Below are 55,447 nucleotides of genomic sequence, written 5' to 3'. Positions count from 1 at the left end.
GCTTCCAGCGTCTACTACGCCAACTGCTCCGCCGTCCGTGCCGCAGGTGCCGACCCGATCTACGCCGGTCAGCCTGGCTACTCGCGCAAGCTGGACCGCGACGGAGACGGCGTCGCCTGCGAGTGAAACGGTGAGGCCCTGCCCGCTGCGCGTCGTCCGCCGCGGGTAGGGCTCATCCCGTGACCATCACTCCATCAGACAGGGACACTCCACCGTGATCGACTTCCAGAACGCCAGCTACGTCAAGCTCGGCCGCATCGACTACTCCGACGTGGCCGGTCAGATCGACCCGCTGCTCATCGAGGGCGAGCAGGGCTACATGGCCTTCAAGGGCATGCGCGACTACATCGTCTTCACGAGCAAGCGGATCATCGCCGTGAACATCCAGGGCATCACCGGCAAGAAGAAGGACTTCACGTCGCTGCCGTTCAGCAAGGTGCAGGCGTTCTCGCTCGAGACCGCCGGCACCTTCGACCTCGACGCCGAGCTCGAGCTGTGGTTCTCCGGCCTGGGCAAGGTCAAGTTCGAGTTCAAGGGCAACACCGACGTCGCCTACCTCAACAAGCTCATCGCCCACCACGTGCTCTAGGGCCCATCTCGTCGGAACAGTCTGGGACGGCGACGCGATCACGCGTGCGTTTCAATGCCGCGCCGCCACCAAGAATGAAAACCGCTTCGGCACGGCTGCGTGCACCGAGGTGCTCCAGCAGATGGCTCATGTCGGCAACCACAGTTCGCGGCGAGACATTGAGCTGACGCGCCAAGGTCGCGTCCTTCACACCTCGGATAAGTCCCTTGGCCACCTCCACCTGCCGTCGCGACAGAGCAGGCGGCCGGTCATCGCCGACCGGCGTGGATGCAGACCACGTCACCCTCCAGGCTGATCGCGCCAGATCCACGATCGCCGGGTCGGTGACGAGCCATGCCGTTGGGCGCCCCTGGGGGTCGAACGGGCCAGGGAGCACGGCAGCTACCTCGTCGACCAAGATGCAGCCGATCGCGACCGGCGCGACACGCACGTCCGGATTGAGCGACGGAAGCAAAGGGTTGACGGTCAAGGCGTGTGCGCTGATCAGCTGGTGCAGGTCCAAGCCGCGTCGGGCAGAGCGCTCATCGAGCTCATAGCTGGGATCGTCTGGGTCGAACCGCATAGTCGGCTGCATGCCCCACACCGACCGTTGCGCGAGTGGCTCCAGGCGAGTGAAGGCCCTCATGATCTGGGGCACCCCTCTCCCCAACAGACGGAGCCCCTTCGTGGCTTCACCCGTGATCTCCGCGGCGGTGATCCGTGCGTTCACGCAGTGGCTTAGCTCCGCTGCTATGGCAGCAGCAGATGCGGCCGGCGACATGCTGGCTCTTGAGGTGGCATCGTCGACGAGCTGCGACACTTCAGGACCCCCGCCCACGAAGACTCGACGTTTGACGGCAGGGACGCTGCCGGAGATGACTCTGCCACGAGTCACAGCATCCAGGTAAGCGGACGCGGTGACTCGCCCCCTTCGTGTCCCAAGCCACCCGCTCCCCTCGACAGGTCGAATAGGGCCGCCGAAGGCACCTTCCGACTCGCCCGGCACTCGCGCGCCAAGAACGACACTGGAGCTCGGCATGCCTGCGGATGGCGAGCGCACTCCACGCAACAACGAGCACCTCGGTGTTGTGCGGCAGCGCCGTTGGCAGGCTTCCATCGATGTCGTGGAAGCCTGCCAACACACATACGTCGGTGCGCCGCCTATCGCGGCTCGAGTGCCCTGCAGTAGGTGACCGCCGCGCTGTAGTTCGTCGTCCTGTTGTGGTCGTTCCAGTACCTGTTGAGGCAGTTGCCGTCGACGTCCCACTGCTTGTCACCGGTGTCTGTGTAGAGGGACCGGACAAAGCCGAAGACGCAGGTGTAGTAGGCGGACTTGGCGATCGTCCATACGGGCTGTCGCGTCTGGTAGCACTTCCAGATGGTCGTTCGGGTCTCAGCCTGGCTGGATGCCGGGAAGGCAGCGATCAGGGAAACCGACGTCAGCACTGCGAGCAGAATTCCTAGCATTTTTCGCTTGACGTTCATCTCAGATCCTTTCGATGGCCGCGCATCCGCGGATGGCTGATCCTGTGTTCGCCCGGACCACCGAGACAACGCTTGAGGTGGCGTATTGCGTGTTCTGGCAATCGGGATCCAGCGCCGACAACGTCTCTCGCGAGGCGCCCGTCAGCTTCGGGCGTTCATACCTACCGGGCCTTCGGCCGACATCCAGCACTCAGGGTTGAGATGCACTGTTCAGGCGGGCCGGGTATCAAGGATCAGTAGGGTCGGCACCGGCCCTGTGGTTCCCCGTCCCGAGAGCGACACGACCATGACGACGCAGACCAACGCCCGCGCACCCCAGCGCGCTCGGTCGGTGCCGCCGGCACCGCCGCGCCGCTACCTCGTCCCCGTCACCCTTGCGGTCGCGTTCCTCGTGACCCAGGCCGTCGCGCAGGCCGTCACCCCGTTCATCCGCCAGGACGACTGGCCCTTCCTGCTCCCCGACGGCACGAAGGGCGTGCTCCCACCGGCGTACTACAACAGCAGCGAGGGCCGCTGGCTCAACACCCTGTGGTGGCAGGTCGTCGGCCAGCACGGCACCCCCACGACCGCCTCGATGACGTATGCCGTGGGCTACCTCGCGCTCGTCGCCGGCCTCTGGCGCGTGCTGCACCTCTCAGGCATCCGGCCGCGTCCCGTCGCCGACGTGCTGCTCGGCCTGGGGCTCTACGCCTCGGCCGTCTGGGTGCAGTTGCTCTACTGGCCCGGTGCGCTGACGCCGTCGGTGCTCGTCGCCGCGGTCGCGGCCTGGCTGCTGCCCTGGGCGGCCCGATCGCGGGTCCGGCTCGGGCTGTGGCTCCTCGTCGCCGAGGCGGCAGCCGTCATGACCTACCCGCCCGTCGGAGTGGTGCTGCTCGTCTTCACCGTCATCCACCTCCGCGAATCCCCTTGGCGGCGAGTCCTTTCCGTCATCGCTGCCTGGGTCGCCTCGTTCGTCGCCGGGGTCGGCATCAGCTACACCCTCAACTGGGTCGCCTACGGTCACTTCGGCCTCGACCTCCCGGCCTGGCGCCAGTCCAACCCGGCGACCTCGATCTATGCCCTCACGACCAACGCGGGCCGCTGGCTCTCCGCCGCCGGCGCCATGTGGGCCGCCCAGTGGTGGGTCGCGGCCGTCGGTCTCGTCGCCGTCGTCCTCGGCTGGCGCGACCCCGCGGTGCGCCCGCGCCTGCAGCGCCTCCTCGTCGTCCTCGCCGTCGCGTGCGGCCTCGACGCCGCCCAGACCCTCGCGACCGGCATCGTCACCGAGGCCCGCGGCCAGCTGTGGACGTGGCTCGTCGCGCTGCTGCCCGTCGCGCTGCTCCTGGTCGACCGTCACGATCGACCCGACCGGCAACGGAACGACGGGGACGCGCCCGACGAGGCACACGGCATACGCCATCGGTCCGTCGAGCACGTCGCGACCGCGCTGCTCGCCGTCCTCGCCGTCGCGGGCGTGCTGTCGTGGCGCGCGGACATCGGCGCCCACCAGGCCACCCGGATGCAGTTCGCCGCCATCGCCGAGCAGGCGACCGCGCACGCCCCCGGCGGCACCACACCGACGATCGTCCTGTGGCAAGACCCCGCCGTCCGAAACACCCGCGACGGGCGGCTCATCGCCAGCACCATGGTCATGGAGGTGCGCCAGCAGACCGGGGGCGTCGTGCCCCGCATGTGTCGCGGACAGGAGTGCATCGACCTGTCCCAGCTCGCGGCAGCCGGCCCGGTCGTCCGACTCGACGGTCCACCCGGCTTCAGCCCCCTCGTCGCCATCATCATGCCGCCCCCGCCCGGCTGGGTCTGAGCCGACGAGACCGGCCCCGACGCGCGCCACCCGCGGCTAGCCTTGCCGAAGAGGGAAGGTCAGGCGCGGAGCTGGAGGTTGGTCATGGCACACGACGTGGACTTCACCGAGGTCTCGACGGTCGGGCTCGAGTCGTCACCGCACGCCGAGGCGCTGGCAGGCCTGCGCGCCAACGAGGCCCGCTACTTCAAGAACAAGTACGACCACACGTTCAGCACCCAGCCCGCGCACGAGGCGGACGACGTCGTCGACCACGTGGCCCGCATCCTCAAGGAGGAACGCGACATCGTCATCGGATCGCCGGCGCTCGAGGCGACGCAGTTCGAGGTCGACGGCGTGCGCTGGTCCTACGTCTTCTACGAGTCCGGGCTGTCCATCAACGTGCTCTGGACCATCGCCGACGGCGGCAAGCGCGCCGTCGGCTTCAAGCTCTGCGACGGGATGGACGTCCCCGACGAGCTCGCCGCCTTCAAGTTCGCGCGGCAGAAGTCCAGGCTCGCCGGGACGATCCGCGGCTCCTACTTCGTCATCAAGGGCGACTACTGAGCCGCAGCCACCGCGCACGACCTACTTGACCGAGCCGGCGGTCAGGCCGCCGACGAGGTGCTTCTCGATGACGGCGAAGAGGATGACGACCGGCACGACCGCGATGACCGAGGCCGCGAAGAGCTGGTCCCAGTGCTGCTCGTAGCCGGTGATGTAGGCGCGCATGCCGACCGTCAGCGGCTTCTTGTCGTCGTCGATCATCAGCGTCAGCGCCACGACGTACTCGTTCCACGCCGCGATGAAGGTGAAGATCGTCGCCGTGACGAGCCCCGGCAGCGTCAGCGGCAGCATGACCCGGCGCAGGATCGCGAAGCGGCTCGCGCCGTCGAGCGCCGCGGCCTCCTCGACCTCGAGCGGGATCGAGGAGAAGAAGCCGTGCAGGATCCAGATCGCGAAGGCGAGGTTGAACGCCGCGTTGGTGAGGATCAGCGCCCCGTAGGTGTTGATCATGTTGAGCTCGAAGAACTGCCGGTAGAGGCCCACGACGAGCGAGGTCGGCGCGAACATCTGCGTCACCAGGACGAGCAGCAAGAAGGCGCCGCGCCCCGGGAAGCGGTGCCGGGCCGTCATGAAGGCGGCCGGGATCGCGACGAGGATGACGATGACCGTCGAGCCGGCCGCGACGATGAGCGAGGTCTTGAGCCAGTTGAGGAAGCGCTCGTCGCCGAGGATCTGGGCGTAGGTGTCCCACTGCCACACCTTCGGCAGGAAGGACGGCGGCGTGCTCTTGACGTCGCTGCTCGTGCGCAGCGAGTCGAGCACCATGACGACGTAGGGCGCGACGAAGACGAACGCGACGAGCACACCGCCGATCGCCATGAGGGTGCGCTTGCGTCGCCGAGGATCGGCCGTGTGCGACCGGTTGCCCTGCGGCTCAGGGGCGTCCGGCCTCACGGGCGCGGCGGCCGTGGTCGTGCTCATCGGCTCGTCTCCTCGCGCCAGTTGATGATCTTGAGGTAGATCCCCACGACGACGAGGATCAGCACGACATTGAAGATGCCCGCCGCGGCCGACATGCCGACGTCGTGCTCCTGGCTCTTGAAGGCCAGCTTGTACATGAACGTGATCGTCGTGTCGTGGGCATAGCCCGGGTTGCGGTCGTTGAGGGTGTAGATGATCGGGAAGCTGTTGAAGACGTAGATGACGTTGAGCACCGTCGCGATTATCAAGGCCGGTCGCATGAGCGGCAGCGTAATGTTCCAGTAGCGCTGCCACGGGCTCGCGCCGTCGACGGTCGCCGCCTCCATGACGTCGTCCGGGATCGCGCCGAGACCGGCGATGAAGACGAAGATCGTGAACGGCAGCGACACGAAGACGCCGACGACGACCATCGAGAACATCGTCCAGCTGTCGTTGCCGAGGAAGTCGATCGGCTGGTCGATGAGCCCGAGCCCCTGCAGGACGTGGTTGATGATCCCGTAGTTGTAGTCGTAGAGCAGGACGAACAGCTGGCTCGTGATGACGAGCGACGCGGCCCACGGGATGATGACCGCCCACCGCACGAACCGCCGGCCCGGGAAGCTCTTGCTGAGGAACTGCGCCAGCGCGAGGCTGAGCACGATCGTGATCGCCACGACCGCGACGACCCAGATGACGGTGTTGCGCAGGACCGTGCCGAGGTCCGGGTGCTCGAGCACCTTGGCGTAGTTGCCCCAGCCGGCGTCGCCCTTGCGCAGCCCGGTGATCGAGTACTCGCCGCGCGAGGCGTCGAAGAGCTTGATCGCCGGGTAGAGCACGACCCCGAGGATGAGCGCGAGTGCCGGCGCGAGCCAGAGCAGTGCAACGAGCGGGTGGACCTGGCCGATGCGGCCGGCACGTCGGCGACCACCCGCGCGTGACGGCATACGGGAACGGGGTTGCCCCGACCCCGCCGAGGTGGCGGGGTCGGGGGTCACCGTGGAGCTCTCGGTCATCGGGGGCGTATGCCTCAGCCGCCGTTCTCGGCGGTCTTCTGCAGACCGTCGAGGGTGGCCTTGGGGGAGCCGTTGACGGCGCCGCCGAGGTTCTGCTGGACGGCGAGCTTGACCTTGTCCCACGTCGGGTCGTCGGTCGGCGTCAGCTGCGCGTTGGGCAGCGTGTCGAGGTAGACCTTGAGCTTCGGGTCGCTCTGGAACTGCTGGACGCCCGTCTTCGTGACCGGCAGGAAGCCCTCGGCCTTGATGAAGGTGTTGACCTGGTCGGGCTGGTAGTAGAGGTCGTAGAAGGCCTTGACCGCCTTCTCGTTGCCCGGCTTCTTGAAGGCCATGAGGTAGTCGGTGACGCCGAACGTCTTGCTCTCGGAGCCGTCGTTGGTCGGGAACGGGGCGACGCCGTAGTCGACCTTCTTGTCCTGGTCGAGCGCGCCGGCCAGCGGGCTGAAGCCGATGACCATGCCGGCCTTGCCCGACTTGAACAGGTCGAACGCGTCGGCACGGTTGGTGCGGGCCGGGTTGTTCTGCGTCAGCTTCTCGTCAGCGAGCTTCTTGAGGAAGGTCAGCGTCTCGACGTTCTTGTCGGAGTTGATCGTCCACTTGTCGCCGTCCTTCCACGTGCCGCCGTTGTTGAACAGCCACATGGAGAACTCACCCTGCGACTCCTCGGGGCCGAGGGGGAGGGCGTAGCCGACGTTGCCGTTGCCGAGCGCGGTGATCTTCTTCGCGTCGGCCTCGAGCTCGGTCCACGTCTTCGGCGGCTCGTTGATGCCGGCCTGCTTGAAGAGCGTCTTGTTGTAGAAGAAGGCGCGCGCCGAGGACAGGTCCGGGAAGCCGTAGAACTTGCCCTGGTAGGTGCCGTACTTGACGAACGTGTCGAGGATGTCGCTCTTGACGGCCGCGGGCAGCACCGCGTCGGAGTCGTAGAGCAGCCCGTCCTTGGCGTAGCTGGCGTACGCGTTGAGGTTGAGGATGTCGGGCGCCTGGTTGTTCTGGATCATCGTCGAGGACTGCTGGTCGATGTTGTCCCAGCTGACGACCTGCACCTCGAGGGTGTAGCCCGTCTTGTCCTTGTACGTCTTGGCGAACGCGTCCCAGAACGCCTTGGTGTGGTCCTTGGAGTACTCGGCCGCGACGAGCTTGATCGTCTTGACCTCCTGGCCGCTGCCCCCGCTGGCGCCCGCGGTCGTGCCGGCCCCGGTGCCCCCACCGCACGCGCCGAGGGCGAGGCCCGCGATGGCCAGGCCCGCGACGACCGCAGACTTCTTCGTCGACGTCATGTCTCTCCCTTGGTTCGGTGCCGGGGTGCTGGCGGCGCGTTCACACGCCGGCCCGGCCACGTGGGCCCACGCTAGAGCGGCAGATGGGGCTTAGCAAGAGCAATCATGACCGAAAGCTCGGCGATCCGATCACAATCAAGCAAAGGCGTGCGCGCTCACACCTCGCGGACCTCGACGCCCGCCTCGCGCAGCGCGTCCACCTCGTCACGGTCTGCGCCCACGCTAGTGACGAGATGGTCGATGCGCTCGGCGGGACAGATCGAGGCGAAGGTGCGCAGGCCGAGCTTCTCACCGGTCGCCACGCAGATGACCTGCTTGGAGCGCTCGATCATCGTGCGGATGATCGCCGCCTCCTCCTCGTGCCGGCACGTCGCGCCCTCGCGGGCCGAGAGGGCGTTGACGCCGACGATGGCGACGTCGAGCCAGAGCTGTTGCAGCACGAGTGTCGCGAGGGGGCCAGTGACCTCGTAGGACTCCGGCCTGGCCACGCCGCCGAGCGAGACGCACTGCACGTGCGAGCGCAGCACCGCCTCGGTCGCGATGTTGAGCGCATTGGTGACGATGGTGATCTCGCCGTCGGCGGCGAGGTCCTCGCGAGCCGTGATGGCGCGCGCGGTCGCCGTCGTCGTCGTGCCGCCGTTGAGGCCGATGACCTGGCCGGGCTGCACGAGGGCGGCGGCCGCCTCGGCGACACGGGTGCGGTCGTCGTCGGCCATGCTGCTGCGGTAGCGGTAGGGCAGCTCGTAGGCGACGCTCGTGGCGACGACGCCGCCGTGGTTGCGCGCGACGAGCTGGCGCTTGGCGAGCTCGGAGAAGTCGCGACGGATCGTGGCCTCGCTGACGCCGAGCAGCTCGGCCGCCTCGCCGACCCCGAGCCGGCCCGTCGTCGCGAGCCGGTCGAGCATGACCGACCAGCGGCTGGCGCGGTTGCGGGCGGGATCGATCTCTTCGGTCACGCGCTGACGATACCGCGCACTTCGAGCAATGGACATGTGCATCTCTGCGCGTTTAGGGTTTGTTTCGCGCACACACAAGCATCACTGCCGGGCGACCTCCGCCCGCCACCACTCGCCGGGAGAGCCCATGTCGCAGTCCACCCACCTCGCCCAGGAGATCGCCACCCAGCCGGACGACTGGGAGCGCGTCGTCGGTCGCCTCGACGACGTCTCGCGACACCTCCCGCGCCCCGGCGAGCGGGTCGCGACGATCGGGTGCGGCACGTCGTGGTTCATGGGCCAGGCGTATGCCGCCCGCCGCGAGTCGCTGGGACAGGGCGCCACCGACGCGTATGCCGCCTCCGAGCACCGTCTGGCCCGTGGCTACGACCGCGTGGTGCTCATCAGTCGCTCCGGCACGACGACCGAGGTCATGGCGGTCGTCGAGGAGCTGCGTGCCGCGGGGACGCCGCACGTCTCGTTCGTCGCGACGCCCGGCACCCCGGTCGCCGAGCGGTCCGAGGCCCTGGTGCTGCTCGACGACGTCGACGAGCAGAGCGTCGTGCAGACCCGCTTCGCCACGACCACCCTTGCGCTGCTTCGCGCCTCGCTCGGTGAGGACCTCGCTCCGGTCGCCGAGCAGGCCCGCGCGGTGCTGGCCGAAGATGCCGACACGGCATACGGCCCCCTGCTCGACACCGAGCAGGTCACCTTCCTCGGGCGCGGCTGGAGCAACGGCATCGCCAACGAGGCCGCCCTGAAGCTGCGCGAGTCGGCGCAGTTCTGGTCCGAGTCCTACCCGGCGATGGAGTACCGCCACGGCCCGATCAGCATCGCCGCCCCCGGGCGCGCCGTCTGGGCGTTCGGCGAGGTGCCGGAGGGGCTGCGCGAGCAGGTGCAGGCGACGGGCGCGCGCTTCGAGCACCGTGACATGGACCCGCTCGCCGACCTCGTCCGGCTGCACCGGCTGTGCCTCGGCAAGGCCGACGCGGCAGGCCTCGACCCCGACGCCCCCCGCAACCTGACGAGAAGCATCGTCCTCACCTGACCGCCCCTCAACCGTCGAAAGGCCAAACTTCGCGGGTGCGGGGCGGTCGAGTGGCCAGAGTTCGCGAGGCGAACTCTGGCCTCTCGACGTGCGGGCACCCACGAACATTGGCCACTCGACGTGGAAAGACCCGCAAACATTGGCCTTTCGACGGTTCAGGGGTGGGCTAGGAGGCGCATCAGGCGGGCGGCCTCGTCGGTGACGGCGTCGCGGGCCGCGCCGAGGTACTTCCTGGTGTCGACGGTCGGCGACTGCTCGAGGCGCTCGACCATGGCTCGCGTGAACACCTGGTTGAGGTGCGTGGCGATGTTGACCTTCGTCATGCCAGCGCGCACCGCGGCCACGAGACCGGCGTCGGGCACCCCTGACGAGCCGTGCAGCACGAGCGGCACCGGCACCGAGTCCCTCAGCGCCGCAATGAGATCCGTGTCGAGCTCGGCCGTGCGGTCGGTCATCGCATGGCTGCTCCCGACGGCGACGGCGAGCGCGTCGACGCCGGTGTCGGCGACGAAGCGTGCCGCGTCAGCAGGGTCGGTGCGCACCCCGGGCGCGTGCACGCCGTCCTTGCCGCCGACCTCGCCGAGCTCCGCCTCCACCGAGACTCCGGCGGACCGGCACAGCTCGACGACCCGCCTTGTCTCCGAACGGTTCTCGTCGTCGGGCAGGGTCGACCCGTCGAACATCACCGACGTCAGCCCGAGCCGGACAGCCTCCTCGACGAGACCGGCGTCCTCCGCGTGGTCGAGGTGCACCACGACCGGCTGGCTGCACGCGTCGGCGATCGCGAGCGTCGCGGCCGCGATCGGCACGAGCGACCCGTGGTAGCGCACGCAGTTCTCCGAGATCTGCATGACGACAGGAAGATTCACGCGCTCGGCCGCGGCGGCATACGCCTCGGCGTGCTCGAGCTGGATGACGTTGAAGGCTGCGACGGCACGGCCGGCGGCCACCGCCTCGGCGAGCACCGGCGTCAGGGCGGAACGGGTCACGACCGGAGCTCCTCGATCTCGACGGCGGGGAGCAGCCGCTCGACGTCGGCCTCGTCGACGGTCCCGGCGACGGGCTGCAGCACCGCGGCAGCCGCCCACGCGACGCCCCGGCGCAGCACGGCTGCCCAGGCCTCCGCACCGTGCGGCAGGTCGGCGATCCCGTCGAGGTCGGCGGCGAGCGCCGCCGTCAGGGCGTCACCGGCACCGGTCGGGTTGCCGGAGAGCGGCCGTGGCAGGTGGGCGCGGAGCGCGACGTCGTCGTGCACGAGGACGAGGCCGTTGGTGCCGTCGCTGATGAGGGCCGACCGGGCGCCTGCCGCGACGAGGGCCCGGGCCGCGCCGGGCACCGACGGCACCTCACCGCGACCGAGGCCGGTCAGCGTCTGCGCCGCCTCGACCCGGTTGGGCTTGACGAGGTCGGGCCCGAGCGCGAGCACGCGCGAGAGGTGCACGCCGCTGACGTCGAGCACGACCCGCAGCCCGGCCTCGTGCGCGAGCCGGGTCAGCGTCCTCACCAGGTCGGCGTCGGCCCCGGGCGGGAAGCTGCCCGAGACGGTCAGCACCGCGGCCGTCGGCGCGAGCGTCGCCACCTCGTCGACGACGCGGTCCCAGACCCGCTGCGACTGGCCGATGCCGGGCTCGTTGAAGAGCGTCGCGCGGCCGTTCGCCTCGACGACGGCGACGGAGCGGCGGGTCGGGCACGGCGACGGCACGAGGCGGTGCAGCACGCGGCGCGCGCCGAGGTCCGACCGAAAGAGGTCGATGTCGGTCTCGCCGACTGGGGCCACGGCGACCGCGCCGTGGCCCATCGTCGCGAGGACCGAGGCGACGTTGAGGCCCTTGCCGCCGGCGCGCTCGCTGACCGAGGCGACGCGATGGGACTCGCCGAGCGCGACGACGGGCACGGCATACGTGATGTCGAGCGCGGGGTTCGGGGTGACGGTGACGATCATCGACCGACGAGGTCCAGCGCGATCGTCGCGGCGCCCAGCGAACCGGCGCGCGAGCCCAGGGCCGCGGCCTCGACGGTGACGTCGTCGCGCCCGCCGAGGCGGGCGGTCAGGGCGGCGCGCAGCGGCTCGAGGAGGGTGTCACCGGCGTGCACGAGGCCGCCGCCGATGAGGACGAGCTCGGTGCCCGCGGCCGCCACGACGGGCGCGACCATGATGGCGAGCGCGTCGATGGCCTCCTGCCAGATGCGGCGGGCCACCTCCTCACCCGCCTCGGCACGGCGGGCCACTTCCTCGGCATCGCCGACGAGCCCCGTCGCCTCGGACCAGCGGCGGCCGATCGCCCCGGCGCTCGAGAGCGCCTCGAGGCAGCCACGCTGGCCGCAGCCGCACAGCGGGCCGTCGGGCACGACGACGATGTGGCCGATCTCGCCGGTCCACAGCGAGCCGGTGACGAGCTGTCCGCGGCAGAGGATCGCGCTCGCGAGGCCGGTGCCGAGCGGCACGAAGAGCACGTTGTCCGCGTCGCGCGCGGCGCCCAGACGGTGCTCGGCGAGCAGGCCGGAGCGCACGTCGTGACCGACGGCGACCGGGACGTCGACGTGGGCGGCGACCGTGCCGCGCAGGTCGAGGTCGCGCCAGCCGAGGTTGGCCGACCACACGCCGACGCCGCGCACCTCGTCGACGAGTCCGGGGACCGCGACGCCGACGGCGAGCAGGTCGACGGCGTCGCCGGCCCGCGCCGTCAGCTCGACGACCTCCTTGGCAGCCACCTCGCCGAGGTGGTCACCGACGCGGTCGGGGGTGGGGCGCGCCGTCTCGGCGAGCACCTGGCCGTCGGGGGTCAGGAGGACCGACTTGATCCGGGTGCCCCCGACGTCGATCCCGACCACTGCTTCGCGCATCACGCTGCGCAGTCTATGAGCAATCGTGCACGGTTGAACACCCGATCAATCACATTCGGACAGGCGCTCTGTCCTGCTGTCGCCCAGCCTGCCACCGGTCCCCGTGCACCGCTCGCCGGGCAGGGCGGCCGCGCCGTCAGCGCAGGTACAGCGCCCGGGCCGGGCACAGCCGCACGGCCAGGTCGACGAGCTCGCGCCCGTCCTCGCCGCCGGCGGTGGCTCGGTCGTCGCCGACCACGGGGTAGCCCCACTCGTCGAGCGTCACCCCGGCCAGCAGCTGCGCGCACACGCCGTGCCCCGTGCAGGCGATCCGGTCGACGGCCACGCGGGGCTCGTGGGCGAGCCCGAGCCGGCGCCGCGTGTCGACGTCGCCGGGACGTTCGGCCGGGCGGTCGGTGGAGCGGTCGGTGGAGCGGTCACCGGGCGTGGACATCGGTCCTCCTCGGGGTGGTGCGCAGCTCGGCGGCGTCGCACCGGCCGGCGCGGTGCTGCTCGAGGTGCCCGGCGAAGACGCGCAGCGCCGACCCGGCGAAGCCGGCCACGCCGTCGGGGAAGCTGCACGCGCCGCGCCCCGGGAGCAAGCCCACCCGTGCACGCACGCGGTCGTATGCCGCGTGGTCGCCTCCCGCGGCCAGGGCGCGCCAGTCGGTGGCGAGGGCGGGCAGCCCGAACATGCACGGTCCGCACTGCCCGGCGGACTCGCCCGCGGCCCAGGTGAGGCAGCGGTCGACGAACCCGAGCGGACAGTCCCGCGGGTCAAGGGCCTCGAGGACTCCGGGGCCGGTGCGGGCACCGACCCGAGCGAGGTCGGCGTCGGACCACCGCAGCCCCGGCACGTCGGCCGTGCGGACGAAGCTGCCGCCCAGCCCACCGACGAGCACGGCTCCGGAGTCGTCGCCGTCGTCGGGCAGACCGCCGGCGAGGTCGAGCAGGTCGGTGACGGGAGCCCCTGCGGCCGTCTCGACGACGACGCCACGAGTCGACGGCGTGCTGACGGAGACGAGCCTCGGCCCCGGCTGCTCGGGCGTGCCGTACGAGCGGAACCACGTCGCGCCGTGCCGCGAGACCTGCGCCGCGCGCCAGACCGTCTCGGCGTTGAGGACGACCATCGGGCGGATCCGGCGACCGTCGGAGTCGCGGCCGCCGCGGACGAGCGGCTGGCGCTTCGTCATCGGGCGGGCGAGGCCGCCCTGCGCGAGCGAGACGATCGCCGACTCCTCGGACGAGACGTAGCGCGGCGGCACCGCGAGCAGGCGAAGCCCCGCCGAGCGCAGCAGGTGCGCGGTCTCGGAGCCGCGGTGGGCGGCATACGTCACCCTGGCGCCGTCGGCGATCTCGCTGGCGCCGTCGATGAGCTCGCCGAGGCGGTTGGCGACGACCCAGGCGTCCTTGCTCGCCCCGAGCTCGCCGTCACAGGCGTTGACGACGAGCTCGGCGTCGTGGGCGTGCGCGGCGGCGACCTTCGTCGCGGTGCTGAAGCCGGCGCCGCCACGGCCGGTCAGACCGGCCTCGGCGAGCAGGGACACGATGGTCATGACCACTCCTGCGCTGCGACGGCGACCCGGCGCCGTTCGTCGTGATGGGTGGAGGTGTAGCGCCAGGCGATGGCCCCGACGCCGACGACCGCGCACGCGATCGTCGTGCCGCGCAGCAGCAGCTCACCGCTCGTGCCGAGGGCGAGGCCGTGGACGATCGCCATCGGCCACAGGGCGTGCGAGAGCAGGTGCACCCGGCGCCACGTGCGCTCGGCGAGGCGGTGCCGGAGCAGCGAGGTCACGACGACGGCGAGCAGGACGTCGAAGGCGAGGGTGCCGAGACCCACCCAGAGGGCCTCGTAGCCCGACGTGAAGGGCAGGACGGCCGACACGAGGTCGATCGACACGTACGTCTCGGCGACCGCCGTCGCGATGTGCGCGAGGAGGAAGACGCTCGCGCCGAGGGAGAGCCAGCGGTGCAGCGCCATGACGACCGTCGCGGAGTCACCGGTCGGTCGCCGCCGCCCTGCGGTGACGAGGCCGAGCACGACGACGACGGTGAGCAGCACGATGCTGACGACGCCGGTGGCGCGCGAGACGTACCAGAGCAGCTCGTTCATCAGGCGGCCCTGCGCGCCTCGCCGGGCCAGCCCGGCGTCGTCAGGACCCGACCGTCGCGGGTCACGAAGCGAGCCGGAACCCCCTGCTGCGTCAGCCATTCCGGCGCGTCGGCACCGAGCACGACGGCTGCGGTGGAAGCGGCGTTGGCCTCGAGGCAGGTGGTGGCCGCGCACGACACCTGCGCCCACACCGCGGGCGCGGTGTGGCCGGTGCGGGGGTCGACGATGTGGTGGCGCGGGCCGTCGTCGGTGTCCCACACCCGCAGCTGCGTCGACGACGTCGCGATCGCCTGGCCGGTGCTCGTGACGACCTGCCGGACGGCGCCGGCGGCGTCCTCGATGCCGATGGCCCAGCCGTGCTCGGGGAGGTCACCGGACACGGCGACGTCACCCCCGAGGTTGACGGCGAACCCGCCCGCGAGCGCCTCGGCGAGGAGCTCGGCGATGCAGTCGGCGGCATACGCCTTCGCGGAGGCCCCGAGGTCGAGGAGCGTGCCGCGGGCGACGGCCACGCGGCGGGCCGAGACGTTGAGGTGCACGGTGTGCCACCGCGGCACGCCGGCGACACGCACCTGATGGAAGCCGGCGCGGGCACGCACGACGTCGAGGTCGTCGTCGTAGCCCTCGGCGACGAGGGCCGAGCCCACGGTGGGGTCGACGAGCCCGCCGGTCAGCCGGGCGACGCGCAGCGCCGCCTGGAGGTATGCCGTGAGGACCGGTGACGCGAACGCCTCCGCAGGTGCCCGGCCGGCCCGCGCCGCAAGGAGACTCACCTCGGAGTCGGGCCGGAAGCGGCTGACGGCCCGGTCCACCTCGCGCAGGTGGCGCTGGGCGATCTCGACCGCCTCGGGGAGCACCTCGGGACGGGTGACGAGGACGGCGTTCGACGTGCCGATGGCGCGGAACGTGCCGGTCACGGCCGGGCTGGGCGTCAGGGTGTCCATCACGAGCCACCCGAATTCGTCTGTGCCTGGGCGTTGCTGCCGCTCACGGGGGCCACGGCGCTGAAGCCCGAGGCCGAGCTCGAGGCCGAGTCGTCCGAGGAGCTGGTGTCGTCGGAGCTGGACGAGCTCGACGTGCTCGACGTGCTGTCGCTCGACCCGGACGAGGTCTGGGTCGCGACGGTCTGCGCAGCGGTGGTCTGCGCATCGGCGAGGTGGATGCCGATGGCGCCGACGAGGACGGTGGAGGCGGTCATCAGGCCGGCGGTCCAGAGTCGGGCTCGGCGCAAGGCGCGGGGAACGGTGCTCATCGGGACTCCTTCGGTGGGGATGGCTCCACCGTCGCGAGCGCCGCTGTGGGGCCGCTGTGCCGGCCCGATGACCTCGGCATGCATCGCCATACCGCCCGGAGCGTGGCTCAGCCGCCGGGACAGTCGATCTCGTGACTCCGCGGCCACACGGGGTCGACGCCCGAGCCGAACACCTCGAGGTGCCCGCGCTCACCCGTCCAGGCGAGGGAGAACGTCCCGGCGTCGACGGGCCGATAGCCGTCGTCCATGCTGTAGCGGCTGACCTGCCCGGCCACGAGGCCGTGCCCGGGCACGGCGTAGACGGTGCCGCGGCCGGCCATGAGGAACGAGTGCTCCTGCACCACGACCCGGCACCCGGCGGCGCTCGGTGGCCCGATGACGAAGGCGACCGAGGTGCTGTCGAGCGCCCAGGCGAAGGCGGCGACCCCGCCGGCTCCCATGACGAGCAGCCCCACGCCCAGCCGTCGGAACGGGCGGGGTCGAAGCACGTCGTCCCGGGCGACCGTGCCCCGCCGCCGGCCGACGCGGTCCAGCACCCGGGCCACGACGAGGAGCGCGAGGCCGCACCCGGCGAGGCCGATCGCGGCGTCACCCACGCTCGTCACGTCGTCGCCGAGGACGAGCACCACCGGCCACACGGCCGTGCCCACAACAAGCGCCGGCGTCACCGCCAACAACGCGATGCCGCCTCGTCGCGCGATGGCCTGCGCCCTGTCCACGCCGAACCCCCTGTGCCCGTCCTGATGGTCGAGCCCGAACCTAACCGCCCCGGCGGCGCCGTGACGGTGGCCGCGTGTGCAGATGTCGGGGTCCTGACCCCACACGACGCACACATCCCGGGTCAGGTCAGGTCGCATCAGGGCAGGGCAGGGCAGGTCGGGTCAGAAGGAGGTGACGTCCTCGCTGCGCGGGTCGCCGACGACCCGGCTGGACGCATACAGGCCGTCCTTCGCGCGGCGCCGCCACGGACGCGCGAGGTCGACGGCGACACGGACGTCGTCGTCGGAAGCGGCGAGGTCGAGGTCGACGAACGCGAGCGCCGGACGGTCCCGCGCGGGGCAGCGGGCCACCCAGCGGCCACCGGGTGCGGCGATGCCCGACGGCACGGTCGAGGCGTACTGCGCGGGCACGGAGTAGCCGACCCAGTAGCCGAAGAGCGCGGCATACGACCGACCGATCTCGGCGCGCATCGCGTCGTCGACCATGACGGAGAGCAGGACGGCGTCGACGTCGAGCCGCTCGTACTCCTCGAAGAGGTGCGGGAAGTTCGCCTCGATGCAGAGGGCCACCCCGAAGCGCACGCCGTCGACCTCGAAGACGAACGGCTCGGTGCCGGGCGAGTACATCCAGGTCAGCTCAGTGTTGGACAGGAAGCGCTTGTCGTAGCGCCCGACGAGCTCGCCGTGGTCGGACACGACGTAGTAGCTGTTGTGCGGGCGGTGCGGCGGCGTCAGCGGGTGGATCGACCCGAACGCCACCCAGATTCGCAGCTCTCCGGCGAGTCGGGCGATCGACTCGGCCTCGTGGCGCAGCAGGTCCCAGTCGGCGCGCTCCCAGTCCGCGTCGGACACCGTCCCCGGCCCGGACGAGGACATGACGTACTTGCTGGGGTAGACGATGGCGCCCTCCGGGAACTGCACGAGCCGGGCGCCTCCCGCGGCGGCCTCGCGCATGAGTCCCCGGATCTCGTCACCGGCGGCGCGGACCGCCCCGGCGTCGCCCGGGTCCTCGGCCATCCGGCTCTGCGCAACCGCCCACCGCACCGTCGTCATCCCGACAACCTAACGACGGGCGACGACAGGGTCCCGGGCCACCCGCGCCGCGGGCGACCGGAATCCGCTTGCCCTGCAACGGGGCGAGCAGGACGCTTGCCACCATGACGCTGCACATCCACAACGTGACCTTCGACTGCGCCGACGCCCGCGCCCTCGGCACCTTCTGGGCCGAGCTGCTCGGCTGGAACGTCTACTACGACGACGACCCCGAGGTCGTCGTCGCCGCGTCGTTCCCGAGCACGAGCCTGGGCCTGCTCTTCATCCCCGTCCCCGAGGGCAAGACGGCCAAGAACCGCCAGCACCTCGACCTCACCCCCGATGCGGGCACCCGCGACGAGTGGGTCGAGCGCGCGCTCGCCCTGGGCGCGACCATCGTCGGCGACCACCGCACGCCCGAGGGCACCGGCTGGGTCACGTTGGCCGACCCCGAGGGCAACGAGTTCTGCATCGAGCGTGGCGCGGCCGAGACGGGGCCGCGACACTCGCGCGCCTTCCGCATCACCACGTGAGCTCAGCCGTCGGCGCTGTGCGCGAGCGCGACGGTCTTGGGCACGACGAGCCGCCACGCGTCGACGACGATCTCGCGCATGCGGTCCTCGTCGATCGCGTCGAGGCGCACCTCGACCCAGTTGAACCGCATGTCGGAGCGCCGCGGCATGAGGAAGACCTCGGGCTCGCTCGCGACGAGCACGTCGCGCTCCTCCTTGGGGAAGGCGAAGCCCATCTGCGTCTCGTCCGCGGAGAAGGCGAGCCACACGATCCTGCCGACGCGGAACTTCACGCGGTCACGGACGAGCACCTCGTAGGAGCGGGGCAGCTGCTCGGCCACGCGCCGCACGTCCTCGATGGTCACGGGCACCCCTCCACCCTGCCACGTGCCCGCCGGCGACACACCGTCCGAAGCCTCTGGATCCGAGGCAGTCCCGACGTCCGCCGACCCCACCCGGCACCCGCCGCACCCCTTCCGCACACCCGCGTGACGGCATACCCTGCCTCTGTCGCGACCCGACGGCATGGCGCCGGGCGGGCTGAAACGTCGACTCCACCACGACAAGGAGACGACGTATGCCGTCAGCACCCACCCAGCCCAGCGTCCCCGAGCGTCTGCTCGCCTTCCTCGACCGCCTCGGCGCGGAGCTCGACCGTCGCGGCGACGCCGTCGCGCTGCTCGGCCTCGGCTCCGTCGGCCGGGACCTGCACCGCCTCGACGAGCACTCCGACGCGGACTTCTTCGTCGTCGTCGACGACGCCGCGGCCCGCGACCGCTACCTCGCCGAGATCGACTGGCTCGAGGCCGCACAGCCGGTCGTATGGTCGTTCGAGAACAGCGGCGCCGGGCGCAAGGCGCTGCTCGAAGGCGACCTCTTCGCGGAGTACGCGGTCTTCTCGCTCGCGGAGATGGACACCGCGGGCTACCCGCCGGGGCGCCTCCACTGGAGCCGGGCCGACGCACCCGCTGGGCTCGAGGTCCCGAAGACGCCTGTGCCGCAACCGGACTCGCTCGAGCACCAGGTCGGCGAGGCGATCACCAACCTCTACGTCGGGCTGCACCGCGACCTGCGCGGCGAGCGCCTCACGGCGACGCGCTTCATCCAGGGGTATGCCGTGGACCGCTGGGTCACCGTGCTCGACCACCTGGGGCTCGGCCGCGGCGCGCGGCAGGACGTCTTCGTCATCGACCGCGGGGTCGAGCGGCGGTTCGCCCCGGACCTGCTGCCGCTCGCCGACCTCGTGCCGGGCTACGAGCGCAACGCGCACGCGGCGGCCACCCTGCTCGCCCTGCTCGAGGCGCACGTCGACCTCGACCCGACGATCGTCGCCGCCGTCCGCGACCTCATCGGGCGCTCGGCAGCCGACGCTCAGTCGCGGGCAGCCGCGTCGGGGGACAGCTCGAGCTCGTAGACGAGCAGCGTGAGGGTGTCGATCGGTGACCAGTCGCGCTCGGGGGCGCGGGTGAAGCCGAACCGCTCGTAGACGCGGTGCGCGGCGTGCATCATCGGCTGCGTCGAGAGCACGACGCGCTTGCGCCCGAGAGCCCTGGCGCGGTCGATGCACTCACGGACGAGCGCCGTGCCGACGCCCCGACCGCGACCGTCGGGTGCGACGGCGAGCGTGCGGAACTCGGCCTCGCCGTCACGCGCGACGTCGGCGAAGGGCCCGGGGCCGGGCACGAACGCGACCCCGCCGAGCACCGTGCCGGACTCATCGGCGGCGACGAGCACCTCGGCGTGCTCGGCCCTCCGACCGACGTCCCGCAGCACCTCGAGGTAGGGGTCGTCGGCGCCGAAGTCGAGCAGCCCGTCCTCGAGGTAGGCGGCTGCTGTCAGCTCACCGAGCCGCTCGTGGTCCTCCGGCCGCGCCGGGCGGATCGTGAAACCGTCCATGCGCGCAGTCTCCCGCACTGTCACGGCGTCTCACGACGCCTCGCCCCCGGCGTCACCTCCCATGGGATCGGCAGGTGACGTTCAGGCGGTTCGCAGAAACCGTACCTACGTTCCGAGACGGCCCGAGTGGGTCGTCTCGGGGCGAACAGGGAGAGGGGCACCATGCGTACACATTCCAGACGCAGGCGGACATCGGTAGGGATCGGCCTCACGGCGACGGCCCTCGCGCTCGGGACGAGCTTCGTCGCGGGCTCGGCGACGGCGACCGCGGCCGGGACCGACAAGAGCGACATCGTCTACACCGTCCACCCGCTGACGAAGCAGTACTCGACCGGCACCCACCCGGGCGCCCTGCCGACGCCGTCGCAGTGCGTCGCCCGCATCGGACTCGCCTGCTACACCCCGGCGCTCATCCGCAAGGCGTACGACATCCCGGACGGCTGGACCGGCAAGGGTCAGCGCATCGTCATCGTCGACGCCTACGGCAGCCCGACGGTGCGCCAGGACCTCGACGTCTTCAGCCAGACCTTCGGCCTGCCCAAGGCCGACCTCAACGTCTACTACCCCGGAGGCGCACCGCAGACGAGCACGGCCCACAAGGGCCAGCCGCTCGGCTGGGCCGGTGAGACGAGCCTCGACGTCCAGTGGGCGCACGCCATCGCGCCGGACGCGACGATCAACCTCGTCGTCGCGCCGAACAACTACGGCAACGCCCTCAACGTGGCCGTGAAGTACGCCGTCGACCACGACCTCGGCGACGTCCTGTCGATGAGCTACGGCGCCGACGAGGCCGCGATCAAGGGCAAGGGCAACAACCTGCAGCTCCAGCAGTCGCACGCGAACTTCGCAGCGGCTGCAGCCAAGGGGATCTCGCTCTTCGCCTCGTCCGGCGACGACGGCGCCTCGAACGGCGGCCCGGCCCTCGCGGCCGGCTACCCGGCGTCCGACCCGCTCGTCACCGCGGTCGGCGGCACGAACCTCTTCACGGACGACGCCGGCAACTACCAGAAGGAGACGGTCTGGGGCGACCAGGCCTCGTGCGTCGTGCACGAGCCGTTCGGCTGCACCCTCGGCCCGATCGGTGCGACGGGCGGCGCCCCGAGCACGATCTTCCCGGCGCCCGCCTACCAGGCAGCCGTCAACGGCAACCCGATGCGCACGACGTCGGACGTGTCCTACAACGCGTCGGTCTACACCTCGGTCTTCGTCTACGAGGGCTTCAACGCCAACCTTGACGACAACGGCTTCTACTTCTACGGCGGCACGAGCTCGGGCTCACCGCAGTGGGCCGCGATCGGCGCCCTCGCCGACCAGCAGGCGGGCCACCGTCTCGGCGCGCTCAACCCGGCGCTCTACGCGATCGGGGCCGGCGCCACGCACGCGCTCGCCTTCCACGACGTCACCTCGGGCAACAACGCCTGGGACGGTCCGGGCCTCGACGCCAAGGCCGGCTACGACGACCCGACGGGCCTCGGCTCACCGGACGTCTCAGGTCTCGTGGGCCAGCTCGTCCACTGACGCCCATCACCGACGGCGTATGCCGTGACGTGGCCACCCAGCACCTCGCTGGGTGGCCACGTCCTCGTCCCCAGTCGTGACCAAGCGGGCCGCCCGACAGGTCCCCGGACCCCAACAACTCCGCCCCGGCGGACAAACCGCACCCCAACCCACCACCCGGACCCCAACAACTCCACCCCGGCGGACAAACCGCGCCCCAACCCACCACCCGGACCCCAACAACTCCACCCCGGCAGACAAACCGCGCCCCAACCCACCACCCGGACCCCAACAACTCCACCCCGGCAGACAAACCGCGCCCCAACCCGCCACCCGGACCCCAACAACTCCGCCCCGGCGGGGAAAGTGGGCGGCGCGTAGATTGAAGACGTGACCGAGCAGCAGCGCTACGAGGTGGTTCGGCGCCATCCGCAGTTCGAGCTGCGGCGCTACGCCCCCCACGTCGTGGCCGAGGTCGTCGTGACCGGCTCCTTCGAGGACGCCGGCAACCGGGCCTTCCGCACCCTCCTCGGCTACATCACCGGGCAGAACCGCTCCGCGACCAAGGTCGCCATGACCGCGCCCGTGATCCAGAGCGACTCGACGACGATGGCGATGACCGAGCCCGTGCAGCAGACCCGCACGTCCGAGGGGTCGTATGCCGTGGCGTTCGTCCTGCCCGCGTCGATCACGCTCGCGGACGCCCCCGTGCCGACGAGTCCGGAGGTCCGGCTGCGCGAGCGGCCCGCCACCCTCGGCGCCGCGCGACGCTACGGCGGACGGTGGACCGAGGCCTCGTTCGAGGAGCACCGCACGGCCCTGGACGCGGCGATCCGACAGGCGGGGCTGACCCCGGTGGGCCCGCCGCGGTGGGCCCGCTTCGACCCGCCCTTCATGCCGTGGTTCCTGCGCCGCAACGAGGTCGTCCAGGACGTCGTCGACCCGAGCGTCCCGGCCACCGACGACTAGACGAGGGACCGGCTAGAGCAAGGCGAGGCGAGATGCCTCAGGCGGCGAGGCGCCAGGCCAGCACGCCGAAGAGGACGCCGAGCGCGTTGGTCGCCCAGTGCATGCCGACGCTGGCGAAGAGGCTGCCGCTGCGGCGGCGCAGCTCGCCGGCGAGGACGCCACCGAGGGCCGTGAAGAGCACGGTGCCGCCGACGACGGCGACCTTGGCGAACGGGCCGAGACCGGCGACCGCCGAACCGATGGCGGCGTTGCCGGTGGCAGAGGCCATGGCCGGGAAGACGTGCCACAGGCCGAAGAGGAGCGAGGACCCGACGAGGACCTGCCACATGCGGGCGTGCCGGGACAGGAAGCCCCACAGCACGGAGCGGAAGGCGACCTCCTCGAGCAGGATCGTGCCGATGGGGATCATGACGAACGCCGTGAGCAGGGCGCCGGCCGGCGGCAGGTGGTAGCGCACGTCGAGGAAGGCGGTGCGCGTCGAGGGCAGCAGGATGCCCACGAGGTAGACGGCGCCGACGACCGCGATGACGCCGAGGCCCCACCGGATGCCGCGTGCGTGCGTGTGCCGGGCGAGGCCGAGCTGGTGCCAGGTCAGGCCCTGCCAGCGCGCGAAGGCGAGGAGGGTGACGGCCCCGAGCGGGCCGAGCCACATGGTGTCCCAGCCGAGCACGTGGTTGGCGACGTTGAGCCCGACGAGCGCGAAGACGACGGCCACGGTGGCCGCCAGCCGAGCGCGTCGACCGCGGGCGATGAGCGCCAGACGGTGGCGTCTCACCGGGTCGTGCAGCTGGTCGTGCAGCGTGTCGTGCGGGCCGGCGGCCGGCACGGCGACGCCGCCGGGTGTTGGCTCGACGGCGACGGCAGCAGGGCGCAGGACAGGGAGGCTCATCCCCTCCATTTTCGCAGGTCAACCTGTGGAAGGACTGTGCTCTGGGCGCAACGTGACCACGTTCACCACGCGGGTCACTCGGGTCACACGAGTCAGCGGCGACGCTCGACGAGGCCCCTGACGTACTCCGCCTGGCCGAGGTGCTTGGCCGCGTCGTCGAGCACCGACACGATGCGCACCGCAACGGTGACGGGCGGGTCCCAGTGCGCGTCGACCACTCGGTCGTAGCCCTCGGCGTCGAGGCCCTGCACGAGCGCGGCCGTGCGGTCGTGGACGGCCGCGTGGTAGTCGCCGAAGAGGCCGGGATCGGCGACGGTGAACCGGCCGACGTCCTTCGAGTTCATGCTCCAGCCGTGCGCATCGGGCGGGTAGGGCAGGCCGAACCGGTCGACCCAGCCGTCGTCGAGCCACGCGGACTGCTCACCGGCCAGGTGCGCCACCTGGTCGTCCTGCTGTCGCGCGAGGTGCCAGACGAGCCACGCGATGTGGTTCGCGTCGGCGTCGGGTCGCCACAGCAGCTCGTCGACGGAGAGCCCGTCGACGACCTCCGGCACCCCGTCCCGGATGCGTCCGAAGCCGTCGAGGAGCAGGTCCCGTGCCGTGTCCGTCATCGCGTCGTCCATCTGCCCAGCATGCACCTCGGGCCTCGGCCACGGCGGCGAAGCGCCCGGCTGCCTGACGTCACGGCGCTCGAATCCGATTCGTGCACAGGTGTCCCCGGACGAAACGGACGTTTCGCGGGTCATGTATCTGGGCGACGCCGCAGCGCTCTTAACCCTCGCGCCCACCACACACACGCAATGACGCAGGGTGCCTTGACCCAGGAGAAGCGCATGACCCTCAACCTCACCCCCACCGCCCGACGGGCCACGAGCCTCGCCGGACTCTGCGACGGTGCGGTCCACCTCCCCGGCGACCCCGGCTACGACGCGGCACGCCTGCCGTGGAACGTCGCGCTCGACCAGCGCCCCGCCGCCGTCGCCCTGCCCACCACCGTGGCGCACGTCCAGGAGGTCGTCCGCGCCGCCGCGGCCGCCGGCCTGCGCGTCGCGCCCCAGAGCACCGGGCACAACGCCGGTCCGCTCGTCGACCACGGCCTCGACGACGTCGTGCTCGTGCGCACCGAGCGGATGCGCGGCGTCACCGTCGACGCGACCCGCCGCATCGCCCGCGTCGAGGGCGGCGCGCTGTGGATCGACGCGACCGAGCCGGCCGCGGACCACGGTCTCGCGGCGCTGCACGGCAGCTCGCCCGACGTCGGCATCGCCGGCTACAGCCTCGGCGGCGGCATCGGCTGGTACGCCCGCAAGCTCGGGCTCGCCTCCAACAGCCTCACGGCCGTCGAGCTCGTGACCGCCGACGGCGAGCACGTGCGCGCCGACGCGACGCAGAACGTCGAGCTCTTCTGGGCGCTGCGGGGTGGCGGTGGCAACTTCGGCGTCGTCACGGCCCTCGAGTTCCGCCTCTACCCGATCGAGACGGCGTATGCCGGCATGCTCGTCTGGGACCGCGACCAGGCCGAGCGCGTGCTGCGTCGCTGGGCCGACTGGGCGCCTGAGGCGCCGGACTCCGTCACGACGGCGTTCCGCTTCCTCAACCTGCCGCCGCTGCCGATGATCCCCGAGCCGCTGCGCGGCCGGTCGCTCGTCGTCATCGACGGGGCGGTGCTCGGCTGCGACGCCGAGGCCCGCGGGATCCTCAGCCTGCTGCGGGGCCTCGGGCCCGAGATCGACACGTTCGACCGCGTGCCCGCACGCACCCTGACCCGTCTGCACATGGACCCGGAGGGCCCCTCGCCCGCCGTCTCCGACGGGACCCTGCTCGGGGAGCTGAACGACGCGGCCATCGACACGATCCTCGAGCAGGTCGGGCCCGGCTCGACCTCCTCGCTGCTCGCGGCCGAGCTGCGCCAGCTCGGTGGGGCACTCGGCCGGGCACCCGAGGGCCACGGCGCCCTCGCGACGATCGACGCGGCATACGCAGGCTTCGCCGTCGCGATCGCGGCCACCCCGGAGCTGGCGATGCAGGGGCAGCTCGACGCGCACCAGTTCACGGCGGCGCTCGAGCCGTGGTCGACGGGCCGCAGCTACCTCAACTTCGCCGAGAACGCGGTCGACGCCCGCACGGGCTACACCGAGTCGGCGTGGCTGCAGCTCAAGGGGATCCGGTCGGCCTACGACCCGGAGGACCGCTTCCTCGCCAACCACCGCGTGCCGCGCCTCTTCGAGGACGGCAAGGTCACGGCCTGACCGGGCGGACCCTCGCTCGAGGTGATCCCGGCACCGACGACGGTGCCGGGATCACCTCGACCCGGAGGCGTGGGTGAGAATCAGGGCATGACACATCCCGGCTACGACGTCGACCGGATCCGGTGGCACTTCCCGGCCCTGCGCGAGGGCGCCGCGCACTTCGACGGGCCCGGCGGGTCCCAGGTGCCCGACACCGTCGCTACAGCCGTCGTCGAGACCCTGACCTCGGCCATCTCGAACCGCGGCACGGTGACACCGGCCGAGCGTCGCGCCGACCGCATCGTCGTCGAGGCCCGTGAGGCGATGGCTGACCTGCTCGCCATGGACCCGCGCGGCATCGTCTTCGGGCGGTCCGCGACCGAGCTGACCTTCCACCTGGCCCGCACCCTGTCCAAGGACTGGGGCCCGGGCGACGAGGTCGTCGTCAGCCGCCTCGACCACGATGCCAACATCCGACCCTGGGTGCTGGCCGCCGAGGCCGTCGGCGCCACCGTGCGCTGGGCCGACTTCGACCCGGCGACCGGCGAGCTGCCTCCCGAGGCGTTCGCGGCCGTCGTCACGGACCGCACCCGGCTCGTCGCCGTGACCGCCGCGAGCAACCTCATCGGCACGCGCCCCGACCTCCCGGCCATCGCCGAGATCGCCCACGCCGCAGGGGCGCTCGTGTGGGTCGACGGCGTGCACGCGACCGCCCACGTGCTCACCGACGTGCCGGAGAGCGGCGCCGACTTCTGGGTGTGCTCGCCCTACAAGTTCCTCGGCCCCCACCTCGGCGTGCTCGCGGCCTCACCCGAGCTGCTCGAGTCGCTGCACCCCGACAAGCTCCTCCCGTCGTCCGACGCCGTCCCCGAGCGGTACGAGCTCGGGACGCTGCCCTACGAGCTGCTCGCGGGCACGACCGCAGCCGTCGACTTCCTCGCCGACCTCGCCCTGACCGACCCCTCGCTCCCACGCCGCGAGCGCCTCGTCGCCTCCTTCGCCGCGCTCGAGGAGCACGAGGACGGCCTGCTCGCCACGCTGGAGCAGCGGCTGCGCGCGATCCCCGGCCTCACGGCATACAGCAACGCGAAGCACCGGACCCCGACCCTGCTCGTCACCGTCGAGGGACGCGACCCGCAGGAGCTGCGCGCAGCCCTCGCGGAGCGCGGCGTCAACGCGCCGGCCGGCCACTTCTACGCCTGGGACTGCAGCCACCACCTCGGGCTGGGCGCTACCGGCGGTCTGCGGATGGGACTCGCGCCCTACACGAACGCCGACGACATCGACCGCCTGGCGACCGGCCTCGAAGAGATCTGCGGGGGCGAGCGGTGAGCCGCCCGGTGCCGCTGCCGGCAGGGCCCGGCCAGGAGTCCGTCTGGGACTACCCCCGGCCGCCCGCCGTCGACCCGAGCGGCGAGCTCGTCGAGGTCCACCTCGGCGGGGAGGTCGTGGCCCGCACCCGCTCGTCGCTGCGGGTCCTCGAGACGAGCCACCCGCCGACGTACTACCTGCCGCTCGACGCCTTCGTCGACGGCGCGCTCGTGCCGGTCGAGGGCAGCACCGTGTGCGAGTGGAAGGGCCGCGCCGCCTACTACGACCTCGTCGGCGGCGGCCGGCGCGCGGCCCGCGCCGCGTGGACCTACCCCGAGCCCGTGCCGACATATGCCGTCCTGGCCGGTCACGTCGCCGTGATGCCCGGGCTCGTCGACGGCTGCTTCGTCGACGGCGAGCGGGTGCGCGCGCAGGACGGCGGCTTCTACGGCGGGTGGATCACCGACCGGGTCGTGGGGCCGTTCAAGGGCGGACCCGGCTCCTGGGGCTGGTGACGACGCACCCACCTCCGCTGCGTCGAGTGCCCACTTCCCGACACCAAGACCCGTCGAGTGCTCATTTTCCGCGGCGGAAACTGAGCACTCGACGAGGCCAGTCCGTCGAGAAGTGGGCACTCGACGGGAAGTGGGCTTCAGCGGGTCAGCGCGGGACCGGCTCGATGCGCGCCTCGACGACCTCGCCGTCGCGCAGGTCGAGCAGCGCGACCGTGCCGACCGGCTGACGCCGCTTGTCGGTGGGCGACCCCGGGTTGAGGATGCGCAGCCCGTCGCCGGTCTGATCGAGCGGGATGTGCGAGTGGCCGAAGACGACGAGGTCGGCGGTCGGGAAGCGCCGCCGCAGCCGGGCGGTGCGCCCCTGCTTGGCCCCACTGTCGTGGACCATGCCGATGCGCACCCCCTCGAGCTCGATCTCGAGCGTCTCGGGCGCACCCCACGCGGCGACCTCGGGCACGTCGTTGTTGCCCATCACCACATGAACGGGCGCATGGCCGTTGAGCAGGTCGAGGACGTCGGGCGTGCACACGTCGCCGGCGTGCAGGATGACGTCGGCCGCGTCGAGGTGCGGCAGGAGCGCCGGCGGGCAGGACTTCCAGTGCCGCGGCGCGTGGGTGTCCGACAGGACGAGGACCCTCACGACCGCACGCGCTCGAGCACCTCGCGGACGGTGGCCTCGACGAGCGCCACCTTGTAGCCCGTCTCGGGGAGCGGGGTGGCGCCCTGAGCGGCCGTCGCGGCGGACCGCGCAATCGTGTCGTCGTCCAGCGTCGACCCGGTGAGCAGGGTCTCGACCGCCCCGAGCCGCAGGGGGACCGGCGCGACACCCCCGATCGCGAGCCCGCACGCCGTGACCGCGCCGGCGTCGTCACGGACCACCCGGACGACCGCCTCGACCAGCGGCCACTCCGCCTCGAAGCGGCTGATCGAGCGGAAGTAGGCCGCCTGCTCGCCCGCCGCCGGCGGCGGCAGCACGACCCGCGTCAGCACCTCGTCGTCGGCGAGCAGGTGGTCGCGGGTCGGGTCGGAGCCGTCGCCCAGGACGTCACCCACCGCGAGACCGTCACGCTGCGTCGTGTCGACGGTGGCGGCATACGTCAGCAGGGCCATCGCGAGGGACGACGGGTGCGGGTGCACGCACGGCGCCGTGTCGAAGACGTTGCCGTAGAGGTGCCGACCGTCGCGCGCCGGGCAGGAGTCACCGCCGGACTTGAAGCACGACGTGTGCGGGTGGCGGAAGTACCAGCAGCGGGTGCGCTGGAGCAGGTTGCCGCCGATGGTCGCCGCGGTGCGGACCTGGGGCGTCGCGAGTCCGGCCGCGGTGAGCGCGAGCGCCGGGTAGTCACCGGCGAGGTCGCGCGCCAGGGTCGCGACGGTCACGCCGGCACCGAGGGTCGTGCCGGCGTCGGTGCGCTCAACCGCGGCGAAGCCCGGCACTCCCGTGAGGTCGAGGATGTGGGGCGTGGCCCCGGTCGTCCGCAGCCGTTCCTGGAGGTCGGTGCCGCCGGCGCGGTAGGCGAGCTCGCCGGTGCCGTCGGGCCCCTCAGGCCGCTGGTCGTATGCCGTGAGGATCGTGACGCTCATCGCGCACCCCCTGCCCGCAGCCCCTCGAGCAGCCGGTCGGGTCGCACGGGGAGGGTCAGCGGCCTCCACCCGGTGGCGTTGAAGATGGCGTTGCCGACCGATGCCGCGGGGCTGATCGTCGCGACCTCGCCGAGGCCGACGCCTCCACCGGGCACGCGGTCCCAGCCGTCCTCGTGGAAGTGGATGTCGATCTCCGGGGTGTCGCCGAGCTGCGGGATGCGGTAGTCCTCGAGGTTGGCCGTCAGGGTCAGGCCGGTGTGCGGGTCGAGCACCTGGTTCTCGTAGAGCGCGAGCCCGACGCCCTGGATGACCGAGCCCTCGCACTGGCTGCGGGCGAGGACGGGCGCGTGGATGCGGCCGACGGCGATGCCGCCGTGGACGCGCAGCACGCGCGTCTTCCCGGTGCGGGTGTCGACCTCGACCTCGCTGACGTGCACGGCGGCCGAGAAGCCGCGGCCGACCTGGATGCCGCCCATCGTCACGGGGATGGCGCGCATGCCGCGGTCGCCGCCGCGCTTGGCCGTGGCCGACACCCCGTCGGGGGCGCCGGCGAGGTCGGTGCCGATGCGGGCGCGCAGGCTCGTCGCGGCCTCGACGGCCGTCGACCACAGCGAGACCGTCGTGCGGCTGCCACCGGAGGCGGGGCCGTGGGTCGCGCCGCTGTTCGCGAGCCCGAGCCGCACGTCCACCGCGGTCGGCTCGACGTCGAACACTCCGGCGACGGCCCGGGCAAGGACGGTGCGGCTTCCGGTCCCCATGTCCTGCACGGCGGTCGACACGACGAGACGCCCTGCCTCGACGCGGACGACGACCTCGCAGTCGGGGTCGACGAAGTACATCCAGTTGCCCGCCGCGACACCGACGCCGCGACGGTAGCGGCCGGTCCGGCTGCCCGTCGCCGGGCGGCCCTGCCACGTCGGGAGCGCCGAGGCCCAGCGGTAGAGCGCCTGCCGCTTGGGGTTGCCGTCCCACTGCGCGCGCAGCTCGATGGGGTCGCGGCCGAAGCGGTGGGCGGTCTCGTCGACGGTCTGCTCGAGCGCCCACGCGATCGTCGGGCCGCCGGGGCCGCGGAACGGCGCACCGGGCGGGGCGTTCGTGACGACGTCGACGTCACGGGCCAGCCGCGGCGTGCGGTCGTAGAGGAACATCGCGAGCGCCGCGACGCTGTTGCCGACGGCGATGCCGGCGTGGCTGTCGGTGTCGACGGTGAGCGCCCGCACGGCCTGGGTGTCGTCGTCGACGAGCAGGGACACCCGGGAGCGGCTGCCGGGGCGGTTGCCCGTGCCGGTCAGCTCCTCGTGCCGGTCGAGGACGAGCCGCACGGGACGACGGCTGAGGCGGCTCAGCGTGATGGCGGCGACGGCCTCCATCGTCAGGCCGAGCTTGGCCCCGAAGCCGCCGCCGACGTGCTCGGCCACGACCTCGACGTGGGTCGGGTCGAGGTCGAAGTGGTCGGCGATCTCGAGGCGCATCGCCGCGACGCCCTGGGTGCTGAGCCACACCCGGAGGTACTGCGGGTCGCTCCAGTCGGCGACGCACGCGTGCGGCTCGAAGGCGGTGTGCAGCTGCGCCGCCGTGTGGAACTCGAGCTCGACCAGGCCCTTGCGTCCCTCGGAGCGCGCCGACCGGATGCGGCGCTTGGCGAGGGTCCCGAGGAACGGGGCGCGCGACGGGCCGTGGACGTTGCCGTCCCACGGCGCCGGCATGGGCGCGCCCTCGCTCGCCGTCGGCGCCTCCTTGCGGTCGGCCTTGGTGGCGTAGACGAGCGGCGCCCCGGGACGCACGGCCTCGTCGGGGTCGATGACGAACGGCTCCCGCCTGAACGGCACCGCCAGCTCACGCGCGAGACGTCGCGCCTCGGCCTGCGTCTCGGCGGCCACGACGGCGATCGGCTGCCCGGCCCACCGGACCCGGCGGTCCTCGCCCAGCACGTCGATGCCGAGCACGCCGTCCGGGAAGGTGATCGGACCGACGACCCCCGCAGCGTGGTCCGAACGGCGGATCGCGGCGTGGAGCATCCCCGGCCGCACGACGTCGGTCGTGTAGACCGCGGCGCCCGTGACCTTGGCCGGCGACTCCACACGCTCGACGCGCCCGACCCGCTCGTCGCCGCCCCCGGCAGCGTCGTGCTCGCCACGGCACGCGGCAGCCACCGCCCGGTAGATCCCCTCGTAGGCGCCGCACCGGCACAGGTGCCCTGCGAGCGCCTCGGCCACGGTCTGCCGGTCGGGCTCGTCGGTGCCGTGCTCGGCGCGCCACCGGTCGTAGAAGGCGACGGCGTCGACGACGAAGCCCGGCGTGCAGTAGCCGCACTGGAGGCCGTCGTGGTGGGCGAACGCGCGCTGCACCGGGTGCAGGTCGTGCCCGCCACCATCATCGTCACCTCGACGCGCGATGCCCTCGACCGTCGTGACGCTCGCGTCGCGCAACCGCGTCGCCGGCGTCAGGCAGCCGAGCACCGGCTCGCCGTCGACGAGCATCGTGCAGGCGCCGCAGACCCCGCTGCCGCAGACGAGCTTCGTGCCGGTCAGGCCGAGCCCGTCACGCACGAGGTCCACCGCCGACTCCGTGCCGTCGACCTCGACGACCCGCGTCTCGTCGTTGACCGTGGTGGTGAGCTCCATGAGGACTCCTGCGGTTGCGTCTGCGTCTCGACGAGACGGTGCTCACGACGCTACCTCCGCGACCGCCTCCGGCGCGATGATGGTGTCGAGGGCTCGACGACTCGACACGAGGAGACGGTCATGCGCATCGCGGTGCTCGGCACGGGCGGGATCGGCGGCTACTTCGGCGGGAGGCTCGCGGCAGCGGGGCACGACGTCACGTTCCTGGCCCGGGGCGCGCACCTCGAGGCGATCCGCGCCCACGGCCTCGTCGTCACGAGCGTCGCCGGCGACTTCACGGTGCAGCCGGCGCAGGCCACCGACGACATCGCCTCGATCGGCGGGGCGGGTCCCGTCGACGTCGTGCTCCTCGCCGTCAAGACGTGGCAGCTCCCCCCGGTGCTGGCGGCGCTGCCGGCCCTCGTCGGCGCCGGCACCGCGGTCGTCACGACCCAGAACGGCGTCGAGGCGCCCGACCAGGTCGCTGCCGCCGTCGGGCGCGCGGCCGTGCTGCCCGGCATCGCCAAGCTCTTCGTCCACATCGAGGCCCCCGGCCGCATCACCCACGTGGGCGGCCCCGGGTCGCTCGTGGTCGAGGAGTGGTCGGCCACGCCGGGCGCCCCCTCCGAGCGGGTCACCCGGCTGCGCCAGGCGATCGTCGACTCCGGCGCCGCGTCGCCGGTGCCCGAGGACATCTGGGCCGAGCTGTGGTCGAAGATGCTGTTCGTCGTGCCGTTCGGCAGCCTCGGCGCCGCCCTCGACGCCACGATCGGCGAGCTGCGGTCCAAGCCGTCCAGCCGTGCGCTCCTCGAGGACGCGATGCGCGAGGTGGAGGCACTGGCCCGGGCACGCGGCATACGCCTGCCGGATCGCGTCGTCGCGGGCACGATGGCGTTCGTCGACGACCAGCCCGCCGACGGGACGACGACCTTGCAGCGCGACCTGCTCGAGGGCCGGCCGTCCGAGCTCGACGCGTGGACGGGCGCCGTCGTGCGCCTCGCGAGCGAGTCGCGCGTGGACGTGCCGTTGCACCGGCTGCTCCTCGAGGTGCTCACCGCGCGCCACCCCGGGGCCCTGCTGGGCTGAGCCCCGCACACCGATGGCGTATGCCGCGTGCCGACCTCCGCGTCGACGTGTCGGTCAGAGGTCGGGCCGGCACACCCCGCGGCCGAGGATCGCGAGCCCGCGACGGTCACCGTCGGAGGGGCCGGCGCCCGTGCCGCCCGTCTCGGACATCAGCTGCGTCGCGTCGGAGACGTGGTTGAGGCCGAGGACGTGGCCGATCTCGTGCTCGACGACGGCCCGGGCGGAGTCACGACGCCCCGCCGCGAGCAGGTCGTCCATCGCGGCGCGGTCGAGCCAGACCGACCCGGTGACGTAGACGAGCACGCCGTCGCCGGCCGCGCGCGGCGTGCTGCCGCCGAGCCCGACGGTGCCGCCCGCGAGCCGCGGGATCTGCTCCGGCGTCGCGAAGGAGATGTAGACCGGCGCCCACCGGTCGCCGTAGCGGTCCGGCTGGTAGGGGTCGCGCTCCGGCGTCGGGGCCTCGTCGGTGAGTCCGTCGTCGACGAACCGCAGGCCGCTGGCCGCCGACATCGTCGCGACCGCCTCGCGCACGAGGGCGTCGCCCCCGGGCGGCAGGCCGACCGTGCTCGTCGTGAAGTGGATCGGGCGGCACGGGTCGTAGGCCACCGGGTCGGCGCCGTCGCCCTGCATCCGCATGAACGTGTAGCCCCCGTGGCCACCCGGCATCGACGGGGGAGCCCCGAGCGGCGCACGGGCCGCGCCGATGCCGGCCGGGGGCGCGTCGACCCCGAGACCGTGCCGCGAGTCGAAGGGCCGCACCTGCCACAGCCAGACCGAGACCGCCACGACGACGACGGCGAGGACCGCGACGGCCCGCCCCAGCGGCAGACCCGCCCACGAGAGAGGCGCACGGGTGGCCCGGTGCCGGCCGGGTACGCGAACGAGGGACCCCTGACGCATGTCCTGCATCGTGCCGTGAACCGCCCGTCCTGTCGCATCGAGTCCGTCGCCCGTGCGGGACCGACCCGTGACGTACCCAGCGCGCCTGCGTCGCCCACAAGGTCGTCGGCTAGGTTCAGCGTCCGTGGACTGGTTCGAGGCGGTACGCGACCGGGTGGTCCCGGCGACCGGCGACGTCGCGCTGACGGCGCCTCGCCTGCTCATCGTCCTGGGCGTCGCCCTGGTGCTCGTCGCCGTCGAGCCGCTGTGGCGGGTCGTGCGCCTCGCCGTGACCCTCGTGCACGAGCTCGGGCACGCCGTCGTGGGCGTCCTCGTCGGTCGGCAGTTCACCGGCTTCGTCCTGCGCGGCGACATGTCGGGCCACGCCGTGACCCGGGGCCCCGTGCGTGGGCCAGGGCGCGTCGCCTCGACGTGGGCGGGCTACCCGATGCCAGCACTGCTCGGCGCCGCCGTGGTGTGGGCCGCCGGACGCGGCTGGGCTGCCCCCGTCATCACGGCCGGGCTCGCGGTCCTGCTCTTCGCCCTCGTCCGGGTGCGATCGGCGTTGACGGTCGTCGTCATGGTCGTGTCGATCGCCGCCTCGGCCGCCCTGTGGTGGTGGCGCGACGACGCGCTGCAGACGCAGGTGCTCGTCGGCTTCGGGGTCGTGCTGCTCGTCGGAGCCTGGCGCCACCTGTCGGCGGTGCTCCGCGACCGCAGCCGCGGCAGCGACCCCGGGGTCCTCGCGTCGCTCACCCGCGTGCCGCGCGGGCTGTGGAACCTCTCCTTCGTCGTCGTGTGCGCCCTGGCGACCTGGGTGGTCGGCGCCGAGGTCGTCGCCACCCTGCGCTGACCCCACGTGTTCGAACTCCCGCCGCGGGGTAAGCGGCGATCGGGTGAGCCGTGGGGGAGCCACCCGCACACCCTCGAGGGGTGCCTCGGCCGGTCTGCGTCCGACCGTGGCAGACCCGGCGACCCGCAGGTGAGCGACAGGCGGGTCGCCGGGTCGCGCCCTGCGTCCCGCCACGTCCGCCACGTCCGCCGCGCCCGCCGCGCCCGGTGGGTCGGAGGTCGGCGTCGGCCGGCAGGCTCAGTTGAGGCTGAACGGCGGGAGCGGGGCGCGCGCCACGGCACCGAGCGCGGCGGCGAACTCCCGCTCGCGCCGGACGAGCTGCAGGCCCAGGCGCAGCCGCGACTCCGTGTCGCTGCTCGAGAGGAGGCGCTGGCGATCGGTCACGTCCAGGCTCACGGTGTCCGGCACGGCATACGCCAGCGAGCGGTCGTCGGCAGGGAACTCGGGCTCCTGGCCGGTGGCGTCGGCGAACGCGGTCAGCTCGGCGCGCAACCGGGCAGCGAGGTCGAGGACGGTCGCCGGGTCGCCGTCGGGCTCGGTCAGCCAGGTGACGCGAGCGGTCGTGTAGGGCGTCTCGGCCGACTCGTCGATGGCGTCGAGGTGGAAGCGGTCGGTGCCCTCGGAGACGACGAGGAAGCGCTCGCCCTCGAGGGCGGCGGCCTGGGTCAGCAGCGCGCCGCAGCCGACCGGATGGAGGGCGCGCACGCCGTCCTCGCCGACCTCGAAACCCTCACGGATGGCGACGACGCCGAACACCGGCGAGCGCTCGTCCTGGCCGTCGAGCAGGTCCCTCAGCAGCTGGATGTAGCGCGGCTCGAAGATCTGCAACGGCAGCCGCCCACCGGGCATGAGCACGGTGCCGAGCGGGAACAGCGGCAGGATCGCCATACGACCAGCCTAGGTCGCAACCGCGACGGCGCCAGTGGCGCTGTCGAACCCTGGGGACCTCAGTCCGAGACTCCGGACGACATCGCCTGCGTGGCGGGCAGGTCCTCCGGGTCGACGACCGCGGGACGCGAGCCGGTGGTCGAGCCCTCGCGGACCTCGCCGTGCAGCTCCTCGACCTCGTCGAGCATCTCGGCCGGCGAGCCGTTGATGGCGGTCGCCAGCCCGAGCGCCAGGCCGCGCAGCTCCTGGTCGCCGAGGCCGAGCCGGACCGCGACCGCGGCCGCGTTGACGGGCCGCTTCTCGGGGTCCTTCTCGAGGCACTCCGCGATGAGGTCGCGCAGGTCCTCGGGGATGTCGTCGGGCAGCGGCGGGGGCGGCTCGTTGACGTGGCTGAGCGCCGTCGCGATGGGGGTGCCGCGATCGAAAGGGCGCTGTCCGACGAGCATCTCGTGCGCCACCACACCGAGGGCGTAGAGGTCGCTCGCGCCGGTCGCCGCGTGCCCGAGGGCCTGCTCCGGGCTGATGTAGTTGGGGGTGCCGAGCATCTCGCCGTGCTGTGTGTGGCCCGAGGCGTCGAGGGCGCGGGCGATGCCGAAGTCGGTGAGCTTCACGAGGCCGTCGTCGCGGACCATGATGTTGGCCGGCTTGATGTCGCGGTGCACGACCCGGGCCTCGTGCGCCACGCCGAGGGCGAGCGCCGCCTGACCCATGATCGAGCGGACCTCGGTCGCCGGGAGCGGCCCGCGCTCCCTGAGCACCGCGGAGAGCGGCTCGCCGGACACGAGCTCCATGACGAGGAAGGCGAGGCCCTGGTCCTCGCCGTAGTCGAAGACCGTCGCGATGTTGGTGTGCATGAGGGCCGCGGAGTGCACGGCCTCGTCGCGGAAGCGCAGGGCGAAGAGCCGCTCGTGGTCGGCGTCGGGACGCATGATCTTGACGGCGACCTCACGCTGCAGCACCGAGTCGGTGCCGGCCCAGACGTCAGCCATCCCCCCGGAGGCGATGCGCTGGTCCAGGCGGTAGCGCTCGCCCAGCACGAACCCTTCTTCCAGACGGTTCATGTCAGGGGCACCTGCGGCTTTCGGACTGAAGGTGCGCGTCAGTTGACATCTCAAGGGGCCTTCGTCAGCGGTCATGGTACGTGAGGACGTGGAGGTTGGTGAACTTCCCGTCCCGGACTGATTCGAGCCGTCCCCCCGGGTGCACGGCTCCCGCCTACATACCCCTGTCCGTACCGCCTCGAACAGGTGATTTGGTCGCTTCTTGGATGCGCGAGGGGGGGAACCGTCGCCTCCGCTTCGCTCCGGCTCCTCCCAAATCCACGCGTCCCATACGCGATGACGAAGGGCCCCACCGACATGCGAAAGGGCCCCAGTTCCTGAGAACTGGGGCCCTTCGTCATCGCGTGCGCGAGGGGGGATTTGAACCCCCACGCCCTTTCGGACACTGGCACCTGAAGCCAGCGCGTCTGCCGTTCCGCCACTCGCGCGTGACAAGGAGACAGTGTGCTGTATCAGGCCCACTATCGCCAAACCGGGCACGCCCGGAGCCTGTCGAGGACGATCGCGTATGCCGTGTGGCGCGCTACGTGACCACCGGTGCGTCCGCGTCGGGGACCTCGCGCGCCACCACCTGAGGTCGCTCGGCCGAGGAGCCCGAGCCCCCGGCATACCCCTCCCGGTGGCGGCCTCGCGCAGTCCTCTGCGGGTCGCCGAGCGACAGAGTGGCGAGCAGCCCGAGCACGAGGAAGCCGGCGGCGGTGAACGCAGCGAACCTCGTCGCGTCGGAGAAGGCCTGCTCGGCGACGGGCGCGGCGGCCGCGGTGCGTGGGTCCTTGGCCAGGGCGGGGATCGCCCCGCCCGCGCTCTCGACGACGGCGTTGACGATGCCGGTCCGGGCGGCCTCGGGCACCCCGAGGTCGGTCAGGCCCGAGTCGAGGCGGGCGCCGGCGGTCGTGAACAGGACGGTGCCGAGGATCGCGATGCCGAGCGCCGAGCCGACCTGGCGGGCCGTCGACTGCAGACCGGAGCCCTCGCCGCTGCGCTCGACCGGCACGTCGACGAGCACGACGCCGGTCAGCTGCGCGGTCGCGAGCCCGACGCCGAAGCCGTAGACGAAGAGGCACGGCGTGACCGCGAGCCACGACGTCGAGGGACCGATGACCAGCCCGAGCCCGGCGACGCCGACGATCTCGGCGACGATGCCGATCCGCACGATGGCGGCCGCGGTGAGGCGCGCGCTGAGCACCGTGACGAGGCCGCTCGCCGTGAACGAGCCGATGGCGAGCGCCAGGAGCACGAGTCCGGTCTGGAAGGCCGTGTAGCCGAGGACGTTCTGCAGCCACAGCGGCAGGGACAGCACGATGCCGAACTCGCCGAGGCTGACGATCATCGCGGCGATGTTGCCGTTGCGGAACGACCGGATCCCGAAGAGGTCGAAGCTGAAGAGCGTCGGCAGCCCGGCCGCCGTGCGCCGCAGCGTCCGCACGACGAAGGCCGTTCCGGCGAGCACCGTCACCGCGAAGGCCACCGCGACCGGCGACAGACCGCTCGACCACGTCCACGGGCCGAGCTGGAACGGCTTGGTCACGGCCCACCAGCCGTAGGTGCGGCCCTCGATGAGCCCGAAGGCGAGCGTTGCGAAGGTGACGGCCGACAGCAGCGCGCCGACGACGTCGATCCGCCCCGCCCGCGGCGAGCGCGACTCGTCGACGAAGAGCAGGACGCCCGCGACGATGAGCAGCCCGATGGGCAGGTTGATCCCGAAGGCCCACCGCCACGAGAACGACGTCGTGAGCCAGCCGCCGAGGAGCGGGCCGACGGCGACCATGCCGCCGATCGTCGAGCCCCAGACGGCGAAGGCGATGCCGCGCTCGCGCCCGGTGAAGCCGGCGTTGATGAGCGAGAGCGTGGTCGGCAGGATCATCGCGCCGCCGAAGCCCTGGATGATCCGGGCCCCGATGAGCGCCTCGCCCGAGCCCACGACGGCCGCGAGCACCGACGCTGCGACGAAGACGACGACACCGATGAGGAGCATCCGTCGCCGCCCGATGCGGTCGGCGACCGTGCCCCAGATGAGCAGCGTCGCCGCGAAGACGAGCGTGTAGGACTCCTGCACCCACTGGACCTGCGAGGAGCTGAGCCCCAGGTCGTCGACGATGTAGGGCACCGCGACGTTGACGATCGTCGAGTCGACGATGATCAGCGCCACCGCGACGCTGATCGCGACGAGGCCGAACCAGCGCCGCCGGTCGCCGCCGCGGGCCTGGCCGGCCTCCTGAGCCGCTGCTTGACTCATGGTCCCTCCAAAGTGTTTAGATCTCCTAAACATATGGAAGCAGTACCATCGCTCCATGGCAATCCCGCCCCCGGACAGCACCCCACCCCGCACCCCGCCCCGAGCCCACGAGCCCGAGACGTGGGCGCTGCGGGCCCTCGGGGCAGCCTCGGCCGAGGCGTCCGGCGCACTGGCCAGGCGCATGCGGATGCACCCGACCGACCTGTCGGCGATGAGCCACGTCGCCGCCTCCGACGGCCACCTCGGCCCGCGCGAGCTGAGCACGCGCCTCGGCATCACCCCGGCCGCGATGACCGATGTCGTCGACCGGCTCGAGGCCGCCGGGCACCTGCTGCGCGAGCGCGACACCGCCGACCGTCGCCGGGTGCGGCTCGTGCCCACCGAGTCTGCCGCCACCGAGGTCCGCGGCCAGCTGCGCAGCCTGCTCGACCGGCTCGACGCCCTGACCGACGACTTCACCGACGCCGAGCGCGAGGCGATCCACCGCTACCTGCAGGCCGCGACCGAGGCCTACCACCGGTTCGCCGTCGACGAGGGCTGACGCCCGTCGCTCAGCAGGCCCTCAGGTCGGGTCAGGAGGCGGGCCGGGTGCCGCCGTGCGGCACGCCGAGGAGGTATGCCGCGTCGGCGAACGCGCCCCCGAGCACCCCGGGCGGACGGCTGGGGTCACGACGCTCCACCTCCGACGCGTGGACCTCGGCGTCGTCCTGGGGGTCGAAGCCGATCGCCAGACCGGGGGCCAGGTCCACCCTGCGCCTCGTGTTGCGCGACACGCCCCACACGACGTGGTGGCCGACCGCATCGGTCGTCAGCGTCGCGAGCACGAGCCGCGTCATGTCGTCGGGCGACAGCCACGACTGCAGCGAGCGCGGCCCGCCGGGAGCGTCGTCGAAGGTCATGATGCGGGCGCTGACGACCGTCATCCCGAAGCGGCCGGCATACAACCCCCCGAGCGCCTCGAGCGCCGCCTTGCTGACGCCGTAGTACGTGTCGGGCGCCGGCAGCGGCATCCCCTCGCGGACGAGCGGCGCATCCACCGGCACGAACCCCGCAGCGTGCACCGAGCTGGCGAGCAGCAGCCGAGGGACGCCGGCCAGCCGCGCCGCCTCGCACACGGCGTGGGTGCCGTCGATGTTGACGGCGAGGATGTCGGCCCACGCCCGTTCGTCGGAGTGCGCGCCGAGGTGCACGACGAGGTCGGCGCCGGCGAAGGCCTCCGCCTGGGTGTCGACGTCGCGCAGGTCCGACTCGACCGCGCGCTCGGTCGCGGGGTCGACGTCGTGCACCGGCACTCCGGGCGCCTCGAGCAGGACGAGCCGGTGCCCGGCCGCGCACAGGCGCGGACGCAGCGCCGTCGCGATGCGACCGGACGCGCCGGTCAGCGCGAGCAGCGCCACGTCAGCGACCGGCCCGACGAGCCACCCGCGCCCGCCGGCTCAGAGGCCGTCGACGACGACGGCGGCCATCTCCATGCACGCCTCGTGCGTCTTGCGGCTGATCTTCAGCGGGTCGAGGTGCAGGCCTGGCGCGAGCATCGTGTCGTAGGGGATGTCGACGACCGCGCGCACCCACTGCTCGAAGTGCTCGCGGGTGTGCACGCCGGCGCCGACGTCGTTGCCCTTGGCCGACGTGTGCGAGATGACGCAGACGGCGTTGCGCACGAGGTCGCCCCGGCCCATGGCGACGAGGGCGTCGAGGTTCTTGGCGGCGACGACCGACGTGTCGTCCTTGAGCGAGGTCGCGAAGACGAGCATGTCGGCGCGGGCGGCGGCCGCGAGCCAGTTGGGTGACAGGCGGTTGTTGCCGGTGTCGACGACGATCATCCGGTAGAAGCGCGAGAGCTGCGTGTGGAGGTCCTCGAACTCCTGCTCGCCGATGATGCGCATCGCCTCGTCGTCGTCGGCCGAGGCCAGCACGTCGAAGGACAGGCCCCGCTGCTCGCGCACCCAGTGCTCGAGCTCGGACGTGCCGGCGTTGGGGTCCTCGGCGATCGTCGGCAGGGCGCCGAGCAGGTCGACGACCGTGCGGTGGTGGCTCTGCGACGGCGCGCGCATGCCGAGCGTGCCCTCGGTCTCGTTGTTGTCCCACGCGAGGACCGAGCCGGACCGGTAGCGGCCGAGGTAGCTGGCCAGCATCAGCGTGACGAGCGTCTTGCCGCCACCACCCTTGGTGTTGATGACCATGATCGTCTTGCGGCCGCCGAGGGGACGGGCGATCCGGTCGATGCGGTCGCGCTCGAGCATCTCCTTGACGCTCGGCCCCATGCCGAAGGCCTTGCGCAGGCCCGAGTTGGCCTTGGTCTTCTGGCGCTCACCCTTGGACCGGGCCGTGATGAGGTCCTCGGCGCTGGGGCGGTCGGAGTTGCCGGCGCGCGCGGCGGGAGTCAGGTCGTACTCCGCCGGGTCGTAGCCGCGCTCGGCGGCCACGGCGGCCACGTCGGGGTCGACGGCCGGCCGGGCGGCATACGCCCGCTGTGCCGCGGTGTGGTCGGTCGTCACGGAGGGCGCGGAGGTCGACGCGGCACCCGAGTCGTAGGCGTCGGAGGCGGAGCCGGCGGGCGTCCAGCCGCTGTAGGTCTGCTCGGGCTCCTCGGCGGCAGGCGCCGACCAGTCGGCGGTGCCGGGGTCGGAGGGCTCCCAGTCGGTCCACGAGTTGGTCGAGCCGGACGCGCTCGCCGAGCCGGCGCCCTCGGCGTCGTCGCTGCCGAGCGAGCCGCCGTTCTGCGAGTAGCCGTTCAGGCGGCCCAGCTCGGAGGTGTCGTAGGCGGCGGTGTCGTCGGAGACCTCGCCGGGCTGCCAGGAGGTGTCGTCCCAGGTCGAGCTCCACGGGTCGGCCGGGGCCGCCTCGGGCTCGGTGGCGCCGGCACCCGCTACGGGGATGGGGAGAGCGAAGCCACCCGGGATGGTGTTGTTCGCCGAGAAGCCGGGGATGCCCTGGCTCTCGGTGCTACCGGTCTCGTCCTTGCTCATCGAGCACTCCTTGCTGGCCTGACGCGGCGGGAACCTGGTGCGCGACCCCGCCACGGGATCCGTGTGATCGTCCCACGACTGCGCCACACATCAAACCCGCCGACCACCACCCTGCGGGCCCGAACGGGCGTTTTGCCCGGGCCTCCACAGACTGTCGGTTGGGGGCTGTAGGGGGTGACCCGGTTACGATGAAGCGCCCAGCACGAGCGCTCAACACGGAGGAGGAGACGGCGTGGGACTCATCAACCGTGTCGAGCACGGTCTCGCCAAGGCTGTCCACGGCGCCTTCGCGAAGGCGTTCAAGTCGGAGGTGCAGCCCGTCGAGATCGCGTCGGCGATCCGCCGGGCCATGGACGACCGCGCCGCCCTGCTGGGCCACGGCCGCGCCATGGTGCCCAACCTCTACACGATCGAGCTGAGCCAGACGGACTACGACCGCCTCGGCGACTACGAGGAGGACCTGTCCGACGACCTCGTCGCCGCGGCGCAGGAGCACGCCGACTCGCAGGGCTACCAGCCCGGCGGCCCGCTCGAGGTGCAGCTCGTCGAGGGTGAGGGGCTCGAGACCGGCGTCTTCCGCGTCCGCCCCGCCACCGCCAAGCAGGCCGGCCGCGAGCCGGCCCGGGAGCAGGCGAGCCCCGCCCCGCGACCGCAGACCAACGCCGGCACCGTCATCGACGAGGCCCCGGTCCACCGGCCCGCCCCGCGCTCGAACCCGTCGGCCCGCCCGTGGCTCGACATCGGCGGCGACCGCTACCCGCTCCTCGGCAGCCTGACCACGCTCGGCCGCGACGAGACCGCCGACATCGTCATCGACGACCCCGGGGTCTCGCGGCGGCACAGCGAGATCCGGGTCACGACCGACGGTCCGCACCTCGTCACCTCGATCCGGGACCTCAACTCGACCAACGGCACCTTCGTCAACGGCGACCGTGTCTCGAGCCAGCGACTCCAGGACGGCGACCGCCTCACCATCGGCCGCACCTCGGCCACGTTCCGCGCGGGACGCCGGTGAGCCCGATGACCCCCGTGCACGTCCTTCCGGCGATGACGACTGGTGACGCATGAGTGAACTCACCCTGACCCTGCTGCGGCTGGGTCTGCTGGCGCTGCTGTGGATCTTCATCTTCAGCGTCGTCGGCGTGCTCCGCACCGACATCTACGGCACGGCGGTGAGCCGTCGCGGACAGCGCAAGGCGCTCAAGCAGGCCGAGAAGCAGGACCGCCAGCGCAGCGCACCGCGCACGCCTGTCCCGGCAGCCGCGGGAGCGGGTGCGGCCGGCGCGGCCGGTGCGGCCGGTGCCGCCGGCGCGCCCCAGCCGGTCGGGCGCAAGGGTCGCGGCCGGGGCAAGGGCACCCCGACGACGCTCGTCGTCACCGAGGGCCCCCTCGCGGGCACGTCGCTGCCGCTGCGCAGCGGCGGCATCCTCATCGGCCGCAACCCCGAGTGCGCGCTCGTCCTCGACGACGACTACGCCTCGGGCCGGCACTGCCGCATCTATCCGGACCCGTCGGGCCGCGACGGCTGGGCCGTCGAGGACCTCGGCTCCACCAACGGCACCTTCATCGGCCGTGACCGCCTGACCGGGTCACGACCCGTCGAGGTGGGCACGACCCTGAGGATCGGCAAGTCCGTCCTCGAACTGCGAGGCTGACCGGTGGCCATCGCCCTGCGCTATGCCGCGCGCTCCGACCTCGGGCTGGGACCGAAGTCCCGCAACGAGGACTCGGGGTATGCCGGCCCCAACCTGCTCGTCCTCGCCGACGGGATGGGCGGGCACGCCGCGGGCGACGTCGCGAGCTCGATGATCGTCGGCGAGCTCGCCCCCCTCGACGAGGAGGACGTGACCGCCGACCAGGCGATCCCACTCCTGGAGGAGGCACTGCACTCCGCCAACGCCAAGCTCACCAAGGCGATGCGCGAGAACTCCGAGCTCGCGGGGATGGGGAGCACGACGATCGTCATGCTCCGCACCGGCAACAAGCTCGCCATGGCCCACATCGGCGACTCCCGCGCCTTCATGCTGCGCGGCGACACGTTCTCGCAGATCACGAAGGACCACTCCTTCGTCCAGCAGCTCATCGACGAGGGGCGCATCTCCAAGGAGGACGCCGGGCACCACCCGCAGCGCTCGGTCGTGACCCGGGTCATGACGGGCCAGCCCGACGACGAGCCGGACACCTCGCTGCGCGAGGCGAAGATCGGCGACCGCTTCCTCATGTGCTCCGACGGCCTGTCCGACTTCGTCGGCGCCGACGTCATCGAGGAGATCCTCCGCGAGGCCCGCACGCCCGACGAGGCCGCGGACCGCTGCATCGAGATCGCCCTCAAGGCGAGCACGCGCGACAACGTCACCGTCATCGTCGCCGAGGTCGTCGACGCGGACGGCGACGACCTGCCGACCACCGTGCCGCAGGTCGTCGGCGCCGCCGGCAAGCGGATGCGCGGACGCACCCGGGCGATCCCGACGAGCCCGGCCGAGAAGGCCGCGGCGCTCTCGCGCGAGGCCACCGGCCGCGCCGAGCCCGACGACGACGCCCTCGAGCTCGCCGAGGACGGCAAGCGCTCGCGCCGGTCCACGATCGTGCTGCGCACCATCGGCGTGCTCGTCGTGGCCGCCATCCTCGGCGGCGGCGGGTATGCCGCGTGGGCCTGGTCGCAGAAGCAGTTCTTCGTCGCGGCCGACGCGGGCCACGTCGCGATCTTCCGCGGGGTCTCGCAGGACCTCGGCCCGATCAAGCTCTCGCACGTCGAGTCCCCGTCCGACGTGCTCGTCTCCGACCTGCCGACCGACGTCCAGGCCTCCGTCGCCAACACGATCCCGGCCCGCGACATCGCCGACGCCGAGATCAAGGTGTCGGCCCTGCGCGGCGAGGCCCTGCGCTGCCAGCACCTCGCCGCGACCGGCACGCCGTGCGGCACGTCGACGGCGCCCACGCCGATCCCGACGACGCCTCCCACCTCGCCGTCCCCGACGTCACCCACCCCGTCGCCGTCGACACCCGGACCGAGCACCTCGACGACGAACCCGGCCGCCGCCGCCGGGTCCGCCGACCGCCTCGTGGGGGTGGTGGCGTGACGACGACCGTCGAGCCGCTGACCCCCCGGACGCGCCGCGGCGCGGAGCTGCTCCTGCTCGTCCTCGCGATCGCCATCGTGCTGCTCGCGTGGGTCACCACCGACCTCAACCGCAACGGCACCGTGCCGGCCAACATCATCCCGGTCGCCGGCGGCTTCACGCTCCTGACGGTGGGCGTCCACCTCGTCCTGCGGTGGAAGGCGGCCTACGCCGACCCGGTGCTGCTGCCGATCACGACGGTGCTCAACGGCCTCGGCCTCGTCATGATCCACCGCCTCGACCTCGCGCGCGGCAAGCTCGGCACCGACGGCGACGCCTACCGCCAGCTCATCTGGACCACGCTCGCCGTCGTGCTCGCCGTGGCCGTGCTCTTCGTGCTCCGTGACCACCGCCTGCTGCGCCGCTACACCTTCGTGACGATGGCGGCCGGCTTCGTGCTCCTGCTGCTGCCGCTCGTGCCCGGCATCGGCCGCACCATCAACGGCTCGCAGATCTGGATCTCCATCGGCCCGCTCAACTTCCAGCCCGGTGAGTTCGCCAAGATCGCCCTCGCCATCTTCTTCGCCGGCTACCTCGTCCAGACCCGCGACGTGCTCTCCCTCGCCGGCAAGAAGGTCCTCGGCTTCACCTTCCCGCGCGGTCGCGACCTCGGCCCGATCCTCGTGGCCTGGGTGCTCGCGCTGCTCGTGCTCGTCTTCCAGAAGGACCTCGGCTCGGCCCTGCTCTTCTTCGGGCTCTTCGTCGCGATGCTCTACGTCGCGACCGAGCGCGTCTCGTGGATCGCGATCGGCCTGCTGCTCTTCGCGGTGGCCGTCACCTTCGCGCTCTCGGCCTTCACGCACTTCCAGAAGCGCGTCGACCTCTGGCTCGACCCCTTCTCGGCGGACAACCTCGAGCGGTCCAACCAGCTGGCCAACGGCCTCTGGGGCATGGCCTCCGGCGGTCTCACCGGCACCGGGCTCGGCGCGGGCCGGCCCTACCTGACGTCCTTCGCCGAGAGCGACTTCATCTTCCCGGCCCTCGGTGAGGAGCTCGGGCTCTTCGGCTCGGTCGCGATCATCGTGCTCTACCTGCTCTTCTGCGAGCGCGGCATCCGCACTGCCCTCGGCGTGCGCGACGGCTTCGGCAAGCTGCTCGCGATCGGCCTCGCGTTCTCCGTCGCCTTCCAGCTCTTCATCGTCATCGGCGGTGTCACCCGGGTCATCCCGCTGACCGGCCTGACGACCCCGTTCATGTCGCTCGGCGGCTCGTCCCTGCTCGCGAACTGGGTCATCATGGCGCTGCTGCTGCGCATCTCCGACCAGGCCCGTCGCCCGATGCCCGAGATCCCCGTGGGCGTCGCCGCCGACGACCCGTCACCGGCCGAGGTCACCCAGGTGGTGAGGCTCCCGTGAACACCCCGATCCGCCGCCTCTCGGTCCTCATCGCCGTGCTCTTCACCACCCTGCTCGTGGCCTCGACGATCGTGCAGTTCACCCAGGCCAAGACGCTCAACGCGATGTCGACCAACAAGCGCACGCTGCTCGACACCTACTCGCGCGAGCGCGGGTCGATCGTCGTCGGCGGCCAGGCCGTCGCGAAGTCGGTGTCCGTCGAGGACCAGTACCGCTTCCTGCGCACCTACCCCCAAGACAAGCTCTACGCGCAGCTGACCGGCTTCTACTCCTACTCCGTCGGCGCCCCGTACGGCCTCGAGCACGCCGCCGACGACCTGCTCTCCGGCGACGCCGACACGCTCTTCGTCCGCCGGGTCACCGACCTCATCACCGGCCGCAAGACGTCGGGCGCCACGATCGAGCTGACGATCGACCCCAAGGCGCAGGCCGCCGCCGACAAGGCGCTCGGCGAGAGCAAGGGCGCGGTCGTGGCCCTCGACCCCAAGACCGGCGCCATCCTCGCCATGGTCAGCCACCCGACCTACGACCCCAACCCGCTCTCGAGCCACGACCTCTCCAAGGCGGCCAAGGCCTGGCAGAGCCTGTCGACCGACAAGGACAAGCCCTACCTCAACCGCGCCATCAGCGGCGTCTACCCGCCCGGGTCGACCTTCAAGGTCGTGACGGCCGCGGCCGCGCTCGAGAACGGCGTCGTCAGCGACGAGAACTCCACCGTGCCGGGGCCGGCCGAGCTCGACCTGCCGCTGACGAGCACCAACCTGCCCAACGAGGACGGTCGCGCCTGCGGACCCAACAACGAGACGACGCTCATCCACGCGCTCGAGATCTCGTGCAACACCACCTTCGGCTCGCTCGGCCTCGACCTCGGCGGCGAGAAGCTGCGCGCGCAGGCCGCGAAGTTCGGCTTCGGTGACTCGCTCCAGATCCCGATGCGCGTCGCGACGAGCTCGGTGCCCGCCGACCTCAACGCCCCCCAGGCCGCCCAGGCCGCCATCGGCCAGTACGACGTGCGCTCGACCCCGCTGCAGATGGCGATGGTCGCGGCCGGCATCGGCAACCAGGGCCGGGTCATGACGCCCTACCTCATCGACTCGGTGCGCAGCGCCAACCTCGACATCATCGAGTCGACGCCCGATCCGGTCGAGCTGTCGCAGGCCGTCTCGGAGCAGACCGCCAGCACGCTGACCAAGATGATGGTCTCCGTCGTCGACAACGGCAGCGGCGCCCGCGCCCGGATCGCCGGCGTCGACGTCGCCGGCAAGACCGGCACCGCGCAGCACGACCCGGGCAAGCCGCCGCACGCGTGGTTCATCTCCTTCGCCCCGGCCGTCAACCCGAAGGTCGCCGTCGCCGTCGTCGTCGAGGACGGCGGTGTCACCGGCAGCGAGATCGGCGGTGGCCGCGTCGCCGCACCGATCGCGCGGGCAGTCATGGAGGCGGTGCTGAGCCGATGACCCACCCGACGACGCCGCTGTCGACCCACCTGTCGACCAACCCGACGACCCAGCTGTCGACCCCCCTGTCGACCCCGGACCTCCGGACGGGCTCGACCCTCGGCGGCCGCTACACGCTCGGCGCCGCCATCGCCTCCGGCGGGATGGGCGACGTGTGGGAGGCCACCGACGACGTGCTCCAGCGCCCGGTCGCCGTCAAGGTGATGCGGCCCCAGGGCCCCGACGACGTCGCCTTCCTCGACCGCTTCCGTGACGAGGCCCGCGGCAGCGCGTCGCTGCACCACCCCAACATCGCGGCGGTCTTCGACTACGGCGAGGAGGACGGCACGGCATACCTCGTCATGGAGCTCGTGCCGGGACGCACGCTGGGCGAGATCATCCGCGAGAGCGACGGCGGCATGCCGGCCGACGAGGTGCGCTCGGTGCTCGGCCAGGCGGCCCTGGCCCTGTCGGCGGCCCACGAGGCCGGTGTCGTGCACCGCGACGTCAAGCCCGCCAACATCATCGTGACGCCGGAGGGACAGGCCAAGCTGACCGACTTCGGCATCGCCCGGGTCGGCGACGGGTCGGGGCACACCCTGACCGGCGAGGTGCTCGGCACCCCTGACTACATCAGCCCGGAGCAGGCCCTCGGCGAGCAGGCGACCGCCTCGAGCGACCTCTACTCCCTCGGCGTCGTGGCGCACGAGATGATCACCGGCCGCAAGCCGTTCGACATGGGCACGCCCGTCGCGACGGCGATCGCCCAGGTCAACGACCCGCCGCCCGAGCTGCCCGGCACCGTGCCGCTCGACCTGCGTGAGGTCGTCGACGCGTGCCTCGCCAAGTCGGCTGCCGACCGCCCCGCCGACGCGCGCGCCGTGGCCGAGGCCGCCGGCGTGCCGCTCGGGTCGCTGCCCGGCGTGACGCCCACACCTCCCACGACGCCCTCGACCACCCGGCTGCTGCCGGTCGCCGCCGGCGCCCCCGGCGCTTCGGGCGTCACGTCCCGGGCCGCGTCCCGCGCGTCGTCCCGCCGTTCTCGCCTCGCGTCGTCGAGGCCGCCGTCGGGATCGTCGTCCGGAGCCGGTTCGCGCGACAGCAGCCGCCGCAGTCGCGTGGCCTGGCTCGCCGTCCCGGCCGTCGCGGTCGTCTCACTGGGGGCCTTCGCCCTCGGCAGCGTCATGAACGGTCCGGCCGCGAGCCCCGACGCACGGCCGGCCGCCGCCACGACGCCCGCGACCACGGTCCCGACTGCGACCGCCACCCCCAGCACGCCCCGCGCGACGAGCAGCCCGAAGCCGACCACCGCGAGCCCGAAGCAGACGTCGAGCCGGACCACGACGAAGGCCACGACGACGAAGACCTCCCCGAAGCCTGCCCACCCCGGCAGGAACAAGGGGAAGGGCGGCAAGGCGAAGTGACATGCCCGAGCAGCCCCACCAGCCCGACCCACCCGAGCCCGAGCAGCGCGACGCAGGCGCACGACGAGCGGACCAGGATGACCCAGCACCCGAACGAGCAGAGGCCAACGACGTGAGCACCGCACCCCGTGTCCTCGGCGGACGCTACGAGGTCGGCGAGCTGATCGGTCGTGGCGGGATGGCCGACGTGCACCTCGGCCACGACACCCGTCTCGGACGCCAGGTCGCCATCAAGATGCTGCGCTCGGACCTCGCGCGCGACGCGAACTTCCTCATGCGCTTCCGCCGCGAGGCCCAGTCGGCGGCCGGGCTCAACCACCCGGCGATCGTCGCCATCTTCGACTCGGGCGAGGACGACAGCGTCGTCGAGGGCCCCAACGGCACGCGCACGACGCTTCCCTACATCGTCATGGAGTACGTCGACGGCCAGACCCTGCGCCAGCAGCTGAACGAGCACGAGCAGCTCGAGCCGGCCGAGGCGATCCGGGTCACCGAGGGCATCCTCGACGCGCTGGCCTACAGCCACCGGATGGGCATCGTCCACCGTGACATCAAGCCGGCCAACGTCATGATCACGAGCAACGGGCACGTCAAGGTCATGGACTTCGGCATCGCGCGCGCGATCGCCGACACGGCCGCGACGATGACCCAGACCCAGTCGGTCGTCGGCACCGCGCAGTACCTCTCGCCGGAGCAGGCGCAGGGCCAGACGGTCGACGCGCGCTCCGACCTCTACTCGACGGGCTGCCTGCTCTTCGAGCTGCTCGCCGGGCGCCCGCCGTTCACCGGCGACTCGCCCGTCGCCATCGCCTACCAGCACGTCGGCGAGCTGCCGCAGCCCCCGAGCGTCTTCAACGACGCCGTCGGCGGCGACCTCGACGCCGTCACGCTGCACTCGCTCGCCAAGGACCGCGAGGCCCGCTACCAGAACGCGGCGGCCTTCCGGGCCGACCTCGAGAACGTCCGGCTCGGGCGCCAGATCAGCGCGGCCGCGCTGGGCACGGCCGCGGCCGTCGGAGCCACTGCGACGCAGACCCTCCCGCAGGCGTATGCCGTCGCCGGCACCCCCACCGCCGTGCAGGCTCCGGTCACCGCGCGCCGGGAACGCTACGAGAACACCGCCGGGCTCCCGGCCGTCGGCCACGACGAGGATGACGAGCAGGGCAAGGGCGGCAAGGGCAAGGCCGCCCTCATCACGCTGCTCGTCATCGCCGTGCTCGCGCTCGTCGGCTGGGGCGCCGTCTCCTGGTTCGGCAACCAGACGCCCGCCGTGACGATGGTCTCGGTGCCCACCATCGAGGGCATGAAGGAGGAGACGGCGGCCCGCACCCTGGCGACCAACAACCTGCGGGGTGAGAAGTCGACCGCGGCGAGCACCACCGTGGCCGAGGGCGACGTCATCAGCCAGGACCCGAAGTCGGGCACGAAGATCGCCGAGCAGTCGGTCGTCAAGTACGTCGTCTCGACCGGGCCCGACAACCTCACGGTCCCCGACGTCACCGGCTTCGACAAGGACGAGGCGCGCGCGGAGCTGGAGAAGCAGGGCTTCGTCGTGTCTGGCTTCCAGGAGGAGAACACTCCCGACCAGTCGAAGAACAAGGTGACCAAGACCGAACCGGCCGCCCAGTCGGTCGTCGCCAAGGGCTCGAAGATCAAGATCTTCTACGCCACCGGCAACGTCAAGGTCCCCGACAACCTCGTCGGGCAGGACTGGGCGCTGGCCGCGGTCGCCCTCCAGAAGGCCGGCCTCGACCCGCGCAAGGAGACCGTCGACTCGGACAAGAACCCCGACGAGGTCCTCTCGGTCGACCGGGCCGGCGACGTCGTCAAGGCCGGCACGCAGATCACCGTCAAGGTGGCGCGCACGCCCAACCAGACGGCGACGGTCACCGTCACCCCGCCGCCCCCGTCGCCGACGACCACCGACACCGGCACCGGCACGGCGACCACCCCGCCCGGTCAGTAGCTCACGCGTAGCAGTCGAGGACACCACACGGCATACGAGAGGGCCCCTTCCCGAGCGGGAGGGGCCCTTTCGCGTGCGATGGCGTATGCCGGGTGGTCGGCTCCCGTCAGACCGCGGCGGTCACGAGCGGGCTGAGCCCGACCGAGCGCTCGACGGCGTGCGCGTCGCCGCACATCGCGAGGAAGTTCGCGAGCATCCGGTGGCCGCCCTCGGTCAGGACGCTCTCCGGATGGAACTGGACGCCGTGCAGCGGCAGATCGCGGTGCCGCACCGCCATGACGAGGCCCGAGTCGGTGTGGCCGGTGGCGACGAGCTCGTCGGGCAGCGTCGCCGGGTCGATCGTCAGCGAGTGGTAGCGCGTCGCGGTGAACGGGCTCGGCAGACCCTCGAGGACGCCGGTCCCGTCGTGGTGCACGAGCGAGGTCTTGCCGTGGAGCAGCTCGGGAGCCCGGCCGACGGTCGCGCCCATGACGGCGCCGAGCGCCTGGTGCCCGAGGCAGACGCCGAACATCGGCGTGCCGGTGCGGGCGCACTCACGGATGGCGTCCATCGACACGCCGGCGCCCTCGGGGGTGCCCGGGCCGGGCGAGACGAGGACGCCGTCGTGGTCGGCAGCAGCGCGCGCCTCGACGGCGTCGTTGCGGACAACGGTGCACTCGGCGCCGAGCTGCTCGAGGTAGCCGACGATCGTGTAGACGAAGCTGTCGTAGTTGTCGATGACGAGGATGCGGGTCATGCGGGCCTCAGGGATGGTGGGGGCGCTCAGCGGATCGGCGTCGCGTACTGGAAGTCGACCGAGCCGGAGTAGGCGGGGAACTCGATCGAGTTGATGGTGTGCAGCCCGTAGCCGAGGCCGACGGCGTCGACGTACTGCTTGTAGATCGTGACGGACGGGTCGGCATCGAGGCCGCGCTCCATCCGGTCGATGTCGCCGATGGCGGTGATGCGGTAGGGCGGCGCGTAGACCCGGCCCTGCAGGATCAGGGTGTTGCCGACGCAGCGGACGGCGCTCGTGGAGATGACGCGCTGGTCCTGGATCATCATCGCCTCGGCGCCGGAGGTCCACAGCGCGTTGACGACGGCCTGCACGTCCTGCTGGTGCACGACGATGTCGTCGGCGGTGAAGCCGTCGGGCAGCGAGTCGGCGCTGCGCTTGGCGTCGTCGAGCGAGACCTCGAGCGCCGGGCCACGGACCTTGGTCGTGGCGGCGGTCGCGGCGAGCTCGTCGGCGGAGCGGGTCAGGCTCGAGAGATGGTCGTCGGTCGGCGCGTTCGTCTTGGTCAACGCCTCGACCTCCTTCTGGAGCTCGTCGAGGACCCCGGCCTTCTCGGCCACGCGGGAGTCGCCCTCCATGATGAGCTGCGGCAGGTCACGGTCGGCGCGCAGGTCCCGGCCCTGGGCGGCCTGGAAGCTCATCGCGAACATCAGGCCCGCTGCGCCCATGACGACCGGGACGAGCAGGCCCCACGTGAGCCGTCGCCGCGGGCGGGGTGCCGCCGCGGGAGGCTCGGTCGAGGGCACGGCAGAGGACACGGCGGAGGTGTCGTCGGCTGAGTCCGACACCTCGGTCGGCTCCGGGGCCTCGGTCGGCTCCGGGGCCTCGGGCTGCTCGGGCGCCTCGGGGTGCTCGCTGTCCTGCTTCACGGGTGACCTCGCTCGCGCGGACCGTCCGCGCAGCCTCCATTGTGCCCCGTCACGGCGAGTGGGGGCTCACCACCGTGCTGGCGGCTGCGCCCGTCACCGTTCGCCGGCCGCCCGGAGGTAGGGCGCCATCGAGGCTGCCTCGACCTGCGGCGTGCCCCCACGCAGCGCGAGGGTGGCCGCCGCACGGTTGCTCGCGCCAGGCTGGGCCACGAGGTGGGAGATCTCGGCGGCCACGGTGCGCAGCGAGACGCCGAACTCGCGCGCGATGGCCGCGTCCTTGGTGCCGACGACGAGACGCCGGGCCACGAGGCACTGCCGCGCGGCGAAGGGCGGGGCCGTGCCGGCGGGGACGGCGGGGCGCGACCGCGCCCAGGTCTCGTGCCAGAGGCGGATCACGTGCTGCACGACGTCGGACCGCGTGGCGAGCCACGCCGTGGGGAAGCCCTGGGGGCTGAGTGGCCCACCGACGACGGCCGTGGACTCGTCGACGAGGATGCACTGGAAGAGCGCGGGGCCGATGCGGAGGCCGGGGTCCTCGGACGAGGCGAGCGGGTTGATGCGCAGCGTGCGCTCAGTGGTCATCGTGCGCATGTCGAGTCCGCGCGCGCTCGACCGGGCGTTGGTCCTGCGCACACCGTCGCCGGGATCGAAGTGGATGAGCGGCTGCATCGACCACGCCGAGCGGCGGGTCAGGGGCTCGACGGCCTCGGCGAGGTTGCGCTCGATCTCCTCGCTGCCGGTGCCGAGCCGCCGGAAGCCGGGCGTCGGGCCACCGCCGAGGTGCGTCACGGCCAAGGAGTTGACGACGCCCGACAGCTCCACGGCCGACGCGGCGAGGTCGGTGTCGCCCGGGACTGGGCTGGTCTTCAACGTCATCCCCTGTTCTCGCGTGCTTGCTGCCAGCATGCCGGGTTCGTCGCGGGGGTCAACTCGAGCGCGGACCGTGAGCTCCGAGGCCACAGCGACGCAGACACCGGCACCGGCCTCGGCACCGGCCTCGGCGTCGGCATCGGCGGCGGCTGGACGAACCGCGGGCCGGGGCGGCGCGTTGCAGGTTCGTGCAACGGGGGACCGACGAGCACGACACGGGCACCGCCCCTTTGACATGGTGCTGGCGGTCGCCGGGGGGACCCGGCGAGCGGGGCGCGGACAGGGGGCGCCACCGCTCGCGTCCGGCCGTGTCTGTTTCGTGTCGGCTTCGCGTCTGCTCACATCTGGCGAGGCAGGCTCACCTGCTCGGGCAGGGACGCGGCGGGCGTCATTGGTTACCCTTGCCTCAACTCAGAGCAAGGAGAACGCAGTGCCCGAGTCCAAAGGCCGCGACCACAAGGCGGCGGCATACACCCCGCCCCGCACCAGCAAGGCCGCCGAGCCCAACCCCACCTGGTGGGCGCCCGTCTTCATCACGCTGCTCGTCCTCGGGCTGCTGTGGATCGTCGTCTACTACGTGACCGAGTACAAGTACCCCATCGGCTCGATCGGGGTCTGGAACCTCGGGGTGGGCTTCGTCCTGCTCATGGGCGGATTCATCATGACGATGCGGTGGCGCTGACGACGCGCTCTCCCCACAGGCGACTCGACGCCGGCTGTCCACACGCTGTGGACGGCCGGCGTCCTGCTTTTCGGTCCACAGCTGTGGATGACGGCCGTGCACAACGTCCAGCGCAGGACCCCCGAGTTATCCACACAGTTGTCCCCAGCTGGGGATGAATGACACGTGTGTAACTACATCCACAGGGTTGTCCACACCCGGTGGACAACTTCTCCCGCGCCTGTGGGAACGGTCCGTCAGAGGCGCGGCAGGCCGAGCTCGGTGACGATGCGGTCGGCCGTCAGCGCGGGGTCGCCGTGGGCGTTGTCGAGGCGCAGGTGCCGGTGCCCCGGCAGCAGCCGGTCGCCGTCCCGCTCGGGGTCGGTGGTGAACCTCGCGCGCGACTCGAGGTCGACGACGTGGGAGCGGGCCCACTCGACGTCGCGCTTGCTCCGCTTGTGGTCCATCCGGTCGGCGCCACCCTCACGGGCGAGGCGGACCTCCTGCGGTGCTAGCAGCTCGACGACGTCGATGGGGGCGCCGGCCCGCTCGACGGGCGCGATGAGCTCCTGCAGCTGGACGAGGTCGCCCGGACGGTCGAGGTCGATGGCGAAGGTGAAGACGAGGCCGGGCAGGTCGGCCACCACCGACTCGGCGATGACCTCGCGGCGGATCATCGCGTTGATCCGCTGGAAGGACGGCGTGCCGAAGTCGTAGATGCCGAGCAGCGGCTCGATCGACATGTGGTTGTGGAAGAGCCGGAAGCCGGTGCGGTCGCACACCGCGCGTCCCACCGTCATCTTGCCGACGGCCGGTGGCCCGGTGAGGCAGAGGAGGTGCACGGGGACTCAGCCGAAGATGCTCAGATCGCGGATGGGCTGGGGCACGGTGAGGTACTTGGCCACCGCGACGACGACGAGCAGGGCGAGCACGGCGCTCAAGGCGGCCCAGACGAGATGGCGCACGCCCTGGCGCCGGAACACCACGATGGCGAGGGCGCAGATGATGCCGGTGACGAGGCCTCCGAGGTGGGCCTGCCACGAGATGCCGGGGTAGAGGAAGCCGAAGGCGGCGTTGATCGCGATCGTCGCGTACATCGCCGTCGAGGACCGCCCGAGGTGCCGGTTGAGCACGAGGAGGGCGCCGAAGAGGCCGAAGATCGCGCCGGAGGCGCCGACGACGGCGCCGAACCAGGCGCCCCCGATGCCGGCGCGGAGGTTCTCGAGCGTCGGCGCGGCGGCGAGCAGGGTGACAGCGACCTGGCCGCCGATGCCGCTGATGAGGTAGAGCGCGGCGAACCGCGCCCGGCCGAGCATCGGCTCGAGGTACTGACCGAGCGACCACAGCGCGAACATGTTGAGCAGGATGTGGAAGAAGGTCGTCGGCGAGTGCAGGAACGCCGCCGTGACGAAGCGCCACGGCTCGGTCCAGCCGAGGTAGGGCGCGAACGCGTAGTTCTGGGTGACGGTGTCGCTGGCGCG

The 55,447-nt window shown here is 72.2% G+C and carries 57 protein-coding genes and 1 tRNA gene (2 of these 58 cut by a window edge); 23 read left to right on the top strand and 35 right to left on the bottom strand.

The genetic code is table 11. From position 1 onward, the window contains the following. On the top strand, positions 1-126 hold the 3' portion of the coding sequence (locus U5C87_RS05025; RefSeq protein WP_330475533.1) for an excalibur calcium-binding domain-containing protein. Its footprint begins 471 nt before the window's first position; only the last 126 of its 597 coding nucleotides appear in the window; the start codon falls outside the window, past its left edge; its stop codon occupies positions 124-126. 88 nt (positions 127-214) lie between these two features. Further along, the gene (locus U5C87_RS05020) at positions 215-589 is read left to right on the top strand and encodes a PH domain-containing protein (protein WP_330475532.1); all 375 of its coding nucleotides are present in this window, start codon (positions 215-217) and stop codon (positions 587-589) included. Here U5C87_RS05020 and U5C87_RS05015 read toward each other — a convergent pair. After that, a complete protein-coding gene (locus tag U5C87_RS05015) occupies positions 567-1,388 on the bottom strand; it encodes a helix-turn-helix transcriptional regulator (protein ID WP_330475531.1) in 822 nt (273 codons plus the stop codon). The two genes, U5C87_RS05020 and U5C87_RS05015, sit on opposite strands and share 23 nt — an antisense overlap. Positions 1,389-1,729: 341 nt before the next feature. Next, entirely contained in the window at positions 1,730-2,053 is a 324-nt protein-coding gene (locus U5C87_RS05010) for a hypothetical protein (protein WP_330475530.1), read from the bottom strand. Positions 2,054-2,339: 286 nt separating this feature from the next. On the opposite strand from U5C87_RS05010, the gene U5C87_RS05005 reads away from it, so the two are divergent. Together U5C87_RS05005 and U5C87_RS05000 are read left to right on the top strand one after the other, a co-directional pair. After that, positions 2,340-3,854: a hypothetical protein gene (locus U5C87_RS05005; protein WP_330475529.1), complete on the top strand. Its 1,515-nt coding sequence runs from the start codon at positions 2,340-2,342 to the stop codon at positions 3,852-3,854. A gap of 84 nt (positions 3,855-3,938) precedes the next feature. Further along, positions 3,939-4,400, top strand: a complete 462-nt coding sequence (locus U5C87_RS05000) for a phage tail protein (protein ID WP_330475528.1) — start codon at positions 3,939-3,941, stop codon at positions 4,398-4,400. 21 nt (positions 4,401-4,421) lie between these two features. Here the strand turns inward: U5C87_RS05000 and U5C87_RS04995 are convergent, their stop codons facing one another. From U5C87_RS04995 to U5C87_RS04980, 4 genes are all read right to left on the bottom strand, one after another. After that, entirely contained in the window at positions 4,422-5,321 is a 900-nt protein-coding gene (locus U5C87_RS04995) for a carbohydrate ABC transporter permease (RefSeq protein WP_330475527.1), read from the bottom strand. Further along, entirely contained in the window at positions 5,318-6,313 is a 996-nt protein-coding gene (locus tag U5C87_RS04990) for a carbohydrate ABC transporter permease (RefSeq protein WP_330475526.1), read from the bottom strand. The genes U5C87_RS04995 and U5C87_RS04990 overlap by 4 nt, the downstream gene beginning before the upstream one ends. Positions 6,314-6,327: 14 nt before the next feature. After that, positions 6,328-7,590, bottom strand: a complete 1,263-nt coding sequence (locus U5C87_RS04985; protein WP_330475525.1) for an extracellular solute-binding protein — start codon at positions 7,588-7,590, stop codon at positions 6,328-6,330. 155 nt (positions 7,591-7,745) lie between these two features. Continuing rightward, positions 7,746-8,546: a DeoR/GlpR family DNA-binding transcription regulator gene (locus U5C87_RS04980; protein ID WP_330475524.1), complete on the bottom strand. Its 801-nt coding sequence runs from the start codon at positions 8,544-8,546 to the stop codon at positions 7,746-7,748. A 127-nt stretch (positions 8,547-8,673) separates the two neighbouring features. Here U5C87_RS04980 and U5C87_RS04975 point away from each other — a divergent pair, with 127 nt between their 5' ends. Continuing rightward, the gene (locus U5C87_RS04975; protein WP_330475523.1) at positions 8,674-9,573 is read left to right on the top strand and encodes an SIS domain-containing protein; all 900 of its coding nucleotides are present in this window, start codon (positions 8,674-8,676) and stop codon (positions 9,571-9,573) included. A gap of 155 nt (positions 9,574-9,728) precedes the next feature. Here the strand turns inward: U5C87_RS04975 and U5C87_RS04970 are convergent, their stop codons facing one another. From U5C87_RS04970 to U5C87_RS04925, 10 genes are all read right to left on the bottom strand, one after another. Further along, entirely contained in the window at positions 9,729-10,562 is an 834-nt protein-coding gene (locus U5C87_RS04970) for a class II fructose-bisphosphate aldolase (protein WP_330475522.1), read from the bottom strand. Beyond that, entirely contained in the window at positions 10,559-11,515 is a 957-nt protein-coding gene (locus U5C87_RS04965) for a 1-phosphofructokinase family hexose kinase (RefSeq protein ID WP_330475521.1), read from the bottom strand. The genes U5C87_RS04970 and U5C87_RS04965 overlap by 4 nt, the downstream gene beginning before the upstream one ends. Further along, a complete protein-coding gene (locus tag U5C87_RS04960; protein WP_330475520.1) occupies positions 11,512-12,417 on the bottom strand; it encodes an ROK family protein in 906 nt (301 codons plus the stop codon). The genes U5C87_RS04965 and U5C87_RS04960 overlap by 4 nt, the downstream gene beginning before the upstream one ends. Positions 12,418-12,553: 136 nt before the next feature. Then, positions 12,554-12,850 carry a ferredoxin gene (locus tag U5C87_RS04955; protein WP_330475519.1) on the bottom strand — a complete coding sequence of 99 codons (297 nt, stop codon included), beginning with the start codon at positions 12,848-12,850 and terminating at the stop codon, positions 12,554-12,556. Continuing rightward, positions 12,834-13,952, bottom strand: coding sequence for an NADH-ubiquinone oxidoreductase-F iron-sulfur binding region domain-containing protein (locus U5C87_RS04950; RefSeq protein ID WP_330475518.1), 1,119 nt, complete (start codon positions 13,950-13,952; stop codon positions 12,834-12,836). Before U5C87_RS04950 ends, U5C87_RS04955 begins: the two co-directional genes overlap by 17 nt. Beyond that, entirely contained in the window at positions 13,949-14,512 is a 564-nt protein-coding gene (locus U5C87_RS04945) for a ferric reductase-like transmembrane domain-containing protein (protein WP_330475517.1), read from the bottom strand. The genes U5C87_RS04950 and U5C87_RS04945 overlap by 4 nt, the downstream gene beginning before the upstream one ends. Continuing rightward, positions 14,512-15,456 (bottom strand): FAD:protein FMN transferase, encoded by a 945-nt coding sequence (locus U5C87_RS04940; RefSeq protein WP_330475516.1) that lies wholly within the window; start codon positions 15,454-15,456, stop codon positions 14,512-14,514. Before U5C87_RS04940 ends, U5C87_RS04945 begins: the two co-directional genes overlap by 1 nt. Then, positions 15,456-15,764, bottom strand: coding sequence for a hypothetical protein (locus tag U5C87_RS04935; RefSeq protein WP_330475515.1), 309 nt, complete (start codon positions 15,762-15,764; stop codon positions 15,456-15,458). The genes U5C87_RS04940 and U5C87_RS04935 overlap by 1 nt, the downstream gene beginning before the upstream one ends. Before the next feature lie 107 nt (positions 15,765-15,871). Next, positions 15,872-16,483, bottom strand: a complete 612-nt coding sequence (locus tag U5C87_RS04930; RefSeq protein WP_330475514.1) for a hypothetical protein — start codon at positions 16,481-16,483, stop codon at positions 15,872-15,874. 162 nt (positions 16,484-16,645) lie between these two features. Next, entirely contained in the window at positions 16,646-17,536 is an 891-nt protein-coding gene (locus U5C87_RS04925) for a carbon-nitrogen hydrolase family protein (protein WP_330475513.1), read from the bottom strand. Between the two features lie 104 nt (positions 17,537-17,640). Between U5C87_RS04925 and U5C87_RS04920 the strand changes: the two genes are divergently transcribed. After that, positions 17,641-18,048: a VOC family protein gene (locus U5C87_RS04920; RefSeq protein WP_330475512.1), complete on the top strand. Its 408-nt coding sequence runs from the start codon at positions 17,641-17,643 to the stop codon at positions 18,046-18,048. Positions 18,049-18,050: 2 nt separating this feature from the next. On the opposite strand, the gene U5C87_RS04915 is transcribed toward U5C87_RS04920, so the two are convergent. Beyond that, positions 18,051-18,398, bottom strand: coding sequence for an MmcQ/YjbR family DNA-binding protein (locus U5C87_RS04915; RefSeq protein WP_330475511.1), 348 nt, complete (start codon positions 18,396-18,398; stop codon positions 18,051-18,053). A 206-nt stretch (positions 18,399-18,604) separates the two neighbouring features. Between U5C87_RS04915 and U5C87_RS04910 the strand changes: the two genes are divergently transcribed. Next, on the top strand, positions 18,605-19,441 hold the full coding sequence (locus U5C87_RS04910; RefSeq protein WP_330475510.1) for a hypothetical protein: 837 nt from the start codon (positions 18,605-18,607) through the stop codon (positions 19,439-19,441). On the opposite strand, the gene U5C87_RS04905 is transcribed toward U5C87_RS04910, so the two are convergent. Continuing rightward, a complete protein-coding gene (locus U5C87_RS04905) occupies positions 19,399-19,923 on the bottom strand; it encodes a GNAT family N-acetyltransferase (protein ID WP_330475509.1) in 525 nt (174 codons plus the stop codon). The genes U5C87_RS04910 and U5C87_RS04905 overlap by 43 nt on opposite strands. 162 nt (positions 19,924-20,085) lie before the next feature. On the opposite strand from U5C87_RS04905, the gene U5C87_RS04900 reads away from it, so the two are divergent. Continuing rightward, positions 20,086-21,441: a S53 family peptidase gene (locus tag U5C87_RS04900; protein ID WP_330475508.1), complete on the top strand. Its 1,356-nt coding sequence runs from the start codon at positions 20,086-20,088 to the stop codon at positions 21,439-21,441. A gap of 369 nt (positions 21,442-21,810) precedes the next feature. Beyond that, positions 21,811-22,389: an SOUL family heme-binding protein gene (locus U5C87_RS04895; RefSeq protein ID WP_330475507.1), complete on the top strand. Its 579-nt coding sequence runs from the start codon at positions 21,811-21,813 to the stop codon at positions 22,387-22,389. Positions 22,390-22,426: 37 nt separating this feature from the next. Here U5C87_RS04895 and U5C87_RS04890 read toward each other — a convergent pair whose 3' ends face one another. Both U5C87_RS04890 and U5C87_RS04885 read right to left on the bottom strand, forming a co-directional pair. Next, positions 22,427-23,278, bottom strand: a complete 852-nt coding sequence (locus tag U5C87_RS04890; RefSeq protein WP_330475506.1) for a CPBP family intramembrane glutamic endopeptidase — start codon at positions 23,276-23,278, stop codon at positions 22,427-22,429. A gap of 92 nt (positions 23,279-23,370) precedes the next feature. Beyond that, positions 23,371-23,901, bottom strand: coding sequence for a mycothiol transferase (locus tag U5C87_RS04885; protein WP_330475505.1), 531 nt, complete (start codon positions 23,899-23,901; stop codon positions 23,371-23,373). Positions 23,902-24,078: 177 nt separating this feature from the next. Between U5C87_RS04885 and U5C87_RS04880 the strand changes: the two genes are divergently transcribed. The 3 genes from U5C87_RS04880 to U5C87_RS04870 all read left to right on the top strand — a co-directional run bounded on the left by U5C87_RS04880 (position 24,079) and on the right by U5C87_RS04870 (position 27,332). Next, the gene (locus U5C87_RS04880) at positions 24,079-25,527 is read left to right on the top strand and encodes an FAD-binding oxidoreductase (RefSeq protein WP_330475504.1); all 1,449 of its coding nucleotides are present in this window, start codon (positions 24,079-24,081) and stop codon (positions 25,525-25,527) included. A gap of 87 nt (positions 25,528-25,614) precedes the next feature. Next, the gene (locus U5C87_RS04875; protein WP_330475503.1) at positions 25,615-26,838 is read left to right on the top strand and encodes a cysteine desulfurase-like protein; all 1,224 of its coding nucleotides are present in this window, start codon (positions 25,615-25,617) and stop codon (positions 26,836-26,838) included. Next, positions 26,835-27,332, top strand: a complete 498-nt coding sequence (locus U5C87_RS04870) for a DUF427 domain-containing protein (protein ID WP_330475502.1) — start codon at positions 26,835-26,837, stop codon at positions 27,330-27,332. The genes U5C87_RS04875 and U5C87_RS04870 overlap by 4 nt, the downstream gene beginning before the upstream one ends. Before the next feature lie 145 nt (positions 27,333-27,477). On the opposite strand, the gene U5C87_RS04865 is transcribed toward U5C87_RS04870, so the two are convergent. The 3 genes from U5C87_RS04865 to U5C87_RS04855 are packed head-to-tail and all read right to left on the bottom strand — an operon-like array spanning position 27,478 to position 31,540. Beyond that, complete coding sequence (locus U5C87_RS04865; protein ID WP_330475501.1) at positions 27,478-27,972, bottom strand: metallophosphoesterase family protein; 495 nt, start codon at positions 27,970-27,972, stop codon at positions 27,478-27,480. After that, complete coding sequence (locus U5C87_RS04860) at positions 27,969-28,916, bottom strand: FAD binding domain-containing protein (protein WP_330475500.1); 948 nt, start codon at positions 28,914-28,916, stop codon at positions 27,969-27,971. Before U5C87_RS04860 ends, U5C87_RS04865 begins: the two co-directional genes overlap by 4 nt. Beyond that, positions 28,913-31,540 (bottom strand): molybdopterin-dependent oxidoreductase, encoded by a 2,628-nt coding sequence (locus tag U5C87_RS04855; RefSeq protein WP_330475499.1) that lies wholly within the window; start codon positions 31,538-31,540, stop codon positions 28,913-28,915. The genes U5C87_RS04860 and U5C87_RS04855 overlap by 4 nt, the downstream gene beginning before the upstream one ends. Positions 31,541-31,660: 120 nt before the next feature. Between U5C87_RS04855 and U5C87_RS04850 the strand changes: the two genes are divergently transcribed. Further along, positions 31,661-32,605, top strand: coding sequence for a 2-dehydropantoate 2-reductase (locus U5C87_RS04850; protein WP_330475498.1), 945 nt, complete (start codon positions 31,661-31,663; stop codon positions 32,603-32,605). 54 nt (positions 32,606-32,659) lie between these two features. Here U5C87_RS04850 and U5C87_RS04845 read toward each other — a convergent pair whose 3' ends face one another. Next, positions 32,660-33,505, bottom strand: coding sequence for a matrixin family metalloprotease (locus U5C87_RS04845; RefSeq protein ID WP_330475497.1), 846 nt, complete (start codon positions 33,503-33,505; stop codon positions 32,660-32,662). Positions 33,506-33,629: 124 nt separating this feature from the next. Between U5C87_RS04845 and U5C87_RS04840 the strand changes: the two genes are divergently transcribed. Continuing rightward, positions 33,630-34,337 carry a M50 family metallopeptidase gene (locus U5C87_RS04840; RefSeq protein ID WP_330475496.1) on the top strand — a complete coding sequence of 236 codons (708 nt, stop codon included), beginning with the start codon at positions 33,630-33,632 and terminating at the stop codon, positions 34,335-34,337. 237 nt (positions 34,338-34,574) lie between these two features. On the opposite strand, the gene U5C87_RS04835 is transcribed toward U5C87_RS04840, so the two are convergent. The 4 genes from U5C87_RS04835 to U5C87_RS04820 form a co-directional block, all read right to left on the bottom strand. Then, the gene (locus U5C87_RS04835) at positions 34,575-35,225 is read right to left on the bottom strand and encodes an LON peptidase substrate-binding domain-containing protein (protein ID WP_330475495.1); all 651 of its coding nucleotides are present in this window, start codon (positions 35,223-35,225) and stop codon (positions 34,575-34,577) included. Between the two features lie 59 nt (positions 35,226-35,284). Next, a complete protein-coding gene (locus U5C87_RS04830) occupies positions 35,285-36,286 on the bottom strand; it encodes a serine/threonine-protein kinase (protein WP_330475494.1) in 1,002 nt (333 codons plus the stop codon). Between the two features lie 345 nt (positions 36,287-36,631). Continuing rightward, a tRNA-Leu gene (locus U5C87_RS04825) sits at positions 36,632-36,714 on the bottom strand. Between the two features lie 95 nt (positions 36,715-36,809). Further along, complete coding sequence (locus U5C87_RS04820) at positions 36,810-38,522, bottom strand: DHA2 family efflux MFS transporter permease subunit (protein ID WP_330475493.1); 1,713 nt, start codon at positions 38,520-38,522, stop codon at positions 36,810-36,812. Positions 38,523-38,577: 55 nt separating this feature from the next. On the opposite strand from U5C87_RS04820, the gene U5C87_RS04815 reads away from it, so the two are divergent. Continuing rightward, positions 38,578-39,063 carry a MarR family winged helix-turn-helix transcriptional regulator gene (locus U5C87_RS04815; protein WP_330475492.1) on the top strand — a complete coding sequence of 162 codons (486 nt, stop codon included), beginning with the start codon at positions 38,578-38,580 and terminating at the stop codon, positions 39,061-39,063. A 31-nt stretch (positions 39,064-39,094) separates the two neighbouring features. Here U5C87_RS04815 and U5C87_RS04810 read toward each other — a convergent pair whose 3' ends face one another. Then, positions 39,095-39,919 (bottom strand): NAD-dependent epimerase/dehydratase family protein, encoded by an 825-nt coding sequence (locus tag U5C87_RS04810; RefSeq protein WP_330475491.1) that lies wholly within the window; start codon positions 39,917-39,919, stop codon positions 39,095-39,097. Between the two features lie 39 nt (positions 39,920-39,958). Beyond that, positions 39,959-41,491, bottom strand: a complete 1,533-nt coding sequence (locus U5C87_RS04805; RefSeq protein ID WP_330475490.1) for a hypothetical protein — start codon at positions 41,489-41,491, stop codon at positions 39,959-39,961. 232 nt (positions 41,492-41,723) lie between these two features. Between U5C87_RS04805 and U5C87_RS04800 the strand changes: the two genes are divergently transcribed. From U5C87_RS04800 to pknB, 7 genes are all read left to right on the top strand, one after another. Continuing rightward, complete coding sequence (locus U5C87_RS04800) at positions 41,724-42,506, top strand: FhaA domain-containing protein (RefSeq protein WP_030197465.1); 783 nt, start codon at positions 41,724-41,726, stop codon at positions 42,504-42,506. 49 nt (positions 42,507-42,555) lie between these two features. Further along, entirely contained in the window at positions 42,556-43,146 is a 591-nt protein-coding gene (locus U5C87_RS04795; protein WP_330475489.1) for an FHA domain-containing protein FhaB/FipA, read from the top strand. A gap of 3 nt (positions 43,147-43,149) precedes the next feature. After that, a complete protein-coding gene (locus U5C87_RS04790) occupies positions 43,150-44,571 on the top strand; it encodes a PP2C family protein-serine/threonine phosphatase (RefSeq protein ID WP_330475488.1) in 1,422 nt (473 codons plus the stop codon). Continuing rightward, on the top strand, positions 44,568-45,965 hold the full coding sequence (locus tag U5C87_RS04785; RefSeq protein ID WP_330475487.1) for an FtsW/RodA/SpoVE family cell cycle protein: 1,398 nt from the start codon (positions 44,568-44,570) through the stop codon (positions 45,963-45,965). Before U5C87_RS04790 ends, U5C87_RS04785 begins: the two co-directional genes overlap by 4 nt. Further along, complete coding sequence (locus U5C87_RS04780; RefSeq protein ID WP_330475486.1) at positions 45,962-47,422, top strand: peptidoglycan D,D-transpeptidase FtsI family protein; 1,461 nt, start codon at positions 45,962-45,964, stop codon at positions 47,420-47,422. The genes U5C87_RS04785 and U5C87_RS04780 overlap by 4 nt, the downstream gene beginning before the upstream one ends. Continuing rightward, on the top strand, positions 47,419-48,825 hold the full coding sequence (locus tag U5C87_RS04775; protein ID WP_330475485.1) for a serine/threonine-protein kinase: 1,407 nt from the start codon (positions 47,419-47,421) through the stop codon (positions 48,823-48,825). The genes U5C87_RS04780 and U5C87_RS04775 overlap by 4 nt, the downstream gene beginning before the upstream one ends. A 112-nt stretch (positions 48,826-48,937) precedes the next feature. Beyond that, positions 48,938-50,791, top strand: coding sequence for a Stk1 family PASTA domain-containing Ser/Thr kinase (gene pknB / locus U5C87_RS04770; RefSeq protein ID WP_330475484.1), 1,854 nt, complete (start codon positions 48,938-48,940; stop codon positions 50,789-50,791). 106 nt (positions 50,792-50,897) lie between these two features. On the opposite strand, the gene U5C87_RS04765 is transcribed toward pknB, so the two are convergent. From U5C87_RS04765 to U5C87_RS04755, 3 genes are all read right to left on the bottom strand, one after another. Then, positions 50,898-51,527 (bottom strand): aminodeoxychorismate/anthranilate synthase component II, encoded by a 630-nt coding sequence (locus U5C87_RS04765; protein ID WP_330475483.1) that lies wholly within the window; start codon positions 51,525-51,527, stop codon positions 50,898-50,900. A 26-nt stretch (positions 51,528-51,553) separates the two neighbouring features. Continuing rightward, positions 51,554-52,435 carry a DUF881 domain-containing protein gene (locus tag U5C87_RS04760; protein WP_330475482.1) on the bottom strand — a complete coding sequence of 294 codons (882 nt, stop codon included), beginning with the start codon at positions 52,433-52,435 and terminating at the stop codon, positions 51,554-51,556. 93 nt (positions 52,436-52,528) lie between these two features. Beyond that, a complete protein-coding gene (locus tag U5C87_RS04755; RefSeq protein WP_330475481.1) occupies positions 52,529-53,311 on the bottom strand; it encodes a helix-turn-helix transcriptional regulator in 783 nt (260 codons plus the stop codon). Positions 53,312-53,735: 424 nt separating this feature from the next. Here U5C87_RS04755 and U5C87_RS04750 point away from each other — a divergent pair, with 424 nt between their 5' ends. Next, entirely contained in the window at positions 53,736-53,987 is a 252-nt protein-coding gene (locus U5C87_RS04750) for a cell division protein CrgA (protein WP_020141592.1), read from the top strand. 236 nt (positions 53,988-54,223) lie between these two features. On the opposite strand, the gene U5C87_RS04745 is transcribed toward U5C87_RS04750, so the two are convergent. Together U5C87_RS04745 and U5C87_RS04740 are read right to left on the bottom strand one after the other, a co-directional pair. After that, entirely contained in the window at positions 54,224-54,808 is a 585-nt protein-coding gene (locus U5C87_RS04745; RefSeq protein WP_330475480.1) for an AAA family ATPase, read from the bottom strand. Between the two features lie 6 nt (positions 54,809-54,814). After that, on the bottom strand, positions 54,815-55,447 hold the 3' portion of the coding sequence (locus tag U5C87_RS04740; RefSeq protein WP_330475479.1) for a rhomboid family intramembrane serine protease. 264 nt of this gene lie beyond the right edge of the window; 633 of the gene's 897 nt are visible here — the last part of the coding sequence; the start codon falls outside the window, past its right edge; it ends in the stop codon at positions 54,815-54,817.

The organism is Terrabacter sp. C0L_2, from assembly GCF_036352015.1.
GTDB lineage: Bacteria > Actinomycetota > Actinomycetes > Actinomycetales > Dermatophilaceae > Terrabacter > Terrabacter tumescens.
This window is presented reverse-complemented; position numbering and strand designations above follow the sequence as displayed.

What these genes read in the sequence shown, in the direction of transcription:
- U5C87_RS04885 (WP_330475505.1), bottom strand. Translation starts at nt 23,901, where the DNA reads ATGGACGACGCGATGACGGACACGGCACGGGACCTGCTCCTCGACGGC.
- U5C87_RS04975 (WP_330475523.1), top strand. Translation starts at nt 8,674, where the DNA reads ATGTCGCAGTCCACCCACCTCGCCCAGGAGATCGCCACCCAGCCGGAC.
- U5C87_RS04850 (WP_330475498.1), top strand. Translation starts at nt 31,661, where the DNA reads ATGCGCATCGCGGTGCTCGGCACGGGCGGGATCGGCGGCTACTTCGGC.
- U5C87_RS04960 (WP_330475520.1), bottom strand. Translation starts at nt 12,417, where the DNA reads ATGCGCGAAGCAGTGGTCGGGATCGACGTCGGGGGCACCCGGATCAAG.
- U5C87_RS04845 (WP_330475497.1), bottom strand. Translation starts at nt 33,505, where the DNA reads ATGCGTCAGGGGTCCCTCGTTCGCGTACCCGGCCGGCACCGGGCCACC.
- U5C87_RS04910 (WP_330475510.1), top strand. Translation starts at nt 18,605, where the DNA reads ATGCCGTCAGCACCCACCCAGCCCAGCGTCCCCGAGCGTCTGCTCGCC.
- U5C87_RS04940 (WP_330475516.1), bottom strand. Translation starts at nt 15,456, where the DNA reads ATGGACACCCTGACGCCCAGCCCGGCCGTGACCGGCACGTTCCGCGCC.
- U5C87_RS04955 (WP_330475519.1), bottom strand. Translation starts at nt 12,850, where the DNA reads ATGTCCACGCCCGGTGACCGCTCCACCGACCGCTCCACCGACCGCCCG.
- U5C87_RS04855 (WP_330475499.1), bottom strand. Translation starts at nt 31,540, where the DNA reads ATGGAGCTCACCACCACGGTCAACGACGAGACGCGGGTCGTCGAGGTC.
- U5C87_RS04775 (WP_330475485.1), top strand. Translation starts at nt 47,419, where the DNA reads ATGACCCACCCGACGACGCCGCTGTCGACCCACCTGTCGACCAACCCG.
- U5C87_RS04835 (WP_330475495.1), bottom strand. Translation starts at nt 35,225, where the DNA reads ATGGCGATCCTGCCGCTGTTCCCGCTCGGCACCGTGCTCATGCCCGGT.
- U5C87_RS04880 (WP_330475504.1), top strand. Translation starts at nt 24,079, where the DNA reads ATGACGCAGGGTGCCTTGACCCAGGAGAAGCGCATGACCCTCAACCTC.
- U5C87_RS04905 (WP_330475509.1), bottom strand. Translation starts at nt 19,923, where the DNA reads ATGGACGGTTTCACGATCCGCCCGGCGCGGCCGGAGGACCACGAGCGG.
- U5C87_RS05000 (WP_330475528.1), top strand. Translation starts at nt 3,939, where the DNA reads ATGGCACACGACGTGGACTTCACCGAGGTCTCGACGGTCGGGCTCGAG.
- U5C87_RS04830 (WP_330475494.1), bottom strand. Translation starts at nt 36,286, where the DNA reads ATGAACCGTCTGGAAGAAGGGTTCGTGCTGGGCGAGCGCTACCGCCTG.
- U5C87_RS04985 (WP_330475525.1), bottom strand. Translation starts at nt 7,590, where the DNA reads ATGACGTCGACGAAGAAGTCTGCGGTCGTCGCGGGCCTGGCCATCGCG.
- U5C87_RS04795 (WP_330475489.1), top strand. Translation starts at nt 42,556, where the DNA reads ATGAGTGAACTCACCCTGACCCTGCTGCGGCTGGGTCTGCTGGCGCTG.
- U5C87_RS04900 (WP_330475508.1), top strand. Translation starts at nt 20,086, where the DNA reads ATGCGTACACATTCCAGACGCAGGCGGACATCGGTAGGGATCGGCCTC.
- U5C87_RS04890 (WP_330475506.1), bottom strand. Translation starts at nt 23,278, where the DNA reads ATGAGCCTCCCTGTCCTGCGCCCTGCTGCCGTCGCCGTCGAGCCAACA.
- U5C87_RS04815 (WP_330475492.1), top strand. Translation starts at nt 38,578, where the DNA reads ATGGCAATCCCGCCCCCGGACAGCACCCCACCCCGCACCCCGCCCCGA.
- U5C87_RS04920 (WP_330475512.1), top strand. Translation starts at nt 17,641, where the DNA reads ATGACGCTGCACATCCACAACGTGACCTTCGACTGCGCCGACGCCCGC.
- U5C87_RS04935 (WP_330475515.1), bottom strand. Translation starts at nt 15,764, where the DNA reads ATGAGCACCGTTCCCCGCGCCTTGCGCCGAGCCCGACTCTGGACCGCC.
- U5C87_RS04925 (WP_330475513.1), bottom strand. Translation starts at nt 17,536, where the DNA reads ATGACGACGGTGCGGTGGGCGGTTGCGCAGAGCCGGATGGCCGAGGAC.
- U5C87_RS05005 (WP_330475529.1), top strand. Translation starts at nt 2,340, where the DNA reads ATGACGACGCAGACCAACGCCCGCGCACCCCAGCGCGCTCGGTCGGTG.
- U5C87_RS05010 (WP_330475530.1), bottom strand. Translation starts at nt 2,053, where the DNA reads ATGAACGTCAAGCGAAAAATGCTAGGAATTCTGCTCGCAGTGCTGACG.
- U5C87_RS04820 (WP_330475493.1), bottom strand. Translation starts at nt 38,522, where the DNA reads ATGAGTCAAGCAGCGGCTCAGGAGGCCGGCCAGGCCCGCGGCGGCGAC.
- U5C87_RS04995 (WP_330475527.1), bottom strand. Translation starts at nt 5,321, where the DNA reads ATGAGCACGACCACGGCCGCCGCGCCCGTGAGGCCGGACGCCCCTGAG.
- U5C87_RS04945 (WP_330475517.1), bottom strand. Translation starts at nt 14,512, where the DNA reads ATGAACGAGCTGCTCTGGTACGTCTCGCGCGCCACCGGCGTCGTCAGC.
- U5C87_RS04765 (WP_330475483.1), bottom strand. Translation starts at nt 51,527, where the DNA reads ATGACCCGCATCCTCGTCATCGACAACTACGACAGCTTCGTCTACACG.
- U5C87_RS04965 (WP_330475521.1), bottom strand. Translation starts at nt 11,515, where the DNA reads ATGATCGTCACCGTCACCCCGAACCCCGCGCTCGACATCACGTATGCC.
- U5C87_RS04990 (WP_330475526.1), bottom strand. Translation starts at nt 6,313, where the DNA reads ATGACCGAGAGCTCCACGGTGACCCCCGACCCCGCCACCTCGGCGGGG.
- U5C87_RS04860 (WP_330475500.1), bottom strand. Translation starts at nt 28,916, where the DNA reads ATGAGCGTCACGATCCTCACGGCATACGACCAGCGGCCTGAGGGGCCC.
- U5C87_RS04805 (WP_330475490.1), bottom strand. Translation starts at nt 41,491, where the DNA reads ATGAGCAAGGACGAGACCGGTAGCACCGAGAGCCAGGGCATCCCCGGC.
- U5C87_RS04755 (WP_330475481.1), bottom strand. Translation starts at nt 53,311, where the DNA reads ATGACGTTGAAGACCAGCCCAGTCCCGGGCGACACCGACCTCGCCGCG.
- U5C87_RS04950 (WP_330475518.1), bottom strand. Translation starts at nt 13,952, where the DNA reads ATGACCATCGTGTCCCTGCTCGCCGAGGCCGGTCTGACCGGCCGTGGC.
- U5C87_RS04875 (WP_330475503.1), top strand. Translation starts at nt 25,615, where the DNA reads ATGACACATCCCGGCTACGACGTCGACCGGATCCGGTGGCACTTCCCG.